The organism is Azospirillum sp. B21, from assembly GCF_008364825.1.
Classification (GTDB): Bacteria; Pseudomonadota; Alphaproteobacteria; order Azospirillales; family Azospirillaceae; genus Azospirillum.
On the sequence record NZ_VTTO01000012.1, the window covers coordinates 1 to 56,558 of the forward strand.

55 protein-coding genes are annotated in these 56,558 nt (G+C 62.7%); 20 read left to right on the plus strand and 35 right to left on the minus strand.

Going from position 1 to position 56,558, the window contains the following annotated elements; genetic code table 11:
- The first annotated feature begins 263 nt into the window (after positions 1–263).
- The gene (locus FZ983_RS23705; protein WP_149226032.1) at positions 264–851 is read left to right on the plus strand and encodes a hypothetical protein; all 588 of its coding nucleotides are present in this window, start codon (positions 264–266) and stop codon (positions 849–851) included.
- Positions 852–1,086: 235 nt separating this feature from the next.
- On the plus strand, positions 1,087–2,067 hold the full coding sequence (locus FZ983_RS23710) for a hypothetical protein (RefSeq protein ID WP_149226034.1): 981 nt from the start codon (positions 1,087–1,089) through the stop codon (positions 2,065–2,067).
- Between the two features lie 235 nt (positions 2,068–2,302).
- Here the strand turns inward: FZ983_RS23710 and FZ983_RS23715 are convergent, their stop codons facing one another.
- Complete coding sequence (locus FZ983_RS23715; protein ID WP_188092477.1) at positions 2,303–3,433, minus strand: tyrosine-type recombinase/integrase; 1,131 nt, start codon at positions 3,431–3,433, stop codon at positions 2,303–2,305.
- Positions 3,434–3,900: 467 nt separating this feature from the next.
- Between FZ983_RS23715 and FZ983_RS23720 the strand changes: the two genes are divergently transcribed.
- Positions 3,901–4,977 carry a hypothetical protein gene (locus tag FZ983_RS23720; RefSeq protein WP_149226038.1) on the plus strand — a complete coding sequence of 359 codons (1,077 nt, stop codon included), beginning with the start codon at positions 3,901–3,903 and terminating at the stop codon, positions 4,975–4,977.
- 401 nt (positions 4,978–5,378) lie between these two features.
- Positions 5,379–6,368, plus strand: coding sequence for a response regulator (locus tag FZ983_RS23725; RefSeq protein WP_149226040.1), 990 nt, complete (start codon positions 5,379–5,381; stop codon positions 6,366–6,368).
- 347 nt (positions 6,369–6,715) lie between these two features.
- On the opposite strand, the gene FZ983_RS23730 is transcribed toward FZ983_RS23725, so the two are convergent.
- The 5 genes from FZ983_RS23730 to FZ983_RS23750 form a co-directional block, all read right to left on the minus strand.
- Positions 6,716–6,982: a hypothetical protein gene (locus tag FZ983_RS23730; protein ID WP_149226042.1), complete on the minus strand. Its 267-nt coding sequence runs from the start codon at positions 6,980–6,982 to the stop codon at positions 6,716–6,718.
- A gap of 12 nt (positions 6,983–6,994) precedes the next feature.
- Positions 6,995–7,945, minus strand: a complete 951-nt coding sequence (locus tag FZ983_RS23735) for a glycosyltransferase (protein ID WP_188092478.1) — start codon at positions 7,943–7,945, stop codon at positions 6,995–6,997.
- A 51-nt stretch (positions 7,946–7,996) separates the two neighbouring features.
- On the minus strand, positions 7,997–10,180 hold the full coding sequence (locus FZ983_RS23740; RefSeq protein ID WP_188092479.1) for an ATP-binding protein: 2,184 nt from the start codon (positions 10,178–10,180) through the stop codon (positions 7,997–7,999).
- A gap of 29 nt (positions 10,181–10,209) precedes the next feature.
- Positions 10,210–10,740 carry a hypothetical protein gene (locus FZ983_RS23745; RefSeq protein ID WP_149226048.1) on the minus strand — a complete coding sequence of 177 codons (531 nt, stop codon included), beginning with the start codon at positions 10,738–10,740 and terminating at the stop codon, positions 10,210–10,212.
- A 144-nt stretch (positions 10,741–10,884) separates the two neighbouring features.
- Positions 10,885–11,535 (minus strand): response regulator transcription factor, encoded by a 651-nt coding sequence (locus FZ983_RS23750; protein WP_149226050.1) that lies wholly within the window; start codon positions 11,533–11,535, stop codon positions 10,885–10,887.
- 1,038 nt (positions 11,536–12,573) lie between these two features.
- On the opposite strand from FZ983_RS23750, the gene FZ983_RS23760 reads away from it, so the two are divergent.
- The 4 genes from FZ983_RS23760 (at position 12,574) to FZ983_RS23775 (ending at position 14,687) form a co-directional block, all read left to right on the plus strand.
- On the plus strand, positions 12,574–12,831 hold the full coding sequence (locus tag FZ983_RS23760) for a ribbon-helix-helix domain-containing protein (RefSeq protein WP_149226054.1): 258 nt from the start codon (positions 12,574–12,576) through the stop codon (positions 12,829–12,831).
- A 486-nt stretch (positions 12,832–13,317) separates the two neighbouring features.
- Positions 13,318–13,602: a hypothetical protein gene (locus FZ983_RS23765; protein WP_149226056.1), complete on the plus strand. Its 285-nt coding sequence runs from the start codon at positions 13,318–13,320 to the stop codon at positions 13,600–13,602.
- Positions 13,603–13,608: 6 nt separating this feature from the next.
- Positions 13,609–13,833, plus strand: a complete 225-nt coding sequence (locus tag FZ983_RS23770) for a hypothetical protein (protein ID WP_149226058.1) — start codon at positions 13,609–13,611, stop codon at positions 13,831–13,833.
- Positions 13,834–13,838: 5 nt separating this feature from the next.
- Entirely contained in the window at positions 13,839–14,687 is an 849-nt protein-coding gene (locus tag FZ983_RS23775; RefSeq protein WP_149226060.1) for a hypothetical protein, read from the plus strand.
- Between the two features lie 605 nt (positions 14,688–15,292).
- Here the strand turns inward: FZ983_RS23775 and FZ983_RS23780 are convergent.
- Positions 15,293–16,060 carry an IS5 family transposase gene (locus FZ983_RS23780; RefSeq protein WP_149226062.1) on the minus strand — a complete coding sequence of 256 codons (768 nt, stop codon included), beginning with the start codon at positions 16,058–16,060 and terminating at the stop codon, positions 15,293–15,295.
- 243 nt (positions 16,061–16,303) lie between these two features.
- Between FZ983_RS23780 and FZ983_RS23785 the strand changes: the two genes are divergently transcribed.
- From FZ983_RS23785 to FZ983_RS23805, 5 genes are all read left to right on the plus strand, one after another.
- Positions 16,304–17,386: an AAA family ATPase gene (locus FZ983_RS23785; RefSeq protein WP_149226064.1), complete on the plus strand. Its 1,083-nt coding sequence runs from the start codon at positions 16,304–16,306 to the stop codon at positions 17,384–17,386.
- Complete coding sequence (locus tag FZ983_RS23790; RefSeq protein ID WP_188092480.1) at positions 17,379–18,263, plus strand: ParB/RepB/Spo0J family partition protein; 885 nt, start codon at positions 17,379–17,381, stop codon at positions 18,261–18,263. The genes FZ983_RS23785 and FZ983_RS23790 overlap by 8 nt, the downstream gene beginning before the upstream one ends.
- A gap of 382 nt (positions 18,264–18,645) precedes the next feature.
- Complete coding sequence (locus tag FZ983_RS23795) at positions 18,646–19,944, plus strand: DUF87 domain-containing protein (protein WP_149226068.1); 1,299 nt, start codon at positions 18,646–18,648, stop codon at positions 19,942–19,944.
- A gap of 85 nt (positions 19,945–20,029) precedes the next feature.
- Complete coding sequence (locus FZ983_RS23800; RefSeq protein WP_188092481.1) at positions 20,030–20,422, plus strand: DUF1643 domain-containing protein; 393 nt, start codon at positions 20,030–20,032, stop codon at positions 20,420–20,422.
- A gap of 158 nt (positions 20,423–20,580) precedes the next feature.
- A complete protein-coding gene (locus FZ983_RS23805; RefSeq protein ID WP_149226072.1) occupies positions 20,581–20,916 on the plus strand; it encodes a helix-turn-helix transcriptional regulator in 336 nt (111 codons plus the stop codon).
- Between the two features lie 139 nt (positions 20,917–21,055).
- On the opposite strand, the gene FZ983_RS23810 is transcribed toward FZ983_RS23805, so the two are convergent.
- Positions 21,056–21,301, minus strand: coding sequence for a DUF4167 domain-containing protein (locus FZ983_RS23810; protein ID WP_149226074.1), 246 nt, complete (start codon positions 21,299–21,301; stop codon positions 21,056–21,058).
- 693 nt (positions 21,302–21,994) lie between these two features.
- Here FZ983_RS23810 and FZ983_RS23815 point away from each other — a divergent pair.
- Positions 21,995–22,468 carry a helix-turn-helix transcriptional regulator gene (locus FZ983_RS23815; protein WP_149226076.1) on the plus strand — a complete coding sequence of 158 codons (474 nt, stop codon included), beginning with the start codon at positions 21,995–21,997 and terminating at the stop codon, positions 22,466–22,468.
- Positions 22,469–22,666: 198 nt separating this feature from the next.
- Here FZ983_RS23815 and FZ983_RS23820 read toward each other — a convergent pair whose 3' ends face one another.
- The 15 genes from FZ983_RS23820 to FZ983_RS23885 form a co-directional block, all read right to left on the minus strand.
- Positions 22,667–23,176 (minus strand): hypothetical protein, encoded by a 510-nt coding sequence (locus tag FZ983_RS23820; protein WP_149226078.1) that lies wholly within the window; start codon positions 23,174–23,176, stop codon positions 22,667–22,669.
- A 182-nt stretch (positions 23,177–23,358) separates the two neighbouring features.
- Positions 23,359–23,997 carry an HNH endonuclease family protein gene (locus FZ983_RS23825; protein WP_149226080.1) on the minus strand — a complete coding sequence of 213 codons (639 nt, stop codon included), beginning with the start codon at positions 23,995–23,997 and terminating at the stop codon, positions 23,359–23,361.
- Between the two features lie 41 nt (positions 23,998–24,038).
- The gene (locus FZ983_RS23830) at positions 24,039–24,314 is read right to left on the minus strand and encodes a hypothetical protein (protein WP_149226082.1); all 276 of its coding nucleotides are present in this window, start codon (positions 24,312–24,314) and stop codon (positions 24,039–24,041) included.
- 158 nt (positions 24,315–24,472) lie between these two features.
- Positions 24,473–24,934: a hypothetical protein gene (locus FZ983_RS23835; RefSeq protein ID WP_188092482.1), complete on the minus strand. Its 462-nt coding sequence runs from the start codon at positions 24,932–24,934 to the stop codon at positions 24,473–24,475.
- A gap of 77 nt (positions 24,935–25,011) precedes the next feature.
- Positions 25,012–26,415: a DEAD/DEAH box helicase gene (locus FZ983_RS23840; RefSeq protein WP_149226086.1), complete on the minus strand. Its 1,404-nt coding sequence runs from the start codon at positions 26,413–26,415 to the stop codon at positions 25,012–25,014.
- A gap of 27 nt (positions 26,416–26,442) precedes the next feature.
- Complete coding sequence (locus FZ983_RS23845) at positions 26,443–26,622, minus strand: hypothetical protein (protein ID WP_149226088.1); 180 nt, start codon at positions 26,620–26,622, stop codon at positions 26,443–26,445.
- Between the two features lie 765 nt (positions 26,623–27,387).
- Complete coding sequence (locus tag FZ983_RS23850) at positions 27,388–27,840, minus strand: hypothetical protein (protein WP_149226091.1); 453 nt, start codon at positions 27,838–27,840, stop codon at positions 27,388–27,390.
- A 69-nt stretch (positions 27,841–27,909) separates the two neighbouring features.
- Positions 27,910–30,024: a ParB/RepB/Spo0J family partition protein gene (locus FZ983_RS23855; protein ID WP_188092483.1), complete on the minus strand. Its 2,115-nt coding sequence runs from the start codon at positions 30,022–30,024 to the stop codon at positions 27,910–27,912.
- A 411-nt stretch (positions 30,025–30,435) separates the two neighbouring features.
- The gene (locus tag FZ983_RS23860; RefSeq protein WP_149226095.1) at positions 30,436–31,065 is read right to left on the minus strand and encodes a hypothetical protein; all 630 of its coding nucleotides are present in this window, start codon (positions 31,063–31,065) and stop codon (positions 30,436–30,438) included.
- A 24-nt stretch (positions 31,066–31,089) separates the two neighbouring features.
- A complete protein-coding gene (locus FZ983_RS23865; RefSeq protein ID WP_149226097.1) occupies positions 31,090–31,563 on the minus strand; it encodes a DUF411 domain-containing protein in 474 nt (157 codons plus the stop codon).
- 978 nt (positions 31,564–32,541) lie between these two features.
- On the minus strand, positions 32,542–33,495 hold the full coding sequence (locus FZ983_RS23870; protein ID WP_149226099.1) for a GNAT family N-acetyltransferase: 954 nt from the start codon (positions 33,493–33,495) through the stop codon (positions 32,542–32,544).
- Between the two features lie 9 nt (positions 33,496–33,504).
- The gene (locus tag FZ983_RS23875; RefSeq protein WP_149226101.1) at positions 33,505–34,830 is read right to left on the minus strand and encodes an MFS transporter; all 1,326 of its coding nucleotides are present in this window, start codon (positions 34,828–34,830) and stop codon (positions 33,505–33,507) included.
- 51 nt (positions 34,831–34,881) lie between these two features.
- Positions 34,882–35,055, minus strand: coding sequence for a hypothetical protein (locus tag FZ983_RS34275; protein WP_188092484.1), 174 nt, complete (start codon positions 35,053–35,055; stop codon positions 34,882–34,884).
- A complete protein-coding gene (locus FZ983_RS23880) occupies positions 35,045–36,262 on the minus strand; it encodes a nickel/cobalt efflux transporter (RefSeq protein ID WP_149226103.1) in 1,218 nt (405 codons plus the stop codon). Before FZ983_RS23880 ends, FZ983_RS34275 begins: the two co-directional genes overlap by 11 nt.
- 9 nt (positions 36,263–36,271) lie before the next feature.
- Positions 36,272–36,541, minus strand: a complete 270-nt coding sequence (locus FZ983_RS23885) for a metal-sensing transcriptional repressor (RefSeq protein WP_149226105.1) — start codon at positions 36,539–36,541, stop codon at positions 36,272–36,274.
- Positions 36,542–36,730: 189 nt separating this feature from the next.
- Here FZ983_RS23885 and FZ983_RS23890 point away from each other — a divergent pair, with 189 nt between their 5' ends.
- The 6 genes from FZ983_RS23890 to FZ983_RS23915 all read left to right on the plus strand — a co-directional run bounded on the left by FZ983_RS23890 (position 36,731) and on the right by FZ983_RS23915 (position 40,362).
- Positions 36,731–37,102: a hypothetical protein gene (locus tag FZ983_RS23890; protein WP_149226107.1), complete on the plus strand. Its 372-nt coding sequence runs from the start codon at positions 36,731–36,733 to the stop codon at positions 37,100–37,102.
- A 118-nt stretch (positions 37,103–37,220) separates the two neighbouring features.
- Complete coding sequence (locus FZ983_RS23895) at positions 37,221–37,889, plus strand: HupE/UreJ family protein (protein WP_247883949.1); 669 nt, start codon at positions 37,221–37,223, stop codon at positions 37,887–37,889.
- A gap of 18 nt (positions 37,890–37,907) precedes the next feature.
- The gene (locus FZ983_RS23900; protein ID WP_149226111.1) at positions 37,908–38,579 is read left to right on the plus strand and encodes a transmembrane anchor protein; all 672 of its coding nucleotides are present in this window, start codon (positions 37,908–37,910) and stop codon (positions 38,577–38,579) included.
- 68 nt (positions 38,580–38,647) lie between these two features.
- Positions 38,648–39,073 (plus strand): YqaA family protein, encoded by a 426-nt coding sequence (locus tag FZ983_RS23905; protein ID WP_149226113.1) that lies wholly within the window; start codon positions 38,648–38,650, stop codon positions 39,071–39,073.
- Positions 39,074–39,104: 31 nt separating this feature from the next.
- Positions 39,105–39,578 carry a YchJ family protein gene (locus FZ983_RS23910; RefSeq protein ID WP_149226115.1) on the plus strand — a complete coding sequence of 158 codons (474 nt, stop codon included), beginning with the start codon at positions 39,105–39,107 and terminating at the stop codon, positions 39,576–39,578.
- 16 nt (positions 39,579–39,594) lie between these two features.
- Entirely contained in the window at positions 39,595–40,362 is a 768-nt protein-coding gene (locus FZ983_RS23915; RefSeq protein ID WP_149226117.1) for a YkgJ family cysteine cluster protein, read from the plus strand.
- Positions 40,363–40,437: 75 nt separating this feature from the next.
- Here FZ983_RS23915 and FZ983_RS23920 read toward each other — a convergent pair whose 3' ends face one another.
- The 12 genes from FZ983_RS23920 to FZ983_RS23975 all read right to left on the minus strand — a co-directional run bounded on the left by FZ983_RS23920 (position 40,438) and on the right by FZ983_RS23975 (position 55,880).
- Positions 40,438–42,837, minus strand: coding sequence for a heavy metal translocating P-type ATPase (locus FZ983_RS23920; RefSeq protein ID WP_149226119.1), 2,400 nt, complete (start codon positions 42,835–42,837; stop codon positions 40,438–40,440).
- A gap of 153 nt (positions 42,838–42,990) precedes the next feature.
- Positions 42,991–43,458, minus strand: coding sequence for a cytochrome c (locus FZ983_RS23925; protein WP_149226121.1), 468 nt, complete (start codon positions 43,456–43,458; stop codon positions 42,991–42,993).
- An 8-nt stretch (positions 43,459–43,466) separates the two neighbouring features.
- Entirely contained in the window at positions 43,467–44,435 is a 969-nt protein-coding gene (locus tag FZ983_RS23930; RefSeq protein WP_149226123.1) for a zinc metalloprotease HtpX, read from the minus strand.
- A gap of 24 nt (positions 44,436–44,459) precedes the next feature.
- A complete protein-coding gene (locus tag FZ983_RS23935; RefSeq protein ID WP_149226125.1) occupies positions 44,460–45,326 on the minus strand; it encodes an exo-alpha-sialidase in 867 nt (288 codons plus the stop codon).
- 85 nt (positions 45,327–45,411) lie between these two features.
- Positions 45,412–46,674: an ABC transporter ATP-binding protein gene (locus tag FZ983_RS23940; protein WP_149226127.1), complete on the minus strand. Its 1,263-nt coding sequence runs from the start codon at positions 46,672–46,674 to the stop codon at positions 45,412–45,414.
- A 196-nt stretch (positions 46,675–46,870) separates the two neighbouring features.
- On the minus strand, positions 46,871–47,548 hold the full coding sequence (locus FZ983_RS23945; RefSeq protein WP_149226129.1) for an isoprenylcysteine carboxylmethyltransferase family protein: 678 nt from the start codon (positions 47,546–47,548) through the stop codon (positions 46,871–46,873).
- On the minus strand, positions 47,545–47,811 hold the full coding sequence (locus FZ983_RS23950) for a DUF2933 domain-containing protein (RefSeq protein WP_149226131.1): 267 nt from the start codon (positions 47,809–47,811) through the stop codon (positions 47,545–47,547). Before FZ983_RS23950 ends, FZ983_RS23945 begins: the two co-directional genes overlap by 4 nt.
- Positions 47,812–49,056: 1,245 nt before the next feature.
- On the minus strand, positions 49,057–49,515 hold the full coding sequence (locus FZ983_RS23955) for a DUF411 domain-containing protein (protein ID WP_188092485.1): 459 nt from the start codon (positions 49,513–49,515) through the stop codon (positions 49,057–49,059).
- A 157-nt stretch (positions 49,516–49,672) separates the two neighbouring features.
- On the minus strand, positions 49,673–50,017 hold the full coding sequence (locus FZ983_RS23960) for a copper-binding protein (protein WP_149226135.1): 345 nt from the start codon (positions 50,015–50,017) through the stop codon (positions 49,673–49,675).
- Entirely contained in the window at positions 50,007–53,195 is a 3,189-nt protein-coding gene (locus tag FZ983_RS23965; RefSeq protein WP_149226137.1) for an efflux RND transporter permease subunit, read from the minus strand. Before FZ983_RS23965 ends, FZ983_RS23960 begins: the two co-directional genes overlap by 11 nt.
- A 19-nt stretch (positions 53,196–53,214) precedes the next feature.
- Positions 53,215–54,612, minus strand: a complete 1,398-nt coding sequence (locus FZ983_RS23970; RefSeq protein WP_247883950.1) for an efflux RND transporter periplasmic adaptor subunit — start codon at positions 54,610–54,612, stop codon at positions 53,215–53,217.
- Positions 54,609–55,880: a TolC family protein gene (locus FZ983_RS23975; RefSeq protein WP_149226139.1), complete on the minus strand. Its 1,272-nt coding sequence runs from the start codon at positions 55,878–55,880 to the stop codon at positions 54,609–54,611. Before FZ983_RS23975 ends, FZ983_RS23970 begins: the two co-directional genes overlap by 4 nt.
- Between the last annotated feature and the right edge of the window lie 678 nt (positions 55,881–56,558).

Sequence of the window (56,558 nt, forward strand, 5' to 3'; positions counted from 1 at the left end):
CAGGAACGCTGCACGGCTCATGTTCTCAAGGCGTTCTTACATCCCGGACAATCTGATCACTTTCGTGTAGTGACCCCAAGGACGGCGGGATCAGCATCCGCTCAACCGTAGCTGTCTTTGGTTGATAATGGCGGCGTTGTTTAGCTGACACCTATCGCGCTGCCCTCCACCTCGCTCTGCTGGGGCATGTCCGCTCATTGCCGGAATTCGAGCCCGGTCTGACCGTAGCCGAACTCATGCGATGCCTCAGGCCTTGGGCTGAGGTGCTGTCGCGCATGGGCTGGTGCGACTTCGACGCCTGGGACCGCGCGTTGGCCCCGCCCCACCTCAGACTGGTTGGCGACACCGATGGCAAACCTACGGCTCAAGACGAGCCACCGGTTGCGGAGATGGTCATCACTCCAACCATCACGGCCACTGCAGAGCGCACCGGACAATGGGCACTCGACATCGCCTGGGAAACTCTGGGAGTTTTCGCCTGGCCCAGAGTGGATGATCACACTGGTCATCAGGACCTCTACTGCTCGCTGTCGTTCTCCCCACCGGCTGAATGGGCGCACCTGCCGATCCGCATCGAACACCACGCCAAAATCAGCAACATGGATTTCGCCGGCACAGGTCGACGGCTCTTCACCGACGCCGTCGCATCGACCAAGCACGCGCCTTCGACGATCGAGGTCTTTCCTTCTTTCCTGGATGCCATCGTCCTCGGTTTTCTCGACGACATCAGCTTCCATGGCAGTCCGGAAGAGACATTGGAAGTGCGGGAAGAGGTCTTCGAATTGGCTGAAGGTGTTCGGAACGAGCTGGGGGTCGAGCCTAACCGCGATCCGGAGCAGCACGTTGACTGATACCGACATCGGTGCCGACACTCATTGAAGCTATCTTATAAGGAGATTCGCAGAAATAACTGCGTCAAGTGTCCTCCCCATTCTGCGAGAAACCCGATGCCTCCGACCGACGCAGTTGGAGCATCTATTTCTGCATCTGTCCTATGCGGAGTTCCTCGACCAGGAAAAGTCATTCCTGGTCTATTCCGGGTTGTATAAAATGACGGGATGGCTGAGGCATGGACAGGCAACAGGCATGATGCACGACAATTCTCCCGATGAAGCCCCTCACGATGAGGCCGATGCTAAACGGCTCTCAGTGTCCTTCAATTGCGACCCAAACATTCCGGCGGGTGTATATGGCGAGAAACGGAAAAAGTGGCAGGATTCAATCGAGTCGCGGCGCCGAAAAGACATCGACCTCCGGGCCGCTTTTCTGTTCGACCCGGCGGTATCCGTCGATACTAAACACCACGATCGCCTGTTTCCTGCGGTACGTGCCAAGCGCTTCGTGTTTCCTACGGTACGTGCCACGACTGGTAGCTTCGATCTGCCGCCAACCGAGGCTTTCGCGATCGTGCCGTCGGAGTTTCTGCGGAAAGCAGGACACCATCCTCCGCGCAACGCGCAAGCGACGGCGTCGGCCTTTTCGCAGTGGATCTACTCGCTTTATGCAAAGGCATACGGAGACGACGAGGACCGCGAAAGCGGCAAGGAGATGGAAAAGCACATCCTTGAGGAAAGGCTGCGGGCGATCTCCTGTATCGACAATGCCTATCTCAAGCGCTCAGGGTCGGACTGGCGGCTCGTACACAATGGGCTGCACATGGATGACGAACAGAGAGGGGGGTACTTCAGTATTGGGGCGCTGTCGGTTCGTGGCGAACCGTTGCGGGCGTCCCCTGATCTGGTCTACCAGAACCAGAAGACGTCAGAGGTGCTCATCGTCGAGATCAAGTATTCCAGGCTTCGCCTCCCCACCAACCTCTGGCCAAACATCTGGGGTCAGCTCTGGTGCTATTCACAATTTGACATGGCGGTGGATGCGCCAAGGGTGACGGTGATCGGGGAGGTCTGGGGAGGGTGGTGGCTCAGGGGGTGTCGCGGTAAGGGAAGGTTCAGAGAAACATATCAGGAGCCAATCCTCACGCTGCGCGCTTCCGTGCGCCGCGACCCGCGTGCACCCGCGTATGACCGCTTTTTTCGCAGACTTTTCGACATTTACCGAAGCGCCTGAAGCCTTCTCCGGGGCATGCCCCTCACCATCTATCAGTTTAGGAGGGCCGTCCACAGAGGCGGGAGCGGCAGGCAGGCTTGGACGATCTTGACGATGCGGCGGATGCCGCGGGTGAACCAGGATGTGCGGCTTCGGGCGACTTTCCTGGGTAAGGAGATTCGCAGAAATAGCTGCGTCAAGAGCCCTCCCCATCCTGCGAGTATCCCGATGCCTCCGACCGAGGCAGTTGGAGCATCTATTTCTGCATCTGTCCTAAGTCATCTTCGTCACCTCCGACACCACCCCGCCCCTGCTTCTCCGCCAGCTGCGCCATCGCGCCGGCGCCGGCGGCGATGCGCTCACCGTAGCGGGCGGGCATGGTGGGAGAGGTCCAGTCTCCGGCCTGTTGGATAGCGGGCAGGCCGAATCCGGCGGCCACCAGGTCCTGGGCAGCGCCAACCCGCAGGCTATGGCCCGACACCGCGCCCTCTCCCGGCACGCCGGTGCCCTCCAGCCCCACAGCTTTGGCTCGCGCTTTGAAGATCTCGCCCACCCGCTTGCCAGGGTCTGGCCCCGACACGCCCAACGGCCCCAACACAGCGTCCGTCCCGCGGGTTAGCCGGTCGGCGCCGATCTGCAGCCATAGTACCGCGCGACAACATTCCAAACGGGTCTGCCTGCGCTCCAGCTTCTCGCGCCGGGCGGCATCCCCGCGGCTGCAGCGCCGCATCAATTGCTCTCCCTCCGCCAGGGCCTCGTCGAGCAGGAGGGCGCGCAGACGAAGCCACCGCTGCAGCAGGGTCATGGTGTCAGGCCCCAACCAGCACCAGCGGCCCTGCCCACCCTGGTCAGTCTTCGACCGGGACACGAACAGCCGGCCGCTGCCGTCACGTTCAGCCTGGACATCGGCGACCGTCAGCCGCACCAGCTCGGCCCGGCGGCGCAGCGTGTCGTAGCCGACGGCGATCAGCGCCGCATCACGCACCGCCTGTGGCCCCTCTTCACGATTGAGAGCCGCGAGAATCTCCTGCACGTCCTCGCGGCGCAGCCCGACCGCCTGGGCAGGGCGCCGACCAAGGCGGCCAGCGAACCCCTTCATCTCCAGCCGAACCAGCCGGTCCTTGCAAGGATCCGGCAGGCCGGCCGCCTCATGCAGAGTTGCGATGGTGGACTTCCGCCTTGCCACCGTTCCATAGGCGGCCGGCTGCCCGTCGCGGCCGCCGTTCTTGGAGAGTGCCGTCAGGTAGGTGATTACCGTCTCCGGCACCGCAGGGACCGCAACGCGGCCGTTGAACCCACACCAGCGGATGTAATGGCGGGCATCGGCCCACAGCGCGCGAACGGTGTTGGCCGGCGCGTTGCGCTGAAGCGCCCGCCACCAGGGCACCAAGCGCCGTGCGATTGCGAGAGCGATCGGCGCGTGCGGCAGGATCACGCCGTCAAGGGCGAGAGCGCGATCGAGAGGATTGTCGTCTCTGGACCCGGTTACGACCGGGAGGAGCGGCTGGGAGGTCATGGATCACGCGGTCAGAGGGTTAGGGACGGTTGCCGACAGGTCCGGACTTTTCGCATGAACTGCCAGCATTTTGCATGAACCGGCTTACGGAACGGTGGACGCGGGAGGCTGTTGAGATGCGATCAGGATTTCCGCTGGTCCTCCGTCAGTAAAGGCTATTTCGTCCACCAACACCGGCTTTTCGCATCAACTGTCTGTCACCGACGACGATAGCCGCCCTCCCCTGCTGGCGATAGCGCAAATTATCACCAAAACGGGCTTTCAACCTTTCACAAAAGTGGACTTGTTGCCGATTTCTCGGTATCAAGAATGCGTAACCAATTGATAAAGCATGATAGATGCGTTTTCGTTCTTTGGACCCGCAGCCCCTCATCGGCCCTCTGGAGCGCGCCGCCGCGGCCGTAGGCCGGCTGGCCCAGGCAACTGCCGGCACCCCGGTGCTGGCCGCGTGGCTGCACCGGTCGCGTGTCGAGGCGGTAGCCGAGATTTCAGAGACCCAGGGTCGCCGGGTCGATCCCAACCGCCTGCGTACCTTGCTGGCGCAGGTGCCGACTCGGGCCCAGCGCGACTGGGGCGCCACCATGCTTGCCCTCGATATGATGCGGCAGATGCTCGCCGGACCTGGCACGGCCGCTCTCGCCCCGACCGGTACGGATGACGCGCTTGCGCAGATGGAAGAGGCCCACGCCGCCGTAGGGTCGGCAGCGCTGATCGCTTGCGGCATTGGCTTCCTTGCCCACCTGGAAGCTGGCGGCGACCGCAGCGGCGCTTGCCTCGCGGTTTCGCGCTTCCTCGCCGCTCAGGGAATGACGCCGCTGCCGCTACCCTGCTTGAATGGGGTGGAAGCAATTCGCCGCGCAGAGCCCCGCGGTGTCTGGCTAGTTGCCTTTCTCGACGGCATGGCTCTGCAGGCGAAGGAGGGCGAGGACCGGCTCATCGCCCTGCTCCACCGCTGGCGCAGCTGGCGCCGGCGTGTGGGCGACCGGCGCAGCGACGCCCGCATCCGCCGCGCTATCGACGCAATGGCCGCTGAAGGCGTGATAAGTCCGGCGCGTCTGGCGTCGCGGCTGCGCTGCGCCACAAGTGTCGCCACCGACCTGCTGGAGGAGTTGCAGCGGTTGGAGATCGCCGTGGAGATCACGCGCCGCCGCACCTACCGTGTCTTCGTGGCAGAAGACCTTGCGCCGATGCTGGGAGAGGTGGCACCGCGATCAGAGGCAGCGGTCAGAACTGTTGCCGCGCCACCACTTCTGCCCCCGCCCGCAGTGGTCACCGAACCTGACCGCTGGGTGGAGCCGGCCGAAGGTGTGGACGACGCACTCGCTCAGCTGGAGAAGGTCATGAGGCGCCTGGACCCGCTGCTGGCCGATTATGGCAGTGCCAACGCCCGGCTTCTATCGTACGGCAAGATCTGATCCGGCTGCGGCTCGCATCACCGGGATCATTCAACCATGCCGCGCTAATTCGACTACATGTATAGACGAAACCTAAACAGAAGCTGCGCCCCGACAATTCACAACCGACACTTGTTACAGCAAGCCCCACATTGATCAACATTCTGCTGCCACCTAGAAGTCACGTCGCAAATTGGCTCCGGAAGGATAATGCTTTTTACTAAAATTCTTTCTAAATTACCGGTAAACTTCTTATTAAGTTCTTCGCTATTATATCACCATGATCATTGTGGTTGTCGCTACTCGCTTCAAGCCGCCCGAGAACGGGCTTTTTGAAGGGTTACGATCGCCTTGGGAATGAGCAGAGCCTTTGGATTCACCCAACTCTATCAGTTGATGAATTTTCGAGCTGTACGACCTAGATGAAAACCGTAGCTGACATTGAGTTTATTGCCAGAGCGATCGACCCTGACGCTTGGCAGAACTATGACGAGAGCAACGGCAACACAGCCGCTGTAAGCCGCCCACTCTCATCGTTGGCCGCAGCCCAGCGCGTTCTGAATGCTGTGCACGAAGCAGGTGGGCGGGTTGCCGGAGCGTCGCAGCTCTCATCCGGTAACGCTACCTGTTCAGTGTCCACACCCGACGAGAAAGAGGCTGACCCCGTGCGGGAGATCGTTCGCAACCACCCCCCCGAGCGGAGAGTGCTCCTAGTCGAAGATCGCCCGGCTGTATCCGATCTGATCAGAGCTTTTCTTCAGTCTCTGCCCAATGTCGCGCTCGAAGTCGAAATCAAGGGCGGCGACGCAATCGATGCCGCTGGTCGGCACCGCTACGATGCTGTGCTTATAAGCACGCAACTTCAGGACATGGAGGGCCCCGACGTGATTGCGTCACTGCGGCGCCTCCCCGTTCCGTTCTGCAGCACACCGGTAGTGGCGCTGATCGGAGACGCGAACCCCGCGTTCCGGCTCGCAGTTCTGGCGCATGGAGCTCAGGAGGTTCTTACCAACCCCGTGCGCCTGGACGAACTTGTCAGGGTTCTGAACCGGACTTTTCCATCGCTCCCGGTCAACGACGACCGGATCGACGGGCACACGCTATCCGCAATGCTACGGGACCTGGGCCAAGAGCATGTGCCCTTGTTCATAGCCAGGTTCGTTTCTGAGACACGAGGCAAGCTCGCCACGATGCGCTCGATCCGCGACCACGACACGATGCAAGCCGAAGCACACACGCTCAAAGGTACATCACGATCTTTCGGAGCATTTCAGGTCTCGCTGCAAGTCAGCCAGCTTGAGCAAGCAAGCCGTACCAGAGCGTCGTGGACGACGATCAATGCTCTGATCGATGCTGCTGAACAGTCGCTCACAGATGCTGAGGCGGCTTACGCCAGCTACTGTCTTCTCTGAGTTCGCTTCCCGAATTTGATCTCCGCCTCAGACCGCGTGTATTGCAGGCCTATGCGGCGCTCAATAGCGCCTGCGTCAGCCCCCGACGACGGGAGCAACAATGGGAATGGCCGTACGAAGTCGGCCGCAGCGGTCACACGCGATCAAGGGCCTAATGAATGCGGCACACATCCGGGCGGTACGGCGGTGCGGCAAGCACTCCGCCGTAGGCTCCCACAGCTCACCTGGCAACCCCTGGCCATTCTTCCGAAAAGCCAATCTCGTGAGCTGGACATCTCGCCACACACCCCAGCTGCTCGAGATGTCAAAGCTCAAGTATCTCGGCCAGCATGGCTGAAAGCGCCGGGTCACACCACCGTGAACCAGGCGGAGGTGACGTCGTCAGGTGCGATGCCGGCCGGCGTCAGGCTGCCAAAGCCCCTGACATCGACCACGGCATCGCCCGACGCGTTGGAGCGATCCCGCCAATGGGGAATGCTGGCATGCCCGATGCATTCGCCCTGCGCAAAGTCGAAATCGGTGACCAGGTCTCGGCCGCCGTCCCAGCCGATCACGAACAGATCCTCCCCGTCGCCGCTAGTCAGCGTGTCCTTCCCGCGCCCCCCGAACAGCAACGGAAAAGGCTCTCAGGAGAGCAACCCTGCGCCTTCTGATTTCGCTGCTTCGTCCACGGCTTGCGCCTCCCTCCAACCATTCCAGAGCTCCTCGTACTGCATTCCGGCGAGCTGCCGGTGCACAGGGTCGTCTATTCTAGCCACCACCGGCCATGGCTCCATGTTCTGCTGCCACTTGGCACCGAACTGAAAGAAGCCGAATCCATAGCGCCTGAACCGTCGGCGGAAATCCTGCTCGTCTTCGCGAAACCGGTGCCGCACCAACAGGTCAGCTGCGTACCTGATCTTACCGTGCGGGCGAAGACGTAGACCCAGGTCGAGGTCCTCGCAAGCTGCCCGCCGGAAGCGCTCATCGAACCCACCAACCGCTTCAAATGCTGCGCGATTAATGACAACGGACGCGGTCACAAAGCCATCCAGTTGTCCGTCCGGCTGAGCGGGTGGGCTCAGAGTGGATTGGGCGGTGTAGTAGGAGGCGAACAGCCCAGTCGGATCCGAGGTGATCGGGCCGGTCCACGCCACCGCCGGGCAGACGTGGCCATGGTCCGTGATAGCCTCAAGGTAGTCTGTATCCGGCCGCACGCCAGCATCAAGGAACCAGAGCCACTGCGTAGATGCCAATTCGGCCCCACGGTTACGTGCTGCGGCTGGTCCGCGGTTTACACCCTGGACGCACGCTTCAACCACGAGACCAGCCTCGGATGCTTTGCGGACTTCAGCACTCGCACCCAGCCCAGCGTCGCTCGATCCATCATCGACCACGATCACCCTGGCCGGACGCACCCCAGCGTGAAGTTCATTCAACGCATACAGGGTCTCGCTCAGACCGGCCGGATCGTCCTTCACCGGAATGATGACGGTGAGGTCGGCAGCAGAGTAGAGATGCTGCTCAATCGAATAGCTGGGAGGCAACGTCAGTGGAAGCTGCCAACGTGGGACTCCCGCAGGCAATTTATAGTTCATTTCTTGGGCGATCCGCATAGGGTTTTATAGCACCAGCAACCAGTCTTCGGCCTACACAGCTGATGATCCGGCCAACACGGACGCTATGACGTGACCGACTGTTCTTTTATCAACTGGCTTGGTTATAAATCCGTTAAACCCTGAATTCTTGCACAGCTCAGCCGCGTCGTCGTGAGCGTTCGCTGTAACCGCGATGATTGGGATCCGCCCTCGTTCATCTTTCCGTGAACGTATGGCCTGAGCAGCAGTAATACCGTCCATGATAGGCATCTGAACGTCCATCAGCACCACATCAAAGTGTTGTTGATCTAGCTGCGTAACTGCCTCAGCACCATTTCCGACGACGACTACCTCGTGACCTTCCTTACGGAGATAGAACGAAATGATGTCGGCCATCAGTCCATTATCTTCGGCGACCATGATGGACAAAGTGGTCGGGTTTCCATCCGAAGCAGTCGCGCCAGTTCCCTGCCCGGCCGCCTCCGCAAGCGCCGCAGCCAAAGCAGTTCGCCGTATAGGCTTCAGGAGCACAGTGCCGGTTTCGCCGATCAAACCATGGCTGCTGGTGGAAACCACCCGCACCACCGGCCAGTCAGGCGGTATGCTGCTTTCGATCTGGGCCGCGGCAGGGTGCTCCATATCCAGGACCACCAATGCTCGGGTTGGATTTTGGCCTGCAGCGAGTTGTTCGTTCGCGTTGAACACTTCGCATCCAATCATGCGCAGTTTATTCAGCATCGCGTTATGTTCTTCTGACGAACGCATGAAAGCCAGAACCGGAGGAAGGCCGTCGAGACGTGCAGTCACCTCCTGTTTGTCTGTTGCACACAACGGCAGGGAAAGCCTGAACGTCGTCCCGCTGCCGGCGGTGCTTTCGACAGTGACCCTCCCTCCCATCTGGTCCGCCAATCCATGGCAGATTGCGAGTCCGAGACCGGTCCCACCGAACCGCCTTGATGCCCCTGCATCAAGTTGACTAAACGGCTGAAATAGGCGGGGAATATCCTCGTCGCGGATCCCTGGACCGGTATCCTCTACGGAAACCCGCAAGTCCCTCCCACCACCGCTGTTCTCAGGTGCGGAGACCGACACCTTCACGCCCCCGGTCTGGGTAAATTTCACCGCATTGTTGACGAGATTGACAACGATCTGCCGAATACGGCCTGGGTCGCCCAGCAGTTCGCGGGGAACATCAGGCTCGACGATTGACTCGAGCCACAGCCCCTTCTCAGCGGCCGGCAGCGCGTGCAACTCAAGAGCCCCGTCCACTAGCTCCTCGATGTCGTATCCCTCATGGACCAAGTGAACGATTGATCCCTCAATTCGGGAGAATTCGAGGACGTCGCTGACCACGGTGAGAAGTGCTGTCGCGGAGCTTTTGACCGCCATCGCCCAGCGGCGCTGCTCGAAACCGGTAGCGCTTCTGTGCAGCAGATCGGCCATACCGATTATCCCGCTCATCGGTGTCCGGATCTCGTGGCTCATGGCACCGAGAAAGGCAGATTTCGCTCTGCCAGCTGCTACAGCCTGATTTCGGGCATCCTCAAGCTCACGCACAAGAGCCGACTTCTCGTCGGCGAGCGTTTCCGCTGCTAAGCGAGCCCTCTCCTCGCGCTTGAGCTGGACATAGAGTGAGGTGACCAGCCCGAACGCGGTGAGCGCCAACGCAGCAATTGCCCAGTTGACGTGTGTCAGCTTGTCGACGAGCAGGCTTCTCGCTTCGGCTCTCGACGCACTGGCCGTTCCATGAATCTCCGAAACCAGCGGCTTGAGCTGGGCCTCAGCGTTCTGCACCGACGCGGATAGCGCAACTCGGTTTTCGCTGCTGAATGGTGCCTCTAGGAGCGACTCCCAGGTCATCACCATCCGCTCAAGCAGAGCAATCCTCTCGCTCAACGCCGTGTTCGCTTCTAAGATGAACCAATGGTCATTCTTCAGAACATCGAAGCGGCTCAGAAGAATGTCATACCGAACTTCCAAGTCTCTCCGCTCGTTGTTGCCTTGGACCGGTGTCCGAACCAGCGCGGAGAAGCGATTGAATTCGACCTCAAACTGATGAAGGGACCACTGTGAGGCCTCGATACGCTGGGTTCTCTGTGAATCCAATTCCTTCGATATTTCATTGTCGAGGTAGGACCATAGGAGCACCATTAGCGCACCTGTCGCCGCGAGTGCCTGGAAAGCAATTCTGTTCGTGCGACGCCGTGGCTTGCGACGAAGCGTGATAGTGCTCAAGAATGCCCAGGACCGCCGCATCTATGTATTCACTCGATCTGGATGGCCTTTACCTGCCATGCACAACGCGAAAAGTATAGTTCGCTATTGAGTGACTTGTCTTCGTCAAATGGATATATAATGAAAATCGGCCCTTTATCACGCACGGACATTTGCTTCCCGCCACGACGCGTTGCGAGAATTGGGTCATATTTTACATCATCAACAGGGATATTTGTAACATAGTCATTCAACGCAGTTACGCGCAGCACTCGACCAGTCGCGCCGACCTGTTTCAGGAAGGTCGACAGTTTGACGCCGGAGAACTCGACCGGGTCTTGGTTCCAGGGCGTCCGCGTCGTCAGACTGGACAATCCCATACCCTCGAACTCATCCCTCGTGAAGCTGCGCTCCTGACCGGCCGCGACCAAGCCACTAACGACCAGGATCGGTTCGCTGGCGACCTGAACGGAACTCTCAGTTGCGTGAGCCGAGGGAGCGAGACGCCCGCCGTCAAAAGCGATAACGGCGCAACCAACCGAAAGCGAAACGAAAAATGAGCAGTACACAGCCCTTACCATGATGCTCTATATCCCCTGAGTTATCGACGATGAAGACACCGCCCAATTCCCACGATTAACTGCCCTTTAAGAAAACGATTCGACCATCGATCAAATCATCCGTTCAAAGCGGCAGCATCGGTGCATCGCTGCACCTACGGTTCCTTACCTGACAGCCGCAGCTATGATCTCTGAGCGCCGCTTCGCCCCAAACTTTTTTAGTATCGCACTAACATGTTCTTTAACCGTTACTTCTTTGACTGCCAGTCGCTCTGCTATCGCCTTATTGCTGAGACCCTGAATAATTAATGAATGAACTTCCTTCTCGCGGGCACTAAGGTTCGGGCCCTTATTGCTATCTCGCAGCCCCAACACTCCTAGGTGGCTAGCAGGAGTCTTCTGTACTCTGCGAGTCACGGGACGTGGATAGGAAGCCATCCCGGACACCAGCAACTGCATCGCAGCAACGAGGGAATTCCTTGTCAGAGACTTTGGAATGTAACCAGCGGCACCTTTTGATAGCGCTGTCTGAACAATAACTTCATCCTCCTCAGCCGAAATAATGGCTACGGGGGTATCGGGAATTATTCTCTTTATCTTATCAATACACGAGAACCTGTCCTGCCCTCCCCCACCCATGCCCGGCATGTTCAGGTCCAACAATATCAAGTCAAAGGACTTATCAGTATCAACGACCTTCATCGCCTCGTCGAGATTTGCCGCCCCGACAACTTCGCTTCCGGGAATTTCTTCGTTGAGCAAACGGACCATAGACTCAAACATGAACCAGTGATCATCTGCCAGCAGTATCCTCATTATTTTATTCCACCGTTGATATGCGACGCCCCTAAAAGCGCGGGCACTATATACAGCCTCCCCGTATGGCACAACGCTCTACTCCCTCTGGTGGGGTAGCGCCATCGCCTAAAGGCTGCTTGCGTGCGGTAGCCGCCGAGGTAGCCCCGCCCCCATATTTTGCAGAAATGACACCCCTCCGCGAATCAGCGCATCTGATAATCCGGTCTTTTCAAGCACTTATCGGAGTTATACGCGAACTGTGACAAAGTTGCGCATTTTTCTATTGCAGCCTCGGCTACCTCAAAGGTAGGGTCGCCCCCACCCCCTCTTAAGTAGGGATGTAACCCATTTGGTCGGGGTGTGGTGGACGCTCTCCACCGGCGCCTCGCGAACAACTTAACCGGTGCACCACAGGAGCGTCTCTGAATGTCGGCCGCCTCACTGCCACGCCCTGCCGCCGGGCACTCGGATTCCGATCTGGCTGCGCGCATGATCCTGCGGTGGTTTCCCGTTCCCGTCATTCGCCTCCACACCGGCCTCCCCAGTGACGCGGTCCGGGAACTTTACCGGCAGCTTCACGACTCAGCGCCCCCGCCATCCACTCTCCCCCAGATTGCTGACCTCCTAGGAACGACAGGCTCCACTCGTCAGGCTTCAACCTTCCTGAGCCACTATGCCGGCTTGGCGGGGAGCAACGCCTACCGCCGGGTCGACGTGAATGCGCTCATCGTTTCCCACGATCTGCACCTCGCATCACGAGACCTGAACACAGCTGAGGCGACCACTATCGCTGCAGCTTGGGTCCTTGCTCGGGAGCTACGCTCCCGGACCATTTCGTTCGAGGCGTGCGAATGCGGGCGTGACCACGTTGTCCACGACGAAGTGGCACCTCCATCCTCGTGCCCTCACTGCGGCGCATCCCTGGCAAAGGACCGCTCCTCCGTTCATGACCATCCCTGGCGTGATAGCACCGGCGTGGATCGCGCAGTCCGGATCAGCTAGTCTGCGGCGCCCACCAGCGCCACTACGTTCCACAAAGGATGGCCGCAGGCCGTTATGAAAACAAATAAGATCGCCATCGTGTTCACCCTGTGCGAGACGCCGATGACCGTCGAGCTTGAGGAAGAGTTCTGGGACGGGCTTCAGGACGTCGCAGCCTGCCAGAACACCGACTTGGCCACTCTTGTCGAGCGGCTCAACTGCCGCCGTGGGGCTGAAAGCCTGACTTCGGCGCTGCGCATGTTCGCGATCTCCTATTACCGGTCGGCCGCCAAAGCTCAAGAGTCCGGTGCGGTTCTGCTGCGAGCAAATTGAACCCTTGCGCCAGAACCTGATGCGGTTTGCGCGCCAGCATGAAGGTGCACTACCAATGCAGCTTAAGGCCGTGAACGTGCCGGATACGGAGCACGATGTTGCTGCTCACCCCTCCGGCCGGCGCCATCGTGCGGCTGCTCCAGTGCTTTGCCTTGCCGGGCCGTTCCTAACCCAGATAATTCACCACAGCTGAAGCTCGTGCCGGGGGCCGGAGGTTAGGCCACTGAATTCGCGTTTAACTCTGGTGTTGAAGCAGTCTCGGCACGGCTCAACGGAAGTCACGCCCGCCGCGGCCGATAGTACGGGGTTATCGCCCGACTTGTCACCGGCTGCCCGCAATCCAGCGATTACCGCCCTTGTTAGTGGCCGAATCACCTCCGACGCGGGAGTTATCATGCCTGAAAGGCGTCGAAAGACGTCGTCTTTCTCCGGCGCGGTGACCAAACGTGGCTGCTAGGATGCTGCGCCGAAACTGGAGGACGCAAGATGATCTCTTGGGCGCTACGGAATAAAGGTACACTGGTCGCGGCTCTGATAGTTATCTACCACCCAGTCAGCGCAATCTATTACCATATGAATCGTGACAGCTATCACGAATTTCTAAAGGCCAACCTTGGCGAATTTGCATTTTTTGCCGGTTACATTGACACGCCTCTGTTCCGCGTTCTTGAGGTGGCCTTTATGTGGTCCCCGACCGTTATAATAGCTTGGGTGGCGCTCGTCATGGGCACCTATTGGTACTTGTTCGAGCGCAACGCGGCTGGCGAGTGAGGCATCATGCAGACTATTTCCGATCACGATTTCCGCCCGCCCCGCCTGACCATCCGATATGCCTTAACGGCCCTGCACCTGTGGTTCACCGACCGAATTAGCCTCGCCACCCTCCTCCTTGCCTTTCGCCATCACCCGGCAGCTGTCGCCGGCAAGAGCGGCACCCACATCATCGATCAGCACGCCGCTGAAGCTTTCTTTGGGTCTGGACCGGGCCGGAGCAGCGAGTAACCGCCATGAAAATCCGCCTTCGCCGCGTCCTTTGCATCGCCGGCGCCGTTATCCTCGCGGTGCCGGTTGCAGTTGCTGGTGTGGGCGTCGCCACTTTTGCCGCCCTCCCCCTCATTGCCTCCGTGCTGCCGCTGGAACTGTCTCGAACAACGTTGAGCGACGGCGCTCGCAAAGTCGAGATGCAGGGCATGATTCACATCGCCTCGCCGGAGTTCTACCGCGACGTGGGGGAATTGGTCGCTCGCCGCCGGGCCGAAGGGTGGCTCGTGTTCTACGAAGGGGTCCGCGACGACCTCGGCCGCGGCAACGATGCCTTCTCCGATGTCCTGAACAGCTTGGGAGGTGCGCCAAACCTCCTCGCGGACAGTGAGGCGCATCCCTATGAGATGCTTGCGCCGGCGCTTGCCGAAGGCTTGGTGCTCCAGGACAACGAGGCCATCATCGGCCGGCCTGGCCCCGATGCGCGCAACGTGGATGTGACGCTATCGGAGCTGCTCGCGGAACTCCCCCCTACCCCACCGTCCGCCCACGACCGCCAGCCTGACGCGCCATTCACCTTGACGGAAGTGCGGGAAACGTTTGACGGTCTGCCTGGGTGGGTTCAGGACCGCGTGCGCGCCGCCTTCCAGATCCTGCTCGCCACCACGACATCAGGTCGATATGCACACGCGGTGCTCCCACCGGCAATCACGACCCTGCGTGAACAGCGCGTCGCTCGCGCGATCGAGGACGCACGCGACCGCAGCATCCTGGTGCTCTATGGGCAACTCCATATCAGTGCGATCTCATCTCATCTGATAGCCGCTGATCCGGCATGGCGGATCGTATCGAATGCTCCAGTAAAGCCGTTCTGATCGTCTAGTCTCACGGAGTGCGGCTAAAGCTGACAACTACCTCACTCGCTGGGGGCGTGATCAAGAGCAGGTGCGCTGCGGGCTCTCTCCTGGCCTTCAAAAAATAGGCTCCACGTGAGGTCGCAGCGGCGCGGCTTAGCGAATGTGCGACTGGGATCGGTAAACGTCGTGGTTTCCACCTGACGGTGGATGCGGTGGCAGGAAGTCTGCACGTTCTTGTCCTATGGCGCTGATCGGGCGCGCCGCGCCGGGCAGGAGGCAACACCAGCTTGTTCGCGAGGACCACAAGCACCCCACCAACGCCGTGCGTCGACCGTGTCACGCCCTGCCCTTCCCCTTCTTCCTTAGCCCCTAAGGTAGGCTCCGGTTTCGCACTGTGCCTCCCCCCACCCACACTGATCTGCATTCCTGTGAACCACCAGAGCACTTTTGCAGAACGCGAACGCGCAGCGCAAACCTACCAACGCTTCGAGTGACCCGCCAGAGCACCTGTAGTTGCATCGCTCAGTGCTCCATGCGTGTTGTAGCTCCCGTGGAAGCGCCTGGGCGCTGCCCCCCCTGCCCTTTCTGTTTACCCGACGTCGGGTAAAACTAAGGGGCGGTTTTCAGAATGGACTGATGCGGTTAGCGATGATGAAGATGGCGGCGGCAGTGAGCAAGGAGAGGACGATCCGTCCGAGCCTATCCTGCCGTCGATCCAGGCGTTTGATCGCGAGCAGCCAAGCGCAGCCGTGCTCGACAACGCATCGAACCTTGCCGAGCCCCGAGCCGTGTGGCTCGCCGATCTTGCGGATGTGCGGTTGAACCCCGTCACGTAAGCAGATCCAACGGTTATCGGCACTATCGTAGCCTGCGTCGGCGTAGAGCTTGGCAATGGCGGCGCAGACCACCTGGGCCAGGCGCAGCAAGTCGGGGAAGAGCATGGTGTCATGCACATTGGCGGCTGACGGCATGACCGCCAGTGGCAGGCCGTCAGTCGAGACGACCACGTGATACTTGGTGCCGGGTTTGCCGCGGTCGGTCGGGTTTGGTCCGGTCAACTCACCACCGTGCTTTGCCCGTACCGAACAACTGTCGACCACAACGTCCCATGCGGCGTCGTCGGGGCCGGAGCGCACCATGCGGACAAGGACGGCGTGAACCCGCCGAAGCAACGCGGTCCTGTGCCACTCCTCCAGACGGCGGCGCAGGGTCGAGCCCGAGGCACGCCCGTCCGCCGCCCGCAGCTCGCGCCATTGGACGCCCTCGCGCAGGAAGAAGCGGAGTGTTTCGATGACCTCCACGGTGGACATCGGCGGACGCCCGGGGCCGACAGGCCGATCCTCGATCCGGTCGATGATCCCCGCCACCAAGTCCGCGACTGTCGGTCCCATGCCTGCCTCTCTGTGCCAAAGGCACAGGAAACCGACAGCAGATCAGCGGGTTTCCGGAGGAGTGATCATCGGATGAGGGTTCTGGAAACCGCCTCTAATCCTCCAGGGGTAAACGTGATCGTGACCGTTTTGTCGCACTCCGCCTTCACGCGTGACACACAGACGGCACGATGTTGACGCACATACCGCGAACTGCGATGCTCCAACCAAACCACCACCCCATGAGAAGAGTGAGGCCGCGTGATGGAAGGATTGACGCTGAAGGCGGTACGCGAGCAACGCGGTGCATCTCAAGCCGAATTTGCGGATTGGCTGAACGCCGGTATCGGGCGAAGCTATGACCGCGCCCGCATCAGCCGTTGGGAGTCAGGGGGCGAGAAGATCCCGGCCGCCGTCGCCAAGTTTGTCGAGGCGAACTCGGATGTGGCTGAAGGTAAGCTCGTGCCCGGTTTGCGCGAAGCCCTCCTGGCCAGCACTGACAAGCTTTTTGGCGTGCCGTCCAGTCCGCCGGCTCACCACAACGCTTGCGTGGTTCTAGCACTCGCGAACCAGAAGGGCGGCGTAACCAAATCGACCAGCTCCTGCAACCTCGCCTTCCTGTTGGCTGAAATGGGAAAGCGCGTTCTGCTGATTGACGCCGATCCTCAAGCGAGCTCGACCCAAAGCCTCGCGGTGAATCCGATGCAGTTGGAAGCCGAACAGCGCTCCCTCACCCACTTCTTGCTCAACGAGGGCGCTGATCCGGCGCACTTCCCGGTGAAGGTTTGCGATGGCGCCTTCAACCTTATCGGCTGCTCGATCACCTTGGCACAGGCCGAGGGCCAGCTGAAGTTCGGCCAGACGCAGGGCGATAAGGTACTCGGCGAACGCCTTTCCCCGTTGAAGCCGTCCTACGACGTGATCATCATCGACTGCCCACCGCATCTGGGCGGACTCACAGAAAGCGCTCTAATTGCCGCCGATCAGGTCCTGATCCCGACTATTTGCGAACCAATGGCAGTGCTAGGCGTCCCTCACCTCATCAAGACCATCCAAGACGTGAAACGGCGCGGCAATCCGAAAGTTGAAATTCTCGGGATCCTGCCGGCTATTTTCGAGCGCCGCTCGACCATCGACGTGCAGACCCTGGGCGATCTGCAGGCTGCGTTCGGTGCGCACATCAAAGTGTGGGACCCGATCCCGAAGCGCAAAGACTTCGCCAAGGCGGTTCAGACCGGTAAGCCCCTGTTCGCCATTGTGCCGAAAGCCGATGGTATCGAGACTTACCGCTCCATTGCACAAGCCCTGCTCGCTAAGGCCCCTGCCCTGGAGACGACGAATGGCTAAGAAGTTCGCTAACACTAACCCGGCATTCGGTCTCGCAGCGGCATCAATCGACCTTGACCGCGTTACCAATCCGGATTTTCCGGAAATCAACAAGGTCCCGCTGCCGGACATACACCCAAATCCGAACCAGCCGCGGAAGACCTTCGATGAAGCCGAGCTCGCTGGCCTAGCAGCCAGCATCGACGCGCATGGTCTGAAGCAGCCAATTTTGATCCGCCGTCGTGCTGAAGGCGGCTACATGCTGGTGGCCGGCGAACGCCGGTTCCGAGCTCACCAACTGCTCAGGCGAGATAACATCCTCGCGATCATCGTGTCGGACCGGGAGGATGTGGAGGTTACCGCGCTTGTCGAGAACCTTCAACGTGTCGACCTCACGCCCGTCGAGAGCGGTCGCGGTCTCGTGCGACTGCAAGAGCGCGCATTGGCAAAGGGAGAGAAGCTGACCCAGGAGGACCTCGCGCGCTTCATCGGTAAAAGCCAGTCTGAGGTTACCCGCCTGCTGAACATCGTGAAGCTCCCCGAGACCGTCCTGGTCGAGTACGAGGCCATTCAAAAGGAGGTTTCGAAGTCGGCCTTGTCGGAGCTTCTGGGCATCGACGACGAGGCCGTGACGATGCGCCTTTGGGACATGATCAAGAACGGCGCGAGCGTTGCGGAGCTTCGCAAAGCAAAGGCTGCTTTCCAGGACGACGACAACCCTGCTCCAGAAGCCGCGGTAGCGCCGAGGGCTGCGCCGATTGAGAGAGCCCGAAAGCAGTGGCGCACCATGGCGACCAGCCTGTCCAAGCACGAAATTCGACCCGAGGATCTCTCTTCCGATGACATGGACGATCTTCGGCGCTTGCGAGACGTGATCACCCGGATCATCGGGGATTGAAAGCATAAGTTAGAGGAGCGAGAGTTCTCCATAGCTCGTAGAGTCGACCCTTTACCCGACGTCGGGTAAAAAGCTGGTGGACAGGGGCCGTGCATCCGCCCCTCTGTCTTTTACCCGACGTCGGGTAAAAAGCTGGTGGGCAGGGGCGGTGCATCCGCCCCTCTATCTTTTACCCGACGTCGGGTAGGGTCTGAGGTACGGGGCGCACAGCTCACCCCCAGCCCCCCCTGCCCCAAGCCACGCACAATCATAGGCGAACAGTTTACGCCGGGCCGTCCTTAGAAAGACGTAGGATTTCAGCGTCTTTTGGAGCCGCGCGACGCTACACGATGCCTCTATTATCCGCCCCGTACAGCGAACGGACGAAGCGGGAGAGGGCGTAGTGCGGATCAAATTCGGCACCTATAAGCCGGTTGAAGGCCCGGAAGAGGTTCCAGTGTTCTGGGACTCCGAGAAGGTCATGAACTCCCATTTTACGGTGATTGGCCCGTCAGGATCGGGAAAAACCACCCGCCTCCGCCGGCTGATGGCCGGCATGTCCCTCGTCAATCCCCGGATCAGGTTCGTGGTCCTCGATCCCCATGGGGACATGGGTGTGTCGGGTGAAGACTCATTCCGGTTCAGCTCGACGTCCGATCTAGGACTTAACCCACTAACCGTCCGTGAGGACCCGGACTACGGCGGGGTTACCAGAGCCATCGAGACCTTCCTCAAGACGATCAGCCGGACAAGCCGGCCGCTCGGCTCCAAGCAGGAGCACACCCTCCACAACGTTCTGCTCGACCTCTATGGCTACCTTGGGTTCCACGCTGACCGGCCCGAAACGTGGAACCTTCGATATGACGACCGGCGCAATCCCGAGATGCCCAAGCGGCACCCCACCGTGAAAACCCTCAAGTGGTTCATGGAACGCAAGATGACCCAGGTCTTTCTGGGCACCAGTTCAGAAACCGTTGCCGCGCTCGACGATCTGAGCCGAAAGCTGCGCTCCATGGATCGTGCAATCAAGAAGGAGATCCGTGGCGAGGAAACCAGCGTGGACGTCGACAAGCTCAAAGACAAATGCCGTGAGCTGTTCGAGCGCTTCTTAGAAGGCATGTACGATGGCCAGGAGGTCAGCGCGCTGTTCCGCTACGGGAACAAGGAGGTGCTCCAAAGCTGTTACGAGCGGATTTGCAATCTTGAACGCTCCGGGCTGTTCCGAGCCGACACCTACATGTTCGATCCAGCCGCGGCGATCTGGCGCTACGATCTGTCAGCGCTGTCCTCGGACGGCCAGCGGATGGCCGTCGACTTCATCCTGGACGACATCTTTGCTGCGGCCCGTGGCGACGGTCAGAAGCCAGAAACCGTCATGTTCGTTTTACTCGACGAAAGTCACAAATTTGTGTCCCCTGAGGCTGATCATATCATCAGCGTCTGGGCTCGCGAGGCACGCAAGTTCGGACTCGGTCTGATCCTCTCATCGCAGAACCTGACAGATTTTCCCGACGAGATCCTCGCGCAGATGGGTACGAAGTTCGTCCTCGGTGTCGACCCAATCTTCCTGGATCGCGCCGCCAAGAAGCTCAAGGTCGAACCCCGACGCTTAGAGGGCATTCAGACACACAAAAGCTCCATCATCGCTATCAAGAACAAGGGAGATAGTGGCACCCTATGGCTGGACATGACGCTGGTCTAAAATTGGCGACCCTTGCGGGCGCGAGCGTGGCGAGCCTAAAATGCCGGCACGCCTTTGCGCCACCGACCATGCTGCAGGTGATCGAATGACTTCGTTGTTCGACTTTGCCATGGCGGACACGTCCCGGTATCCAGGCTGGGCCTCCGCATGGTCGGGGACTAACCGGTACGACAGCAGCCACCGCTACACGCTCCGGCGCGTCCGGGACAGCTCCAAGCCGTTCATGCAGGTGATCGGTCTTAATCCGTCCACCGCGAATGAAGATGTGCTCGATCCGACGGTGACGCGGGTCCAGAAGTGGGGCAGGGCATGGAGCTTTGGTGCAAAGGGGCTTCCGCCGCTTCACTCTCTTGGTACGACCATGAACGGAACGCCGATCCACCCGCTTGCCCGTGGAAAACACCGCGTGCCAGACGATGTTCAGCCGCGCCCGTGGATGAGCCTGGGTCGAGTCGGCGCGATAGCCGCCGCTAGGTGACCAACGCCCCGGCGCTTCCCCGCGGTGCCGAGGCGTTGGCAATATCGCTGACAGCCTTCTCCTAGTCCTTCTTCGGTCGTAATCGTCGCTGCCCGATAGAAACACGCTTGAGATTTGAGGCCTCTCATGCCTGCTAAGAACCGGACACAACGTCCTCGATGACTAATGCACAGCTTGCCGCTTTCCGCGAGCGCCACAGCCTTACACAGCGCGAGCTGGCACAACGCATCGGCCTTGGTGTCAGCACGCTGAAGGACCTGGAGCGCGGCTATCGGCAGGATGGTAACGGCTTCCGGCGCCCGGCACCATTTTCCAAGACCCTCGAGCTTGCCCTGATCGCCGTCGAACTCGGCTTTTCCAGCTACGATGGTCGTCCACTCGCAACGCTAGCACTTAGCAATGCCGCCGAGAGCTGCGGCGGCACTATAGGGCCGGGCAGGCGGAAGCGGGTGGGCCGCCCAGTAGGGTCGAAGTACGCCGGTGAAGCTTCTTAAAGTACCTTGCTTGATCGACATCGTCGCGATTGGACGGTGTGATGCCCCCACTTGGTGGCTGCCATCTGCTAGGCTGTGCGCCGCACGCCAATGCTGTAGGACGCCGCGCTATACCCCTTCATTCTGCCGGCAGACGCACTTAATCCTGTCCTCGTGATACCCGAAAGAAGTGCTCGGCGTATTGACGACACAGCTCTGCTTCGACCGCATCGCCACTGCGCTCCGCGTCAGCTGCACGGGCTAGCCATTGAGCTTGCTTCTGCTGCGCAGTTCCATTCACGCGGGTCGCCGGCCGCGCGCTGCCCTGAGAGGGACTGATCTGTGAGCGTGTCTTGCCGAACGCCGGCCTCGAAAAGTGCTTTCCAGTGGGGTTTGAGGTGGACATTCCGTTTGCGTCTTCCTGGTCAGGTGCACTTGAGCGCTTTCAAGATGCCCCTAGCATACTACCGCTTCTGCTGACCGAGACAATGAACTGCCGAAGGAGTCATCCGCAAGGTATTTGACGGCCTTCCTCGCCTCACCCGCTATGAACTCGCGGTTCACCAACTTCTTCTCTACTGCATCCCGGACAAAGCCTGCCTGATCATCTTCGGAGGTGAGTACCGGGGCGATGCGGCAAAAAGTGCCTTCGGCGAACCCGGGATACATATCCCCGACATACTTTTTCGGGTGTGCTTCGGGCCACTTCTAAAGCGATCTCTCTCAGTGCGCTTAAGAGATATCTCTTATTGACCCGTTAGCAGATATCTCTTAATTTGACTTGGAAGACCAGTGGAGTGACGCCATTGGCGCCCTCACTCCGCCCGAAGCAATGACCATGCACTGCACCGTGAAGCTAAGCCCCGCTGGTCACCTCCGTGGGTTCGGCAGGATCGTCGGGCCTGGTCTCCAGGCAGCTTCGAGGGCGCAGAAACGACTAGCTTACTCCGGCCAATAAGTAGCGCTTCCGGTCGAGTGGGGGATCATTTCAGGCGATGCACCGTCCGGCGCCGATCCGCTGATCTCGGCCTGCCTTCAATGGCCCACTGTCACTAATCCAAACGTCCACCGCAGCCGCTGCACAAGGAGCTCACTTACGATGACCAATGCCACCAAGCCGAAACTGACTCGCGGCCGCAAGAAGCAGGGCCCCAACCCGATCGACGTGCATGTTGGGTCTCGCATCCGGTTACGTCGGACTCTTCTTGGCATGAGCCAGCAAAAGTTGGGGGAGGCTATCGGCCTTACCTTTCAGCAGGTGCAAAAATACGAGCGCGGCGCCAACCGCATCAGCGCGTCCCGCCTGTTCCACCTCACGCGTGTGCTTGATGTGCCCCTGTCCTTCTTTTTCGACGACATGCCGCCTCATGTTGCGGCAACAACGGTCGATGAAGATGGCGATGTAGTGATCGGCGACCACTCCGGCAGCGGCTACGAGCCGGACCCGATGGTCAAGCGGGAGACTCTGGAGCTGGTGCGCGCCTACTACACCATCAGTGACCCGTCCGTCCGCAGGAGCCTGATCGATCTCGCCAAGGTTCTAACGAAGTTGAGCTCAACCGAACCAACTTGATCTCACTGCCGCAACCACGCAGCGACAATTAGATGTCCACTGCGGCAAAGTTCTAGGCGGTCACCACCGGTCTCGCACGATTATCAGCATGTTGCAAAATCCGACCAGCGCCAGGGATCGGGCAGCATCCCGGTGCTGGTCGTCGAGCCAGAGCACCTCTGGGCGAGCCGGTGCGGCATCAAGGCACTGTTCCTAGGCTCAACGCTCCGCAGTCCAGGGCATGAGGCCATGCAGCAGCGCATTAAGGGCCAGTGCGCGGTCACGGTAGATGGGCGCAGGCTTCCCGTCCCTGCGCACCCCACGCGCCCAATAAGCCGGCGTTTCGACGCTGCTCAGGCGGAGCATACCTGCGATCTGCCGGAAGGGAACTGGCTTGCCCAGGTCCAACTCTCTGCCCATTTCAGCGCGCCACCGCTCGAAATCCTCCGGCGGCATCACGCCTTTCTCCTCGTCCCACGCGAACGGCGGCAGTCCCTCCGCAAGCGCTGCGCAAGCCAAAGACATATAGGCGGGGATGGTCGTGGGCGTGTTCGTGCCTCGCTTCGCGCCGCGTAGCATCTCGTCGATGCGGCTCATGCTGAGACCCAGCTCTTGAGCGGCCTTCGCGTGGGTCCACTGCATCGTGTGCAGCCAACAGACGAAGGCGTCGCTGGTCATGATTGCCGCATTAACTGCTCTGGGCATCGTCGCGTCCGAAGTCGAGGTCATTTTTCCGATCGTTACCACGGACAAGCGTTGAGTCCCAGCACGGGTGCGGGCGGGAGGCGTTAGGTTGGTCATTTCAAGTCCTTTCCCGACGCCCACCAATCAGGCGGTGTGGACGTCTGTAGCCATTCGGAGCCATCTGGGCGGCTGATTTAAACCGCTGGCTCGGGCCGGATGTCCTGGAGTCAGCGATAGAGTTCTGATCCTGTGATAGGAGCGGTCGGGTTTACGCTCCCCCCTCGGGTGACCGGCTGTTCGACCGGGCACGTATGGAGCACGGTCTGCAGGACCCGGAGTTCCCGCTCATCGGCGCTGAGCTGCCACTTGTGCTTGATGTAGATCCAGCGCCGAACGAAGAAGCAGCGTTCGGTTTCACCATCAGGGAGCCATGCCTCGGGGCCATAGGCACCCTTTCGCTGGTTTACATCGCGGCCGGTGACCACCAGGTTCTCCATGTCGTTGAAGAACCGGTGTCGGACCGCGGTCTCCCACTGATACCCCCCGGAGTCGTGCGCTTCCTGAACAGGGACGACGTGATCGATGTCCGTGTTCTTGGGATCGGTAATTTCCACACCAGTCCAGGCATCGCGCCAGAGCCCGGCAACCACCTTACAGTTTCGGAGCCGCGGCCGAACCAGCGACGTGGCAGCCAGCACTGCGTGCCGCGTCGTCAGGCACCCTTCCACAGGCTCCCAATCGCCCCAAGCCTTGCGGTCATAGCCCTTGCGCATTTCGGCGGCCGCCGGCGGCAGTTGCTGGGCCGCTACCGGTTGGGCAGCGGCGGCCACCATTGCGGCGGCGATGAGGATAGCGAAGCGGGGCATCGTGCGTGTCCGTGTCGACGGGACAAAAGGCGGGGCGGTAATCACGCGGAGAGGATTTGGAAAAGCTCGGCTTCGGTAGGCTCCGGGATTTCGCTCCACGGCCGCCCGATCCGGGGTGTCGCCTGCCAACCTTTGCTGCCCTCCGGCAGCTTCTTAGGGTCGAACGGCTGTATCATCCCGGCTCTGGCCAGCTCATCGAAAGCCGCTAGGGCACGTGAGCTGATAAAGTGCGGGGGCTCGAAGGTTACGGTCGTCACGGCGCCCATTCCAAACAGGCGGTAAGCGACGACTTGGGCGTCTCTGGACAGCGTGCACATGGTGTGATGGCTTCCTTCATCGGGGCGGTCAAACGAGGCGTGGAACGTACGAGACGATAACCCCCAGCCAGAACCCGAGCAGAACGCCGAAGAGCATCTTGGTCCGGGTGTTCGGCTTGTTGTCGTTGGCGGGTGGCATGAGGTGTCTCCAGAGGCCGTTACGTGCAGTGACGGTTCTCGAAGTGCTGCGCCGGCCGATTGGTGGTTGGATCGAGAACGGACGCGCCGTTGAGCGACAACCGGATCACCGCATCCTTCAGGGAGATTAGCCAGCGGTGCAGATCGCCAGACGGGCTGTCGATGCCGGCCAGCATCTCGTCGATGTAGGGAACCCGCATCAGCGTGTCGGCAAAGGTCTGCGCCTGGTGGATATCCTCCCAGCAGGACAGCAGGCGTCCGCTGTCGCGCCAGAACACCAGCCACCACACCTCACCGGCGATCTCATGCAGGCACACACCCATGGGCCCGTGTCCAAACACGACACGCGGATGAACGGGACCGTCGATGGCGGCGACGGTCATCCGGGTATAATCGCGAACCCACTCGGCGGGGCTATGAATAACATTGTGTTCAATCTCGGCGAGGGTGGGGAAGGGCACTGTCGAATTTCTCATGGTCATGACATCCATTATGACGGACCAGGCGCCAGCAGCGCGTCGGCGAAAAACAACGGTTTTGACCGTCTTTCCCGAGGGCTCTAGGCCGCGAGTCCCTTCTCCTTCGCTTTGTGGTGCACCCAGCCGCGGTGGTAGTTCTTGGCTCGAGCGATCCGTTCGAGGTCTTCCACGGATCTGGCGAGCCGCATCAACGTGCCATACCCTCCGGTCTTGAGCTGGTCGTCCGACATCGACGCGATCACCTTGCGCCGATTCACCTCCCCATCCTCAGGCGCAGGGAGGGCCGCCAGCTTGCGCGCCGTGAAGGCTTCACCGCACTCCTGGCAGTGCTGTCGGCTATCGTCGATACGCGTGACCCGGAAGCATCTCCGGCAGCGCTGAACCGGTGCCACCTCACGGTGCTCGTGGTCGCCATCGAGAGACCATTCCAGCTCCTCGTCGAGCATTCCGTGCTCCAGGGTGTTCCCCACCATGTCGATCAGAATGCCCCTTCGCTTTCCGGTAGACGGCCGCGTGAACCGGCCGCCCTGCTGCTGGAAGAGCCCCGTGCTCTTGGTCGGGCGGAGCAGGACCCCGACCTCGACATTCGGTACATCGGTGCCCTCAGAAACGAGCTCGCAGCTGGTCAGCGCCTGCAACGATCCGTCGGCAAGTCCCTTCAGCCGGGCGTTTCGCACCTCATCCGGCATCTTCCCGTCCACCGGCACCGCCGCGTACCCGGCCTTCGTGAGTTGCTCCGCAACATGGGCGCAGTGGGCGCGGCTGACGCAGAAGAAGATCGCCGGGCGACCGGAGGCGAGGCGAGCGTACTGTTGCACGGCAGGCTCGGTGACCTCCGGGTTGTTCAGAATGCGTTCCAACTCCGACGTCGAATAGTCGCCACAGCTGATCCGGACGCTGCGAAGATCCAGATGCAGGGGAGGGGCATTGATGTCGACGGGGACGAGGTACCCTTGCTCCGTGAGCCAGGACATGCTCGGCCCCACGATCGCGGTATCGAACACGAGGCTGAGCCCGGTGCCGTCTGCCCGAAACGGCGTCGCTGTCACACCGAGACGCAGGGCTCGATCCAAGGCCTCGAAGACCCGCATGTACTTGCTGCAGACGGCGTGATGCGCTTCATCGACGATAACGAGCCTAATCTTCGTCAGGAACGGCGCATAATTGTCGAGGCGGGACGCCAGCGTGTCGATGGAAGCGACATAGACATCTTCCTGCGCCAGCATGCGGCCGGGATAGATCAACCCGTGCGGCAGCCGCAGGCGATGCAGCGTCTGGGACGCTTGGCTCAGCAATTCCCACCGGTGGGTCAGAATCAAGGTCGGCCAGCCAGCCCCCGATACGATTTCCGCCACCTCCACAAATGTGGTGGTCTTGCCACCGCCCGTCGGCAAGACGTAAAGGGGGTGGCGGCGCTGCCTGAGGGCACGCAGGATCTTCTCGCGGTCCTCGACCTGGTAGGGACGAAGTTGACGACGGCTCATGTCAGCCTCAGACGCGGAACGCGGCGATCAGGCGGTAGCAAGGTGGCGGCCGCGCCTACCGGCTGCGTCCGCCAGGGTGATGCAGTTGATCGTGGTCACAGGTGCATCACCGTCGACCACGCGGATCAGATTGGCGCTGCTCTTGCGCCCATAGACCTCGATGTACCCCACCGGGATGCAGTCGGTTTGAATGGCGTTAGGGATCATGGTCCACCCTGTACGATTTTGGCTCTTGATGGCCACATTAATCGTACAGAGCGCATCATACAAGTGGCGAAGACACCGCTGTCGTAAGTATTCTTCGGCACTCATCGTTGAACTAATACATTCTTGCCCAGGGTCTTACTCAGACATTTGCCATGCACCCTAGATAACCTCTAACACTCCCGCATCTTCACACGTCGTAACTTCTAAGCGCTGTCAGCATCTGGCATTACATCGGTCACTGCCCCGCGCCCCAGCGACCGCGCTAGGTCGCCCAGGACACGGCGGTCCTCGGGCCGGAGCTGGCGCGCGAGAAGCAGAAGCTCACGCTCATCGTCTTCCAACCATGGAAGAAAAAGCGCCAATGGAGCGACAGGACCAATCTGCGTATCCGGAGCCGCATGAGCGCCATGGCTGGTGACGGTACGCAGCCCGATCTGAGCGCGTTCGCCCCCCGGACCGGTGCTCAGCGCACGCTCGACCGTCATCCAGGTCCCTTGGCACCCGGCACAGGCACGCTTGCGGCGGATGCTGTTATCGGCCTGCGTACGGGTCTCAGTGACACCGTTGAGGGTGCTGCCGCAGCGTGGGCACGCCATCGCGCTGGGTTTTGCTCGCCCGCTTATCTTGGCGATGGTCGTGTTGCTGCCAGCGGCCATGTTCAGCTCCCGTGTGTAGTCACGGGCTAGAAGAGTAGCGTCTCATCCGCTGACTCGTCCCACTCGAAAGACGTCAGTTTCCGTCGCCTTTCGCGGGCATATCATCAAGTCAGCTCTCATCTTCGCGATGACAGTCGATCACGACGAAGCTGTCCATGCTGCTGTCGTTGTCGGAGAGGCGAGTTGACCAATCGTCCCGGCGGGCGATCCGGTGGGCCTTCCTCTCAGCCTGTCCAGGACTGCGGGCGAGAACGCGATAGTCCGCCCCAATGCTGGCTCGAACGCGGACGATGTAAGGCACCGGGGCACCGCCTCCCTCGGCATCTTCCGGGCCGGCGTCGGTGTCCGACGACAGAGCACCGACGCGCTGGATATCGGCGACGATGGCTTGCCGGTGCGCTTCCAGGCGATGGCAAAGACATTCGATCTCCGCATCGTCGAGGGAGCCTTCCGGATGGGCGAACTCGGCGTCTTCCGGTGCCGCCGAGCTGGTTTTAAGGAACTGCAGCAGGACCAGGAGGCTGGCTGCTTCCTTGTCGGAGATCGTGATCTGGGGGTCCATGTCGATCTTCTCGCTCTTGAGCTGGTGGGGGAGGGCGCGTAACCAGAGGACACGCGCCCTAGTCACAAATCAGGCGGCTTCCTCGTCCACGCCGGTCGCCGAGCTGCTTGCCACGTCCTCGGCCTCGGCAGCGAACGCCATGCCCGGCGGCAGCCACTGCTGGATGCCCGTTACCATGTCCTGCGGGATCGGGCCATCGGCGTCCGCGGCAACGGGGCCAAGCTCAGAGAGCAAGATGGCGTCGGGCGATCCGAACCACCGGTCGAGCGTGCTGACCATCTGGGCCTTCTTGGCTGGGGCGAGAGTCTGCACCCCCTTGCCGACCACGGCCACTTCGTCCAGCACGAACCCCTTCGACACGCGCGACCAGAACTCCGTCGCGGTTGGCCTCCATGTGCGAGCCGGATCGCATCCGATCTCGGTGCCGATATGTTCAACCACGTCATCCCGCTTGCCGCCATATTCGGACAAGCTGACGCTGATTGTTTGGGCGAACAGCACGGCCAAGACGGCGTCCTTGTCGGCGTCGGACAGGCTGTGGATGGTCTGGAACAGCAACACTTCACGCCCGCTGTAGCTCTTTTCCGGTTCGATCCTGCTCTTGAAGGCGTCGAGCAATTTGGCGAGGGCGGCACCAGCGGGCGTCTCGCCCATCTTCACCACGCTCCCCGAGAGCCGCTCAAAATGCCCCGACAGATTCGACGCCGCCGCCATGTTGCAGCGTATGGAGAGCTTCACCCATAGCGTATAGATCAGATAGCTCTTCGCGTACTGCGGTTCCTGCGCAAGAGCCAGCTGGAAGGCTTGGGTCCGGTGAGCCTCCAGGTCTGTGACCAGAGCCGCCGTATACGGCCCTCGCGCAGGCTTGCTGGTGCTTCTATCGAAACCGGTCTGCGTGAGCGTACCAGCGGGCGGCGCGTTCGCGGCCTCGCCTTCACCAGTCGCGTCCGGAGCGATGTAGCCCTCGCGCAGATCGAAGTCGCCGTCGCTGCCGATCAGCACGAACACCCCAGCCTTGGCTTTCAGTTCGGCGCTGTAGAACCGCCCCTTCGACGCATCGATCCTGGCAATCAGGCGCTTGAGTTCGGCCATGCGGTCGAGGTCTTCCTGCGGAATCTCGGGAGCGTCCTCGTCGCCCTCATCGAAACCGTCCTCGTAGTCTCCGTCATCTTCGTCGTCCTCCAACTTTGCATCATCCTCCACAGATGCAGCGCCGCCGGGCCTGCCGACTGTGAGTTCCGCGTGATAGCGGGAGAGGATCTCGTTGTGCGCAACGACCAGAGCCAAGCGCTCGTCTTCCTGATCGGCCGTGAGTTGACGTTCCTGATCCGGTCGAGTGCTCCGCATCGACGCGAGCACCGCGTGATCGTATTCCAGCATCGGCTTTGCCCATGCCCAGCCTTCGGCAACCAGCCGGTCGCACTCGCGCCGCAGCTTTGCGGTGGCAATCTCCAGGGCGGCGGTGCGGTCGTCCAGGTAAGTCCCATCCTCCTTGAACAGATCCTCGGTGACGGGCAGGCCCTTCGCCACGTAGTCCGCACGAACAAAGGTCCCGAGCTTGGAGGTCACCGGCACCCGCTCTTGCGCCAATTCTTTCCGGATATGGTAGGGGTGAAGCGAATGAGACTGCTTGAGCGCGTCGTAGACACGCTCCTGGATGGCGTGATCGTCGCTCAGGGTGAACGCCTCGCACACTTCCTTGTCAATCTTCCCGTCACGGAACAGGTCCAGCAGACGTGGGCTAAGCCGCCCCAGTTTCAGACGCTGTTGAACCGCACGCACCGGGAGTCCGAAGCGGATGGCAATGTTCTCAGCTGTCTTGCCCTGCTCCAAAAGCGCGGCAAACGCCCGGTACTCGTCCACAGGCGTCATATTCACTCGCTGGACGTTCTCCGCAAGCGACACCTCTTCGGCCTCGTCAGCATCCCGGACCGCGCAATCGACGGCGTAAGTCCCGTCGATCTCCCCTTTTGTCCGCAGGAGTTCCAAAGCGGCCAGACGCCGCCCGCCGCCAACGACTTCAAAGGTGTCGTCGTTTGCCTCGGTTGGAATGACGATCAGGTTTTGGAGCACACCTCGCGCCTTGATATCAGCCGCCATAGACTCGATATCAGCAAACGGATAGGTCTTCCGAACGTTACGGTCCGACCGGCGGAGATTTGAAAGGGCAATAGACTTTATCATGGTATGTGTCCCTGCTGTAGTGCGTTGGGGAAACGCGATGCACAGGGACAAATACATCGTACAGAGCGCATAAGCGCAAGCACAAAAATGCGTTGCTCCAATCTTTTTTCTACCGTCTAGGTCGAATATTTGTCAACGCCCCGGCGTCAGAAGCAGACGACAGAGATCCTCATCGTCTCTTTTAGAAAATGGCGTTCCCTAAAAAAATATTCAGTGAGTGTCGGCTCATGCGGTTCCGGGTCTTGAAAATAAATACCGCTCCTGGCGGCCAGCACGCAGCCAGAACAATGGGCAATGAACGCTCTCGTCTGCTCCGGGTAAGCGCGCCGCAAAAGGAGTGAGGACGGCGAAGCCTCCCGCGCCGTCCTCTTCCCGTTTTGCGACTTCAACACTGCGCCCCCCTGGATGGGATCACCCCGGTGCAATTGAGATCACCGCACCGCGGATCACTCCGCTAATTTCGAGCGGATAGGTTCCGGCCAGAGGATAGATCTCCTGATCGTATCCGACGATGATTGTCCCGCTCAGACGCGCGACGCGCAGCGTGTTCGAACCGGGTTTCCCGTCGGCGCGCTCGATCTCAATGAGTGCGGTTTCACCCTCAGCCAGAACGATGGGTACTGGGAGCGCCGGTCGCCAGTCGCGCCTCGTCCTGACAAAACCGTCCCCGACCGGCACGTTCACCACGCCGCCCACGATTAGGATGCGCGAGTAGGCGCTTGCGATCGGGTTGCTGGGAACCGGCACCGGAACCGGGTAGGGGACCGCACCACCCCAAGACCCCAGCATCGGCCCCGCGAACACCCCGCCAGCATTGAGCCGCGCCATGTAAGCCGCCCGCTCCTGGCGCCGGGCGGCCAGCTCCTCTGCACGGCGGCGTTCCTCGGCCGTGTCCAGTTCCGCCTGTTTGCTGCGAGCCTCAAGCTGCTGTTCGGCCGACAGCGCCTTGAACTCGGACTCCGACATGCCCAACGGAAACCGGGCGCACGCCGCCACCCCCAGGAGGGCGAAGGTAACGGCAACGAAATGGAGCAGCCTCATGAGATCCGGGCCTCCCGTTAGGGATCAATGCCATTCCCACACGGCTGGATCGGCGCCTTCGGCGAAGATCATAACCGCATAGGTCTCCTTCCGCCCATCCAGTTCCATACCCGGCGCACCCATTGGCATATTGGGTACGGCAATTCCTCGGGCGCTGGGTCGCTCCGTGAGCAAGCGTTTCACGGAACTGGGCGGAACGTGCCCCTCAATCACATAACCGTCAATCGTCGCCGAATGGCACGACCAGAGGGAATCAGGCAGACTAAGTTCAGCCTTCTTGCGCGCGAGATCGTCGACCATGATGACGCTCGGGTGGAACCCCTCGGCCTCCATCCGCTTCACCCAGGCGCCGCAGCATCCACAGGAGGCATCCCGATATACCCGCAGCTCAGGAACGCCGGCGGCGGCGAGCGGCTGTATGGCGGCCGGAACGACGATGCTGGCGGCGGCGAGGGCGAGGGCTCCACGAAGGAAGCTGCGGCGTTCGACATGGATCATGGTGCACCTGTTGAATGGCTCGTTTCCGTTGCGGGAAGATTAGACCGGTGAAGGTGTCTCCCTCGCCTTCCATAGATGTAGCGGCCCGAGATCATCGGCGGCCGGACCCGAGATTTTGACGGACTCCAGGACCGGATTGGCTGAGACGCAAAGCAGGCTCTGGCTCACATTCGGTGAGACGGGAACTACAATGTTTGAGACGGACCCGAGATTACCGAAATTGGATCGCAGTGCATGAGACATTGCCGGCAGGCGGGTTCGACCACCTCTAGTGGCCTCACACGGCAGCCCTCGACCGGCAAGGCATATGTGAATAGTCGGGGGAATTTATAGGTAAGTTACCCAAATTGCCTAATGGAGGGCGTGAGGTTGGCATTTAGCATGCTGCAAATGTTCTCAGCATCCTCTGGCAAAAGCCCCATCAGCGGACGCGCGTTGTACTCCGCGATCTGGTCGGACGTCATGTCGATCACCACCCAACCGGTAACGTCCCATGCGATTCGGTATCGTGCCTGCATACCTGATTGTTGCACAGCAGCAAAATCTTTGACAATCGGGATCTTTCCTATACGCGAGTGTCGGCGATCACTGGTTTGCCGATGCTCCAGACAAACAGATCTTCAGCCAACTTGGCATTCCGGCGGCGCCTGCCGGGACGATGGCGTTGTATTACATCCTCTACCGACTGCTGGCTTCTCACGGCCGATTGGGCTTTGGTCGCGATAGACGTTCCCATTGCGGACGGCACTGGTATGCTCAGTCCTACACTACCTCGAACCGCGGGATACTGAACTGGTAATGCCGCCTGCGGCCATGTCCTTCAGTCCGTTTGCCGCCTCCAGCGCCGCCTTTTTCCGGCATGTTCGCCCTCCGGAGGAGGCCGGTCCGCCATCCTGGGCAAGGAGGCGGATACCGGCGACCAGACGGGTGCGCAAAGCAGATGCGAAACCGGCCGGAGCAGCCCGCCCGCCAGTGGTCTCAACGATACAGCCCAGGCGTCTCCACCGCCTCGCCACCCAAGCCAAGCTTGAACTCGGTGACGCCGGGGGCATCGTCCGGGTTGATTCCGCCGAGATCGAGCGCGGTGACACCGCGCTTCTTCAGCTCTTCGATCGCCCGCCACAGCACCAGCCGCATGGCGTTGCTCTTCCGCCCCGCCGCGTTGGACCAGCCGATCTGGTAGGTCGCCGCCTGCCCATGGATGAACAACAGTCCGGCGGCCACCGGTTCCTTTCCAGCAAGCGCCGTGATCATCAGCACCCCGCCGGCCTTATGCAGCGCGTTGCGCAACCGGACGATGAGCGTCCCCGAGGCACTGCGGTATCCCTTGGTTTGCGCCTGTTTCTGGTCCTGCCGCACCAGCCACGGCAGGTTCTGCGCTGCCGGGTCGACATCGAGGACCAAGCCGGCCGCCTCCGCGGCCCGCAACCCCTTGCGCCACGGGCCGGCAAAGCGGGTGCGGATCGCCTCCAGCTTCGGCGACAGGTCGAGCCAGACCGTCTGGTAGCCGGGCGCGATGCGACGGAAGCCGCAGCGCTCCAGCACAGCCGCCATCTCCGGCGAGGCCGGCAATTCGGGCAGGACGCTGACGCGGCTGAACAGGTGGTTCGGGTACTCCCGACGCAGCAGACGGAACACCGCCTCGGCTGTCTCCGGCGTCGGCGTCCCGCCTAGCCACAGCGGCCCGCGGTGAATGTGGGTCTGACGGAACAGCTTCAGCGACCGGCGCTGCAGCACCTGCAACAGCCCGATCGGACGCTCCCCCTGCTGAATGAGGCCAAGGCGCGGGACGTAGCCGCGCGTCTTGGCCATCGCGCTTGCGTAGCCGAAGCTCTGCGGCAGTGTCGAGCGCGGGATCGCGGCGTAATGCCGTCCCCACTCGCCGACGGTGCCCTCGTTCCACAGGATAGTGACGGTCGGATCCGTGATCATGGCGTGCGGTCAGCGTTCGGGCCAAACCGGGTGCTCACCGTCGATCACCAGCGCATGGCTGTGACGGTGCCCGGTCCCGGTGTGCTCGGCTCCGGCCAGGTGCGGGTGGCCGGGTGGCAGGTTGTCATGGGTGTGCGGCAGTTCGGCCGGATCATCCACCGGCCACAGCAGGGCCGCCAGCCCGACCGCCGCCGCTGCGAGAGCGGCGAGGACGCCGAAGGCCGTGTCCAATCCGGCAGTTGCCCCCAGCCAGCCGGCCAGCGGATAGGTGAGCAGCCAACAGGCGTGCGACAGTGCGAACTGTGCCGCGAACAGCGCGGGCCGGTCGGCTGGATGCGCCGAACGTTTCAGCAGGCGGCCGGTCGGGGTTTGGGCCAGCGAATAGCCGAGCCCGAGTGCCAGCCACAGCGGCAGCAGCCAGCCGTAGCCCGGCAGCAGCGTGCCGGCGGCCAAGCCGATGACCAGGACCGTTGCTCCGCCGAGCATGGCCCGGCGGTCCGGCAGGGTGTCGAGCAGACGCGGCAGGGCCAGGGCGGCGATCATCGAGCCGCCACCGAAGGCGACGAGCGCCACCGCCGTCGCCGTCTGGTCGAGGCCGTAGCGCGCCTGGACCAGCACCACCGTGTTGACGATCACCATCGAACTGGCGGCGGCGATGGCAAGGTTCAGCGCCAGCAGCCCGCGCAGGCGCGGCGTGGCGAGGTAGAGACGGATGCCGCGCGTCATGCGGTCGTAGATGCCGCCCTGGGCCGCGGCGTCGGCCCGCGGGCTCGGCAGGATGACCGACACCACCAGGGCCACGGAGATCAGGAAGCCGACGACGGTGCCGGCGAACAGGGCGTGGAAGCTGACCACCGTCAGCAGGGCGGCCGCCAGCATCGGGCTGACGACACTCTCGAGGTCGTAGGCCAGCCGCGACAGCGAGAGCGCGCGGGTGTATTCGCCCTCGTCGGGCAGCACGTCCGGGATGGTGGCTTGGAAGGTCGGAGTGAAGGCGGCCGATGCCGCCTGCAGCACAAAGATGAGGCCGTAGACCTGCCAGACCTCGGTGACGAAGGGCAGCGCCACCGCCACACTCGCCCGGACGAGATCGAGGGCCACCAGCATTGTCCGCCGTGGCCAGAGGCTGGCGAAGGCGCCGGCGACTGGGGCGACACCGACATAGGCCACCATCTTGATGGCGAGTGCGGTGCCCAGCACCGCGCCGGCATCGGCGCCGGCGAGATCGTAGGCAAGCAGCCCGAGCGCCACGGTCGCCAGCCCGGTGCCGACCAGCGCGATCACCTGGGCCAGGAACAGATGGCGGTAGCTCCGGTTGGCCAGGATCGTCAGCATCGTTTCACCCTTGCGTTGGACAGGAGCCGGCGTCCTCCGGTCTTCTGAGGGTCAATGCAGCGTGGACGGCATGACCCAAGTCTCGACCACGTCCAGGCTCTCCTTGAGCGGGGTGCCGGGATGGTGCCAATGGTGGATGACGGCGGCGGCCTCCACGGCGTGGCGGTGGGGAACCCCATCCGCCACCAGGGCGCGGTAGGCGCGGGTCACGGCGTCACGACACATGGGTTCCTCCGATCCAGGCCAGCGTGTAACCCAGCCCCTGCAGAGCGTGGATGCCGACATAGAGTCCGACCAGGATGATAACGGCGCTCGACAGGTAGGGGGCGCGGCGGGCGAAGCTGCTGAAGGCACCCGACCAGCGGCGTTCGGTATGGCGCATGCCGAGCGCGGCGATCGCCCCCGCAGCCACCAGGGTCAGGGCCAGACCGATGCTGAAGCACACCACCAGCGCGGCGCCGAGGGTGACCTCCTTGAGTTGGAGGCACAGCAGCAGCACGGTGATCGCCGCCGGGCAGGGAATCAGCCCGCCTGTCAGGCCGAATACGATGATCTGCCCGGTGGTGATCTGCCGGCCGGCAAAGCGGCGCCGAATGTCGCGAGCATGCGCCCGCTCATGCGCGTCCTGATAGCCGACCTGCCCGAGATCCAGCGCGCCAGCCGGTGCGTGGTCTCGCTCGCCATGGCCGTGCTCATGTCCATGGCCGTGATGATGGTGGTGACCGCTGGCCGCCTCATGGCGATGGGCATGCTCGGTGAAGCGCACCGGGTACTCGTGCACATGGCCGGCATGGCCGACCCGGACGGTGGCGACGAACTCGTGCGGCTCAGGAATCTCTTCGACCGACTCGAGAAAGTCGCCCTCATCAAGGAACGAGAACTGCTGCAGCGTGCCGTCGGGCCGCAGCGTCTCCACCGTTACGGTGGCGGCGTTCGGCGCGGGGGCTTGTCGGCCCTGCCGCTCGGAGCGGATACGGAACCGGGGCGGGACGCCATCCTCGAAGACCTCCAGCACCAGCACGTCGCCGTGGCCGGTATCGATGCGGTGGGTCTCGTCGCCGTGGGAGTGGTCGTGCCCGTCGTGCCGCTGCTCCCGCCAGGTCCGCGCCGCCATCCACACCGCCACCGCGATGATCAGCACCGCCGAGGCGAGCTGGAAATAGGGCTCGGTCGTCTCGGCGCTCCAGCCCCGGCCGATCCACATCCCTCCGAGCGCCACGGCCCAGACCACCAGCGTATGGGACACGGTGGCGGCCAGACCGAGCAGAACCGCCCGGGTGACGGTGCCGCGGATGGCGACGATGAAGGCCGCCATCATCGTCTTGGAATGGCCCGGCTCCAGCCCGTGCAGGGCGCCGAGCAGGATGGCGCTCGGGATGAACAGCCAGGCGTTCGAGGCGCCTTGCTGCAGGAGGGCGGAGAACTCAGGCATGGCAAGTCCCTACAGGTATTTCGTGATCGCCTTGAACTCGGCGACCGATGCCCGCGTCTGGGCGGGGGTGGCATCGATTGCCGCATCCAGGCAGTGGTCCAGGTGATCGTGGATCAGCACCTTCTTGGCCTCGCGCACGGCGCTCTCCACCGCATGCAGCTGCTGGGCGATGTCCAGGCACGGCCGCCCGGCTTCGATCATCTCGATGATGCCGCGCAGATGGCCGTCGGCCCGCTTGAGACGCTTGATGATGTCGGGGTGGCTGTGGTGCGTGCTCATGGCTTGGTGGTATCCCCCTGGATAGGATAGAGTCAAGGCTGATGGTGGCAGCTGCCGATCTTCCCACTGTGCTTTGGTTGAGTGGCATGCCGAGCGGTGTTGACCGCGCCCCTGATCTTGCTCTATCCCCCTGGATAGGATCAATACCGGCATGGCCGGCACCCGTTCCGCCCCTCAGCCAAGGTCCCGATGTCGTCCGCGTTCCTGCCAACCCTGCTGCGCCTGCTCACCATCCTGGTGGTGGCCATCGGCATCGTGGCCTTCGCAAGCCATGCCGTGCCGGCCGGCGGGGTGTTGAACGACGCCTCGATCCTGGTGCAGGCGGACGGGGATGGCGGCCACAGCCATGACGATGATGGGAACAACCGGGACCGCGCCGCCGGGCACACGCACGGCCACAACCCGGCCGACCACTCCCACGACACCCTGATGTCCGGCACGTCCCTGCGGTCGGCGGTCGATGGGGATGCCGATGCATGGCGCCGGGTCGCCTCCGATCCGGATGCCGGCCATGCTCCCCAGCCTCGGGATCGCCCACCCCGGCCTGACGGTCACGCATGAGTTCCGCCCGCCGCCTTGCCGCGGTGGCCTTTCAGCGAACCGTCAGCGGATTTGAACCATGATCCCAGTTTTGCGAGGGGGCTCGCCGTGCCCCGGCGCGGCCCGTGCCGCCCTTCCCATGCTCGTCTTCGCGGCTCTGGCGCTCGCCGGTGCCGACGCCCTCGCCCATGGTGTCACCCAGGGCGACAAGGGGTACATCCAGGAGATCTCCGGGATGAACCTGCTGCCCTTCCTCTATCTCGGCGCCAAGCACATGGTGACCGGCTATGATCACCTGCTGTTCCTGTTCGGGGTGGTCTTCTTCCTCTACAAGCTCGAACATGTTGCCATCTATGTCAGCCTGTTCGCGCTCGGCCATTCGACCACGCTGCTGCTCGGCGTGCTGTGGGACACCAGCGCCAGCGCCTACCTGATCGACGCCATCATCGGGCTGTCGGTCGTCTACAAGGCGCTCGACAACCTCGGTGCCTACCGCCGCTGGTTCGGCGTGCAGCCGAACACCAAGGCGGCGACGCTGGTCTTCGGCCTGTTCCACGGCTTCGGCCTGGCCACCAAGATCCGTGAGTTCGAGATCGCCCCGGACGGGCTGATCCCGAATCTGCTGTCCTTCAACGTCGGCGTGGAGGTCGGCCAGATGCTGGCGCTCTCCGCCATCCTGATCGTCATGGGCTTCTGGCGCCGTACCGACGGCTTCCTGCGCCATGCCTACACCGCCAACGTCGCGATGATGACCGCCGGGTTCCTGCTGATCGGATATCAGCTGACCGGCTGGGCCGTCGCTGCCTGATCCAAGGATTTCGCCACCATGTTCAACGCCAACATTCCCCCTGTGTCCGAACTGCCGTCCTCGACCCAGCTGCTGCGCTCCACCGCGATCGCCGCGGCGATCGCCGCGGTCCTGCTGGTCACCGCCGTGCTGCCGGCCGAACACGGCATCGACCCCACCGGCCTCGGCCGGGTGCTCGGTCTGACCCAGATGGGTGAGATCAAGGTCCAGCTCCAGGAGGAAGCCGAGGCGGACCGCCCCGGCGCCCAAGGGGCGGCCCCGGACGGCAAGCAGAGCTTCGACCTGGAGGCGATCGGCAATCTCCTGGCCGGGCTGGTCGTCTCGCCGGCCGCCGCGCAGACGCTGCCGGTGCAAATCGCCCAGGCCGCCCAGTCCGACACGGTGAAGGTCACGCTGAAGCCCGGCGAAGGGGCCGAGGTCAAGGCGGTGATGACCAAGGATGCGAGACTGACCTACAGCTGGAAGTCCGAGGGTGGGACGGTCAACCATGACACCCACGGCGAGCCGACCGGCAATCCGAACGCGACGCACAGCTACAAGAAGGGCCGCGGCATCGCCGGCGACGACGGCGTGCTGACGGCCGCCTTCGATGGCCACCATGGCTGGTTCTGGCGCAACCGCGGTGATGTGCCCGTCACCGTCACCCTGACCGCCAGCGGCGCCTACAGCGACCTCAAGCGCGTGAAGTGAGCCCATGGGCGGGGCCTGTGCCGTCAGGCGCCGGCCCCGCCTTTTGCCGACATGCCCTCGGAGGCCACATGGACGATCTCGCCGGTTTGGCCGGCCTGTTCAGTGCCGCGCTGCTGGCCGCAACGATCCTGCCGGCCCAGTCGGAGGTGGTGCTGGCCGGCATGCACATGGCCGAGACCCATTCGACGCTGACGCTGGTGCTCGTCGCCACCGTCGGCAATGTGCTGGGATCGGTGGTGAACTGGCTGCTCGGCCGCTACCTGATCCACTTCAGCGGCCGGCGCTGGTTTCCGGTCAAGGCGTCGCTGATCGACCGCGCCACCGCCTGGTACCAGAAATGGGGGGTGTGGTCGCTGCTGCTGGCCTGGGCTCCCTTCATCGGTGATCCGCTGACCCTGGTCGCCGGCATCCTGCGGGAGAATTTCTGGATATTCCTGCTGTTGGTGACCATCGGCAAGGCTGCCCGTTACGTGGCGCTGGTGGTCGCTGTCTAAGTCCCTTATTGCGTGCAACCGAGGACCAATCATGTCGTCTTGTCCCTGCGGTTCCGGCCGCTCCTTCGAAGAGTGCTGTGGTCCCATCCTGGCCGGAGAGCCGGCGCCGACCGCTGAAGCCCTGATGCGGTCGCGCTACACCGCCTTCGTCCGCCACGAGCTGGACCATGTCGAGCGCACCCATGCGCCGGAAATCCGCGAGGACTTCAACCGTGGCGAAGCCGAACGGGTGGCGGACGAGTCGGAATGGCAGCGGCTCGACATCCTGCGCGCCAGCGAGGAGGGTGATGTCGGAACGGTCGAGTTCCTGATCCATTTCCGCCGGGACGGCAACGATATGCGCCACCACGAGCGGGCGAGCTTCCGCCGGGAGGATGGGCACTGGCTCTATGTCAGCGGCGAGGTGAACCCTAAGGGGGAGCCGCGCCGCGTGGTCAAGGTCGGACGCAACGAGCCCTGCCCCTGCGGGTCGGGCAAGAAATACAAAGCTTGCTGCGGCAAGTGAGCGGAGGGACGGCGCCATGGAACCGCGTTTCTCCTGCACCGCCTGCGGCAAGTGCTGTCATGGCTGGCTGCCGCTGACGCTGAAGGACGCCGTCGCCCATGCCGGCCGCTTTCCGCTGGCGATGGTGTGGACACCGGTGCGGGCGAACGCCCGCTCCTACGAGCTGGCGACCAGGCTGGGCGCGACGGTGCGTCTGCCCAACCGCAAGACGGTGGCGGTGCTGATCGTGCCGACCGCTTATCTGCCGACCTCCTACCCCTGTCCGGAACTGCGCGAGGACGGGCTGTGCGGCATCCATGACGACAAGCCGTCGCGCTGCCGCACCATGCCCTTCTACCCCTACCGCGAGGAGAAGGACCAAGCCGACCTGCTGATCCCGCGCAAGGGCTGGCAATGCGACATCTCTGCGGCGGCGCCGGTCGTCTACAGCAATCACGCGATCCTCGAACGTGCGGATTTCGACCGCGAGCGGGACGACCTGCTCGACCAGGCGCCGGTGATCCAGCGCTATGCCGACTATGTGCTGAAATACATGCCGTGGATCGTCGACGAGCTGGCGAAGCTGGCGGCCAAGCCGACCGGCGGCAATCTGGTCACCAGCCTGTCCTCCTTCCTCACCGCCACCCGCCGGCCGGATGCCGCGGAAATCGCCGCAGCCCAGGCCCCCTTGTTCCAGGCGATGGCGGAGCGGACGAAGGGCGATGCGGCCCTGCGCGACTACCACCGCAACTACAGTGGATGGGCCAAGGAGATGGAGAGCCTTGCCCGGCGCAGGCCCGCCTGAGATCGGCGGCCGCCATGTGAGTGCGGATCTGAACCGGTCCGCGGGTAAGGCCAATCATCGGTGGTAGACCCATACCTAAAGGCTCGTCATCCGCAAGCGCAACGCATTGCCGATGACCGACACTGAACTCAGCGCCATGGCGGCGGCCGCGATGATCGGACTCAGCGTCCAGCCGAACAAGGGATAGAAGACGCCGGCCGCCACCGGCACCCCGAGCGCATTGTAGACGAAGGCGAGGAACAGGTTCTGCCGGATGTTGCCCATGGTGGCGCGGCTCAGCACCCGGGCCCGGGCGATGCCGGCGAGGTCGCCCTTCACCAGCGTCACGCCGGCGCTCTGGATCGCCACCTCCGTTCCGGTGCCCATGGCGACCCCGACGTCCGCTTCGGCGAGTGCGGGAGCATCGTTGACGCCGTCGCCGGCCATGGCGACCACGCGGCCCTCCGCCTTCAGCTTCCGCACGACCTGATGCTTCTGGTCGGGCAGGACCTCGGCCTCGACCTCGTCGATGCCCAGACGGCGTGCCACCGCCTCCGCGGTGGTCCGGTTGTCGCCGGTCAGCATGACGATGCGCACCCCATCGGCGCGCAGCGTCTCCAGTGCATGCGGCGTGCTCGCCTTGATCGGATCGGCCACCGCGATCACGCCGCCGGGGCGGCCGTCCACCGCGGCGAACAGAGCCGTCGCCCCCTCCCGCCGCAGCTCGTCGGCGCGTGCATCCAGGTCGCGCAGGACCACGCCCCGGTCCCGCATCATCGCAGCATTGCCGAGCAGGACCTCCCGGCCGCCAACCCTTCCGACCACACCCTTGCCGGTCACCGAGCCGAAGTCGGTGACCTCCTGCAACGGCAACCCCCGCTCCCTGGCGGACGCGACGATGGCAGCCGCCAGGGGATGTTCACTTGACCGCTCCAGACTGGCTGCCAGGGAAAGAAGCTCCGCCTCGTCGATGCCAGCCGCCGGGACGACCGCGGTCACCCGCGGCTTTCCCTCGGTCAGCGTGCCGGTCTTGTCGACCACCAGCGTGTCGACCTTTTCGAACCGCTCCAGGCTTGCGGCGTCCTTGATCAGCACGCCGGCCGTCGCCCCCTTTCCCACCCCGACCATGATCGACATCGGCGTCGCCAGCCCCAGGGCACAGGGGCACGCGATGATGAGCACCGAGACCGCCGCGATCAGCGCGTAAGCGAAGGCGGGGTCCGGCCCCCAGACCATCCAGCCGCCGAAGGCGAGGAGCGCGACCAGGATGACCGCCGGGACGAAGTAGCCAGACACGACATCGGCCATCCGCTGGATGGGGGCGCGAGAGCGCTGGGCTTCGGCCACCATGGTCACGATGCGCGACAGCATGGTGTCGGAGCCGACCTTCTCGGCCCGCATCACCAGGGCGCCCGTCTGGTTCACGGTGCCGCCGATCACCTTGGCGCCGGGCTCCTTCTCCACTGGCATGCTCTCGCCGGTTACCATCGACTCGTCCACGGCGCTGCGCCCCTCGAGCACCTCGCCGTCGACCGGCACCCCGTCGCCGGGACGGACACGCAGCCGATCGCCGACCCGGACCTGGTCGAGGGAAACCTCATCATCCTCACCGCTCTCCTTGATGCGGCGGGCCGTCTTGGGCGTCAGGTTCAGCAGCGCCCGGATGGCGCCACCGGTCTGTTCACGGGCGCGCAGTTCCAGCACCTGGCCGAGCAGCACCAGCACGGTGATGACAGCGGCGGCCTCGTAGTAGACGGCCACCACCCCGTCCATGCTCCGGAAGCTACCCGGGAAGAGATCGGGCAGAAAGGTCGCGGCCAAGCTGAAGAGGTAGGCAACGCCGACCCCGAGCGCGATCAGGCTGAACATGTTCAGGCTGCGCCGCCGGAACGAGTGCCAGCCGCGCTCCAGCAGCGGCCAGCCGGCCCACAGCACGACCGGCGTCGCCAGGAGGAACTGAATCCAGATGGAGAGGCGCGGCGGCACCAGGTCATGAAGGCCAAGGGCCGGAATGTGGCTGCCCATCTCCAAGACCAGCAGCGGCACGCTGAGCACCAAGCCGATCCAGAAGCGCCGGGTCATGTCGACGAGTTCCGGGTTCGGCCCCTCTTCGAGGCTGGCACCCACCGGTTCCAGAGCCATGCCGCAGATCGGGCAGTTGCCCGGCCCCTCCTGGCGGATTTCCGGGTGCATCGGGCAGGTGTAGATGATCCCCTTCTGCGACGAGGCTTGCCCGGCCTGCTCCGGTGCCGCGGGCTTGGCTTCCGGCTTCAGGTATTGCTCCGGGGCGGCGACGAACTTGTCGTGGCAGCGCGCCGAGCAAAAGTGGAAGCTGTGCCCGTCATGCTCCGCGTGGTGCGCGGTCCTCTCCGGGTCGACCATCATGCCGCAGACAGGGTCTTTGACCGTCCCATGGTCGTCGGCTCCTGCGTGATGATGGTGACCAGAATGGTCATGTCCGGGCTGATGCCCATGGCCATGGTGCAGGTCGTTCATGTTCGCTTCTCCCTTCGCAGGCTCGGCGTCGGTAACGCGGTGTTGCGCGGCGGCGCCCCCGCTTCCTGGTGTGGCGGTGACTTCGAAACCCATGCTCCCCCTTCCAGCAACTGGAAGGTCAATGCCGATGTGCAGGCTGAGGTCTTTCTCTCCTCACTTCTTCGACCGCTCGCTCATGGCGGCATGGCGGCGACGGATCTCCTCCGTCCAGGAGCTTTTGATGAAGGCGAGAACTGCCCAGATGTCGGCATCGCTCAAGCTGCGGCCGAACGCAGGCATGTCGCTGCTGTAGTCAGGCGGGGCGAACGCCGTGATGCCCTGCTTGGTGATCTTGAAGAGATCCGCGTCCGGGTGGTGCCACGTATGGCCGGAAGCGTCATGAGGGGGCGCCGGTAGACGGCCGTCGGGCTTGCGGCTCTGCCAGTTCGGCTGGCCCTCGAGCCGAGCCCCATGGCACGACGCGCACTGTTCGGCGTACACCACCTTCCCGCGGGCGACTTGTGTGGGGTCGGTCGGATCGGCGCCCCCTTTCGGACCGGCGAACAGAACAACGCCAGCTGCCACAATGGCCGCGCCCAAGGCCAAGCCAATGCCAATTGCTGCCCTCTTAGGAAACCGCATGGTGAACCTCAATGCCAGAGACCGGACACGCGCCAACGAGGCCGATGGGTTGGCTGCGTCCAATGTGTAGGGACTCCGACCGTCCGAGCTTCAACGGTGGGATGCGCTGCATTAGCCTGTCGGAGCGAAAGCAGCCGCTCGATGCGCTCTTCGGGTTCCGGATGGGTGCGCAGCACGGATGGATGCGAATTTCGCCGTCCTGGCCAGAGGATACGTTCCCAGAAGCCGGAGCCGTATCGCTGGAGCTTCGCCAGGGCGGAGGCCAACCCCTCCGGATCGCCAGTCAGGGCGGCGGCATCAAGGTCGGCATCGAACTCCCGGGTGCGTGACAGCTGAAGCTGAATGAGCGTGTTGATGGTGGGCGCTCCCCAGAGAAGCGCAATCAGCGGCCAATGGACACTGCTGTGCTGCTCCGCCATCTGCAGCAGGCTCAGGAGCAACAGGACGACGCCGATGGTCGCCATAGCCCCAGTGACCCGGCTGATAATGTCGGCCAAACCCATGATCCAGAGGTCATGGTTGCGGACATGGCTGACCTCGTGGGCTAGAATCCCCGCCAGTTCGCGCAGGGTCATCGCACGCAGCAGCCCATCGGTCAGGATGATAGCGCTGCTGCGAGAGGAGCCGACCGTGAAAGCGTTCGGTACCGGAGTCGCGAAGTAGTGCAACTCAGGAACGCTTGGCAGCCCGGCGCGCTGGGCCAGTACCTGGATGACCTGGTGAATCTCCGGAAGGTCGTGAGGACTGAGCCGCCGAGTTCCGTAGAGACCCAGAACGGCGTGCGGTGAGACAGTCGGGCTGAACACTACCGTCGCACCGATGAGGATGGCTGCCCAGAGGACGCCGAACCATCCGCCGAGCAGCCAGCCGATCGCCACCGCGAGCAACGCCAAGCTCCCCACCAGCAAGATGGATTGCCCTGCGTTCCGAAGCTTATCGCGGCGGTGCTGCCGTTCATTGAAACGGACCATCGGCATGGTGCTCACCCCCTGCGTTGGCCATCAAAACCGGAACGGCTTCCAGGTCTTGCCGCCATCCTGGCTGGCCAGGATGGCCGACTTGTCGGTCACGGCGTAGAGCCGCTCAGGGTTGATCGGATCGACCGCGAGATGCAGCAGTATCGCATCCCCGAAGCCGTTGCTGACCGGCTGCCACGCCAAGCTTGGCTCGGTTGTCTTGAGCAGGCCGGTGCCAACCATGAAGGCGTAGGCGGTGCCGTCCTTGCTCGTTGTGACCATGGTCGCAGGGCGCGCCACCATATAGGCAGCCTGCCAAGTTTTTCCGGCGTCGCGGCTGACCGTCAAGCCGGTGCGCGTGGCAGCGTAGACGGTATTCGCGTCCTTGGCCGATGCTGCCAGGTCGAACATGTCGGCAGGCGGCTTGCCGGTGACCTCCCAGCTCTTCCCAGCATCCCGGCTGACCTGGACGCTGCCGTAGTGGCCGTAGAGCACGTTGGGATCGACCGGGCTGGCGTCCATCGAGTGGAAGTCCACCGGCCCGTTGACGCCCTTCGAGACCGCTTTCCAGGTCTTGGCGCCGTCCGTCGAAACGAGGACGCCGAGGTTCCCGCCAGTCTCGGGATGACCACTGGCGAAGAAGGCGCCGGACTGTGCCGGATTGGGCGTGAAGCCCATGTAGTCATGCGAATTGTCCGAGACCCGGGTCGCCGTGCCGTCGGAGTTGGTCAGCCACACGCCATGATGCGAGGCGAGATACAGGCGGGATGAATCCTCCCGGTCCACCGCAATGCCATGCAGGTGCGACACCTCGGACAGCTTTAGGGTTTCGGCAGCCTGAGTCGGTCCGACGAGCATCATACCAAGCATCAGCGCCGAGGTGATCACGGTGAGTTTCTTGTCGGCGCACATCGCGCATCTCCATGCTGAAAGAGTTGTGTAAAGAGGCGCCGGTTGCCGTAGCAGGATAATGCTCTGCCACAGGCGAACGTGCGGCTCATATCGCACATCCGCCGGCCAGCGGCGGCCGCGGGTCTCTGGCGCTTGGACCTGCAACTGCCCCGTGAGGCATCTCGGCTTTGTTCTGGTCACCTAGGAAGCGCCTGATATCCTCATAGCGCACGCGAACGTCGTCCATGGTTTGATAGTAGCCAAGGAGTTCGCGAAGTGGAGACGACATGTCCTTGTGGGCAGCGAGCGCTGCCACCAAGGCACCAAGGGACAGTCTACCTTCAATCACCAAATATCCCCCGATGGTATAAAAGAAGAATGGAGTGAGATGTGCGATGAAGTTGTTTAAACTCTTAATGAAAAACTTGCGCCGATAGATTTCGAGCCGGATCGCTTGGATGCGTTTTAGCGAGCGTGCAACCGTTAGCACAGGACGAGGGCGACTCTCCTGGTGATGAGGAGAGGCTTCGGCCACCGCGGCACCGAAAGAGCGTAGTTCCCGTGAGCGATCACGCGCCAAGGCGCTGACCCGGCGTTGCAGACGCGGAACCAGGGCGATCTGTAGCGGGACCAGCGTGAGCGCGGCGGCGCCCAACACCGGATCCTGAACAACCATGAAGATCAGGATGGTTGCGAAGGTGCCTCCCTCCAGAACAGGCGTCAGAAAGGTGTCGCCGGAGAACCCAGCGATCGGCTCGACCTCCTGTACCAACAACGGGATGATCTGGGCATGGTCACATGGCCTCCTGCCACGCGACCAACTGCGGAACACCGCGAAGCGCATGCGGCGCATCATTCCTTCGGCAAGCTGTCCTTTGAGAAGATTGATAACGTATTTCACCACACCGCTCGCCAGAACAGCAGCAAGGTAAACGGCACACAAGACGATAAGCAACTCATATTGATTCAGCGCGTATCCAGAAACCAGAACAGTTTCGGCCTCAGAACTGAGTGCTTTGTTGATGATTTGTTTGGGGAGGTCAAGCACCGCATAGAGAAGCGGTAATGACAGCAGGGCTGCCGCAAGAAGTACCACTTGCGTCCGACGTGTATACTTGAGGATGTACAGGAACATGTTGGGCGGAAAGGGCGAGGTCACGTCCAGCGGCATCTCCCGATGCCAGCCGGACAGCCGACGCCGGGCGATACCCACCACCCAGGTCAATAGCAGGCCAAGGAAAGCGAGTGGCGCTACTACGAGGATGACATGGATCAGAACGTGTATCCACCAATAGGGGCTGGGGAATACCGTGTGAAGAATCCAGTCGCTCAACTGGTGGACTTTATCCTGCATGAAGATGCTATTCATGTCATTCCCGGAGCTTTTCTGCTCCGCTTAGGGACGCCAGAGCCGATGAACGGTGCGTTCTTTCGCACTGGCATCCGTTGATCATCGTGGTGAGGTGAACGGAGGGCTGTGTCGTTCACCCCATCACTTTGTGGGGTATTCATCAGTCAGCCGGAGCACAAGCGCGGGTCAGTGCATGTTTGCGCCCATCACCGGCCTATCTGCGGGCTACACCACCCGATTTGGAACCGGCAGGTCTGTGCCCGATGAGAGAGGGCAGCCATGCCGGAGTGGCGGCAGCATAGGCTTCGTACCTGGCGCCGAAGGCATCTCGTGCCTCCCGTTCCTCAGCATGCGCCAGCCGCACATACATGAGGATGAGCAGCGGAAACATGGCTAGCGTCAGAATGGTCGGCCACTGCAGCAGAAAACCGAACAGGATCGCCATAAAGGCCACATATTGTGGGTGGCGGACGTAAGCATATGGGCCAGTGGATGCAAGACCGTGTTGCTGCTGAGCGGCGTGAAGTACCTTCCAGGCTGCCGAAAGCAGGATGAAACCCACCAGGATAAACAGATTGCTGAGGATATGCAGCACGTTAAAGTGCGGGTTGCCCTGGAATCCGAAGATGGTCGACCAAAGATGGCCGGCATCATGCGACATCAGATCCACTCCCGGATAGCGGGTCTGCAGCCATCCCGAAAGCAGGTAGATGGTCAACGGAATGCCGTACATCTCGGTGAACAGCGCCACGATGAAAGCACTGAATGCACCGAACGAGCGCCAGTCGCGGCGCGACTGAGGCTTTCCGAAGCTGAAGGCAAAGATGATGAAGATGGCCGAGTTGAGGATGACAAGCGGCCACAACCCGTAAGCCGAAGCATCATGTGTCATGGGGTGTCCCCCTTGTTCGGCGTGCCGGGCTCATCCGGCCCGCCACTGTGGCTGCTGCCGTGGCCGCCATGCATGAAAAGGTGCATCAGCGGGCAGAGGAGCAGTATCAGGAACGGAAGCACGTCAAGGACGTGGGTGACATGGTAGAGGGACAGGTACAAAGCTGCAGCTGCACCGGTTCCAAGACCAGCCAGACCGATCCAAGTCCTGTACCAGGGAAGACGCGCCTGGTGTTCAGAATCATGCTGGGAATGATCATGCATCATCGCCTCCTCGCTCAATAAGGGGCTGGCGAAAAGTTGGTTGGCCGTGGCCTTCCGCTCGTCAGAAACACGGTTAAAAATGGCCTGCCAACGGTCTCAAGGGATCGCAAGTCTTCGAGACGCGCCGTCAGTGTCTTCTGCTGGCTGCTTAGCAGGTCCGGCCACACTAACGAGAGGTCAGGCTGAGACGTCGGCATCCTCTGCCGAAGCGGGCCTTTGAGCGGATGCGGACGGACTCGTGATGTCGGAACTTCAGAGCGGAGGGCGAAGGGCGGGGTCGCTGCCGATCCCGTCAGGTGTCGCTAGGGAGGGTATGGGGCGCGAGACGACTAAGAGCGGAGCAAGTGGCTCGAAGGAAGCCGGGAGCAGACCACCATGCATCGTCACACATTGCACGGAGCTGCAGCAGGCGCCTCCGGTGAGGTCCATGTCACCACAAAGTGCGTGCCCGTCCTCCACGATCACAGAAATCAACGCAGCAGTTGTCTGTTCAGACGTTTGCGCTAGCGTGCCCATGGCCGGGGAGAACGATGGGGCGTTCGCCTGGATCGGAGCGGCATAGGCGAGCAGTGTGGCCAGCACCAGCAGGCTCACGACCACCCTCCCAATTGCTACCCTTGTCCGCTGCCACATGGCGGATCACCTCGTCGTTCCGGCTGCGCCGCCCAATGCTGAACCCACCGATCCAGCGGTTCCAGCCACTCTGCGAACCGCAGCCTGTCCGATGCTCAGCCAATACTAATGCATCCTGTACCAAGCGCATTGATCCCGGTCAATTGCCCGAGAGCCACAGGCCACCCATGTGCACTCCGACGGTTGCTGACCGGAGCCTTCGTGACGCGTGCGACACCTCCAGCATCGCCTCGGCTTTACTCCTTCCGAGGAGATGCGCGCCACACATAAGAGCGGAGATCCGCCGCGGAGAATGGAGTTCCACTCAGTTTGTGAACGCCGGCCCTGGCAAGTTCGACCGCGATCACTTGCCAGCGGATGCCGCATCGTCGTGCTTTGGTGACCTCGTCCAGCAAGGGCGCCAGCAGACGTACATTCGTTGCGCCGGCCGGACGGAGACCGCCGCGTGCATGTGGCAGTTGCGCCAATGCATAGCGGAAGTGCCGGGCAAGAGAAACAAGGTCCATTCCCGTTTCGGTTAGTGCTTGACCTGCGCTGCGTTCACGCAGGTCTGGAGCGGTGTCGAGGCCTATTCTGCCGGTCACAAGCACGTCCTCGCTGTGAGCCTCGCTGCTAATGGTTGGCATAGATGCCGCTCCCGTTCGGCCCAAAGGTCACGACCTGATAGGGTTGGCCGGGTTGGTCCATGCCTGGTGCGCTTGCGGGCATTCCTGGAACGGCCAGTCCTTTGTTCCCGGACGGTCCCGCCTGTAGCCGTCGGACGTCCTCGGCCGGGACGTGCCCTTCAATGACATAGCCATCGAGCACAGCGGTGTGGCAGGACCACAGCGATTCCGGAACCCCGTGGGCGATCTTGACCGATCGGACGTCCTCGGTGTCGTGGACGAGTACGGAAAAACCTGCTGCCCGCATGTGCTCGATCCATTTGCCACAGCAATCGCAACTGGATGACTTCCAGACTGTGAGTTCCGCGGCAGAGGCGTGATCGTCATCGAATAGCGGCAGGCCTGCCGTCAGATGGAAGCCCACCAGGGCGACGGCGAGCAGCCCGCCCCAGCGTGCGGCCTTCATCCGTTGCAACACCACTCCTCGGGCATAAGGTGACGCGGTCGTCGGCTTCCTCTTCCGCCGTCTCATTGTCATGACCGTCCTCATACATCATCGTGCCGTCCCGTCGGCACAGCATCGGACCGAAACCGTGTCGACGGGAGGGGGCTTGGGGATGAGCCTATTTCCTCGGGGTAAGTGTCTCGATCCGGTACATGCCGGCAGCATCCTTTCCGACGGTGAACGCGACCTCCGCGCCCGGCCTCAAGGCCTTGAGGTCAACGCTCGGCGCGACGGCAAAGTCCATGGTCATTGCCGGCCATCCCAGGGCCGCGATTGGGCCGTGCGAGAGATTCACCACACGCTTTGCCGGATCAACGGCGTTAACCTTGCCGGTCGTGCCAGCTGCTTGCGGCTGGGCAGTCTGGGTGGCGTGACCGCTATGATCCATTTGTGCCCAAGAGATTGCCGGAGAGACCGAGGCGGCCGCCACGAGCAAGGCAGTACGAGCAATCTTACGCGACATGGGCAAGCTCCTTTTTGGATTGGGGGTTGGGGACTTCTGCCGCTGGCAATGGCGTGCCGCCTGCGGGGCGCCCCACTTCGCGAGCCTTGACCAGAGCGTAGATGGCTGGGATCACAAGAAGCGTCAGCACCGTCGAGGAGATCATGCCGCCGATCATCGGCACGGCGATGCGCTGCATCACCTCCGACCCGGTGCCATGGCTCCACATGATCGGCAGCAGGCCTGCCATAATGGCGACGACCGTCATCATCTTCGGGCGCACGCGTTCGACCGCACCTTCCATGATGGCCTCGTAGAGATCAGCTTTGGTCATCGCCAGCCCCTCGGCTGCTCGACGGCGCTTCATATCCTGCAGCGCATGGTCGAGGTAGATGAGCATGATTACCCCGGTCTCGGCAGCCACACCGGCAAGCGCGATGAAGCCGACCGCCACCGCCACTGACAGGTTGAAGCCGAGCAGGGACATGTACCAGACGCCGCCGACCAGTGCGAAAGGCAGCGACAGCATGACGATGAGCGTCTCGGTGATGCGCCGGAAGTTCAGGTACATCAGTAGGAAGATGATGGCGATCGTCACCGGAATGACGATCTTCAGCTTCTCCACCGCCCGCTCCATGTACTCGAACTGGCCGCTCCAGGTGACGTAATAGCCGGCCGGCATCTGGACCTGCTCGGCCACCGCCTTGCGGGCGTCGGCGACGTAGCCGCCGATGTCGCGATCACGGATATCAACGTAGATGTAAGCGGACAGCAAGGCGTTCTCCGTGCGCACGGTGGCCGGCCCCTTGGTCAGCCGGACCGAGGCAAGCTGGCCCAGCGGAATTGCCCCACCGGCCTCCGGGTGCAGCAGAATGCGGCTGGCAATGGCGTCGGGGTTGCTGCGCAGCTCGCGCGGGTAGCGGACGTTCACGGAGAAACGCTCCCGGCCTTCGACGGTCGTCGTCACCATCTCGCCGCCGAGTGCCGTCAGGATGGTGTCCTGCAGGTCACCGACGGTCAGGCCGTAGCGGGCCAGTTGCTCGCGGTTCGGGTCGATCTCCAGGTAGAAGCCGCCGACGATGCGTTCGGCGTAGGCACTGGTGGTGCCGGGGACCTGCTTGACCACCGCCTCGATCTCGCGGGCCAGCCGCTCCATCTCCTCCAGATCCTTGCCGAACACCTTGATGCCGATCGGTGTGCGGATGCCGGTGGAGAGCATGTCGATGCGGGCGCGTAGCGGCATCGTCCAGGCGTTCGAGATGCCGGGCATCTGGACTGCCTTGTCCATTTCGGCCACAAGCTTGTCATAGGTCATCCCCTGTCGCCATTCGGCCTGTGGCTTCAGGTTGATGACCGTCTCGAACATCTCGGTGGGCGCCGGATCGGTGGCGGTGGCCGCACGGCCGGCCTTGCCGTAGACCGACTCCACCTCGGGGAAGCTCTTGAGGATGCGGTCCTGGGTCTGAAGCAGTTCGGCTGCCTTGGTGATCGAGAGGCCGGGCAGTGTGCTCGGCATGTAGAGGATCGTACCCTCGTTGATCGTCGGCATGAACTCGCTGCCGAGTTTGGAGGCCGGAACCACAGACCAACCCAACAGCCCCAGCGCGATCAGAATGGTTGGGATCTTGGCGTGCAGCACCAGCCGGATCATCGGCCGGTAAAGCCAAATGAGAGCGCGGTTCACCGGGTTCTTGCGCTCGGGAATGATGCGGCCGCGAACGAAGAGCATCATCAGCACCGGCACCAGCGTGATCGACAGGAACGCGGCACCCGCCATGGCGAAGGTCTTGGTGAAGGCCAACGGCTTGAACAGCCGCCCCTCCTGCGCCTCCAGCGTGAACACCGGCAGGAAGGAGACGGTGATCACCAGCAGGCTGAAGAACAGCGCCGGTCCGACCTCCACCGCCGCGTCGATCAGCACCTTGGCCCGGTTGGCGTCTGGCGGCGCATGCTCCAGCCGCTTGTGGGCGTTCTCGATCATCACGATGGAGGCATCGACCATGGCGCCGACGGCGATGGCGATGCCGCCCAGGCTCATGATGTTCGAGGTCATGCCCATGGCGTCCATCACCATGATGGCGATCAGCACGCCGACCGGCAGGGTGACGATAGCGACCAGCGCGCTGCGGACATGCAACAGGAAGACGATGCAGACGAGCGCGACGATGACGCTCTCCTCGATCAGCGTGCCCTTGAGGTTCTCCACCGCCCGCAGGATCAGCTCGGAGCGGTCATAGACGCTCTCGATGCTGACGCCTTCCGGAAGGCCGGCCTTCAGCTCGGCCAGCTTGTCCTTGACGCTCTGGATGACGCTCAGGGCGTTCTGGCCGTAGCGCTGGAGCGCGACGCCGCTGACCACCTCGCCTTCACCGTTCAGTTCGGTGAGGCCGCGACGCTCGTCCGGTCCAATCTCGACCCGTGCCACGTCGCGCAGCAGGATCGGCGTACCGCGGTCGACCTTGAGAACGATCTCCTCGATGTCCTTGATGCCGCGCAGGTAGCCCCGCCCGCGCACCACGTACTCGGTTTCCGCCATCTCGACGACGCGGCCGCCGACGTCTTGATTGGAAGTCCGGATGGCCTGGGCGATCTTGGCCAACGGCACGCCATAGGCTTGCAGCTTCTGGGGGTCGACGACCACTTGGTACTGCTGGACGAAGCCGCCGACGCTGGCGACCTCGGCCACGCCCTCGGCCTTGGTCAGCTGGTAGCGCAGGTACCAGTCCTGCAGCGTGCGCAGCTCGGCCAGCGTGCGGTCCTTGGCGAGCACAACGTACTGGTAGACCCAACCGACGCCGGTGGCGTCCGGCCCCAGCGTCGGGGTGACGCCGTTGGGCAGTCGCTTGGCGGCGAAGTTCAGATACTCCAGGACGCGCGAGCGCGCCCAGTAGATGTCTGTACCGTCCTCGAAGATGACGTAGACGAAGGAGGCGCCGAAGAACGAGAAGCCACGCACCACCTTCGACTTGGGCACGCTGAGCATGGCGGTGGTGAGCGGATAGGTGACCTGGTCCTCAACCACCTGCGGCGCTTGGCCGGGGTAATCGGTGTAGAGGATGACTTGAACGTCGGAGAGATCCGGCAGCGCATCCAAGGGAATGCGAGACACCGAATAGAGGCCGGCAGCGATCAGAAACAGTGTGCTGAGCAGGACCAGCGCGACGTTGCGCGCGGACCAATGGATGATAGCGGCGATCATGGGGGTACCCTCCGCCAGCCTAATGCTGCTGATGCTGGCCGCCGCTGCCGCCGAAGGCGCTCAGGGCCGCACGCAGGTTGCTCTCGGAGTCGATTAGGAAGTTGGCGCGCACCACCACGCGTTCACCCTCCTCCAGCCCGGCGAGGATCTGGACGTAACCGTCGGCACGGGCGCCGGCCTTGACGTCGCGCGGCTCGTAGCGGCCTTCGCCGATCTCGACCAGGACTGCTTGCCGTTTGCCGGTGTCGAGCAGTGCGGAGTCCGGTACGGCCAGCCCGGCCATGGCGCCGAGGTCGGCGTTCAAGTGCACGGTGGCGTAGAGGTTCGGCTTGAGCAGGCCGTCTGCGTTGGGCAGTTCGACACGCACCTTGCCGGTGCGGCTCTCCGCCGTCAGGGTCGGGTAGACGAAGCTGACCTTGCCAGTGAAGGTCTTGCCCGGCAGCGAGTTGACGGTGACGTCGACGTCCTGGCCCGGCTTGACGTAACCGAGGTCCTGCTCGAACACGTCGGCGACCAGCCAGACGTGCGTCAGGTCGGCGATACGGTAGAGCGCTTCGCCAGGCATGAAGCGCATGCCGCGCACGGCCGACTTCTCCAGCACCACGCCGCCAGCGGCCGCGCGGTAGGTCAGAGTCCGTGACGCCTTGCCGGTCTTGCGCAGCCGGTCGATCTCCTCCTCGGGGACATCAAGGTTGCGCAGGCGCTGGAGCGAAGCTTCGGCGAGCTGGGCACCGCCCTGCCGGGCGACGAGGTATTCCTGCTGGGCCAGGACCAGCTCGGGACTGTAGACCTCCATCAGCGGCTGGCCCTTGCGGACGGTGTCGCCGGTGGTATCGACCAGCAGTCTCTCGATCCAGGCCTCAAACTTCGGCGCGACGACGAAGAGGCGGCGTTCGTCAACCTGCACGGTGCCGACCGCCCGAACCTGGCGGGAGATCGCCCGCCGCATCGCGGCATCGGTGCGTACGCCAAGCTTCTGGACCTTGTCAGAGCTGATGGTAACAGTCCCCGAAGCGCTGTCCTCGCCCTCATAAACGGGCACGTAGTCCATGCCCATCGGGTCCTTCTTCGGAACCGCGGAGGTGTCCGGAAGGCCCATCGGGTTGCGGTAATACAGAATCTTGCGCGGACCGGCCGGGTTCTGCGCCGGCGCGGCTACCGATACCGGAGCAGCTTCCCCCTCGTAGACCGGCACATACTCCATCCCCATGCTGTCCCTCTTCGGCACTGGGGAGGTGTCGGGCAGGCCCATGGGGTTGCGGTAATACAGGACCTTGCCCGCTCCGGCGGGCTGTGCCGCGGCAGGAGCGCCGTGGCCGGCATGGCTGGCTCCAGCGGAGGACTGTGCGAAAGCTGGCATTCCGGCGACAATGGTGCCGGCCATCAGGACGGCGAGTAGGGCTGGGGAGCGGTTCACAATTCACCTCCGATCAGGCGCTCGATCTCGGCGAGCCGGACCTGCTCCTCGAATGTCACATTCACGAATTCGACCAGCGCGCGGCGCAGCGTCTGCTCGGCCTGCAGGAGGTTGGCGAACTCCTCGCGCGACAACTCGTAGCCGCGGGAGGCTGCCTCCAGCGCGATGCGCGCCTGCGGTAGCGTGATCTCCCGCACGATGCGCTTGCGTTCCCTGAGGGCTGCCAGCATGGCGTATGCCTCATGCACGTCGGTTGCGACATCGAGGCGGATTTGCTCCAGCTTCGCCCGCGCCGCGCCGGCCATTGACGCGGCCTCGCGCTGCTCGGCTTGCCGACGATCGCCATAGAGCGGAATATTGAACTCGACCATCGCCTGGTAGCCGTCGAAGCGGCCGTCGCGCCGCATCGCGCCAAGGCCCAGCTCGACGTCAGGATAGCCGTTCTTCTCAGCGAGGCGGCGGGTCCCTTCGGCCGAATCGATCTGGGCCAATTGGGCACGGACCGCCGGGAAGTCGGCGCGTGCGCGATCCACCAGCGCGTCGGCTGACAGGGTTTCCAGCGGCGGCACCAGCCGGGGCAGAGGCTTCGCCGGCAAGGGTGTTTCGGGCGAGCGGGCCAGCAGGCCGTTGATCCGCACCTGGGCGCGATGGCGGTCGGCATCCATGCGCGCGAGCTCGGCGGTCAGCGCGCCGGCTTCGGCGTTGGCGCCGGTGATGTCCTGCTGCTTGCCAGGGCCCTGAGCGTAGCGGGCGCGCGCCAGGTCGGACAAGCGCCGGACGGTTCCAAGCAGCTTGCGTGTCTCGTCGGCCGCCAGATGGGCCGCGTGGTACTCGGCGTAGGCAACCTTGACGCGGTAGGCGATCTGATTGGCGACCTCGGCCTGGGCGGCGGCTGCCTTGCGGCTGTCGGCGGATGCGATTTCGCGCTTCAGGTCGCGCTTGCCCCACAACGGGAACATCTGGCGGACCTGATACAGCTCCTGCCCGGCGCGGTAGCGCGGCAGGTAGCCGGACCCGCTGCGTGGCAGTTCAAGCTCGACCTTGAATTTGGGGTCATCCAGCGCCCCGGCCGATGTGATACGCGCTGTCGCGGCATCGGTCTCGAGGGCGGTCGCCGCCGCTTCTGGGTTCATGCGGCGAGCGGTTTCGATGAGCTGGGTGATTGTCCTGTCATGCTCGGCGGCCGAAGCCGCCGCGCCTGTCAGCAGCAGGACGAGCGCCGTGGCGGCCACGGTGAGCGGCCGCCCTGGATAACGTCGATTGATCATGGCTATGCCTTGCCCTTGCCCCTCTGCGCGTAGCGCTGGAGGCAGACGGGCTCCTTCAAATCACGTGAGGACGATAGCAGCTGCCGGCCGGCAAGCGGCGCCGCAGAGCGGATTGCAACCGTCAAACGGACTTGGGAGGGGGCGGCTCCGGTGCAATGAGACGAGCGGCGGGAGCGTGAGCCCGGCTCGGATGCCACACCACACAGTCGACGGATCTGGTGTGCAACACCTCGGAGCGCATCGGCAGTGCCAGCCCCGGGCAGCAGGGTGTCGCCATGGGCATGCCACGCGGCTCCGCTCTATCAGGGCAGTCGCCACAGGGGCGTTGGGATTCGTTGACTGCGGCCCCCTGGTCTGTGCTGACCGGAGTCGCGTCATGGTGGTCGGCCATGACGGCATGCGCCACCGCACCGCCCGCCACACCGATCAGCAGGGCGAGGGTCAGCGTCAATGCCGTCAACAAGTTGCGGACCACCCGCATCTGGATCTCCATGTTGCGCGGGGTAAAAGGAATTTACCCCATGAGCCTCACGCATTGCACCAGAGTTGGCCAGGGTCGGCGTTGATCTTGATCAACGTCCTCATCCGAATTCGCAAGGGGTTGGCGTTTTGCTTTCCGCACCGGGGAGGCGACACGGATGGGTCGCGTTGAGCAGGGGCTCCTCCGGACATTCCCCG

What these genes read in the sequence shown, in the direction of transcription:
- FZ983_RS23710 (WP_149226034.1), top strand. Translation starts at nt 1,087, where the DNA reads ATGATGCACGACAATTCTCCCGATGAAGCCCCTCACGATGAGGCCGAT.
- FZ983_RS23720 (WP_149226038.1), top strand. Translation starts at nt 3,901, where the DNA reads ATGCGTTTTCGTTCTTTGGACCCGCAGCCCCTCATCGGCCCTCTGGAG.
- FZ983_RS23725 (WP_149226040.1), top strand. Translation starts at nt 5,379, where the DNA reads ATGAAAACCGTAGCTGACATTGAGTTTATTGCCAGAGCGATCGACCCT.
- FZ983_RS23735 (WP_188092478.1), bottom strand. Translation starts at nt 7,945, where the DNA reads ATGAACTATAAATTGCCTGCGGGAGTCCCACGTTGGCAGCTTCCACTG.
- FZ983_RS23745 (WP_149226048.1), bottom strand. Translation starts at nt 10,740, where the DNA reads ATGGTAAGGGCTGTGTACTGCTCATTTTTCGTTTCGCTTTCGGTTGGT.
- FZ983_RS23750 (WP_149226050.1), bottom strand. Translation starts at nt 11,535, where the DNA reads ATGAGGATACTGCTGGCAGATGATCACTGGTTCATGTTTGAGTCTATG.
- FZ983_RS23760 (WP_149226054.1), top strand. Translation starts at nt 12,574, where the DNA reads ATGAAAACAAATAAGATCGCCATCGTGTTCACCCTGTGCGAGACGCCG.
- FZ983_RS23765 (WP_149226056.1), top strand. Translation starts at nt 13,318, where the DNA reads ATGATCTCTTGGGCGCTACGGAATAAAGGTACACTGGTCGCGGCTCTG.
- FZ983_RS23770 (WP_149226058.1), top strand. Translation starts at nt 13,609, where the DNA reads ATGCAGACTATTTCCGATCACGATTTCCGCCCGCCCCGCCTGACCATC.
- FZ983_RS23775 (WP_149226060.1), top strand. Translation starts at nt 13,839, where the DNA reads ATGAAAATCCGCCTTCGCCGCGTCCTTTGCATCGCCGGCGCCGTTATC.
- FZ983_RS23780 (WP_149226062.1), bottom strand. Translation starts at nt 16,060, where the DNA reads ATGGGACCGACAGTCGCGGACTTGGTGGCGGGGATCATCGACCGGATC.
- FZ983_RS23785 (WP_149226064.1), top strand. Translation starts at nt 16,304, where the DNA reads ATGGAAGGATTGACGCTGAAGGCGGTACGCGAGCAACGCGGTGCATCT.
- FZ983_RS23790 (WP_188092480.1), top strand. Translation starts at nt 17,379, where the DNA reads ATGGCTAAGAAGTTCGCTAACACTAACCCGGCATTCGGTCTCGCAGCG.
- FZ983_RS23800 (WP_188092481.1), top strand. Translation starts at nt 20,030, where the DNA reads ATGACTTCGTTGTTCGACTTTGCCATGGCGGACACGTCCCGGTATCCA.
- FZ983_RS23805 (WP_149226072.1), top strand. Translation starts at nt 20,581, where the DNA reads ATGACTAATGCACAGCTTGCCGCTTTCCGCGAGCGCCACAGCCTTACA.
- FZ983_RS23810 (WP_149226074.1), bottom strand. Translation starts at nt 21,301, where the DNA reads ATGTCCACCTCAAACCCCACTGGAAAGCACTTTTCGAGGCCGGCGTTC.
- FZ983_RS23815 (WP_149226076.1), top strand. Translation starts at nt 21,995, where the DNA reads ATGACCAATGCCACCAAGCCGAAACTGACTCGCGGCCGCAAGAAGCAG.
- FZ983_RS23820 (WP_149226078.1), bottom strand. Translation starts at nt 23,176, where the DNA reads ATGACCTCGACTTCGGACGCGACGATGCCCAGAGCAGTTAATGCGGCA.
- FZ983_RS23825 (WP_149226080.1), bottom strand. Translation starts at nt 23,997, where the DNA reads ATGCCCCGCTTCGCTATCCTCATCGCCGCCGCAATGGTGGCCGCCGCT.
- FZ983_RS23830 (WP_149226082.1), bottom strand. Translation starts at nt 24,314, where the DNA reads ATGTGCACGCTGTCCAGAGACGCCCAAGTCGTCGCTTACCGCCTGTTT.
- FZ983_RS23835 (WP_188092482.1), bottom strand. Translation starts at nt 24,934, where the DNA reads ATGACCATGAGAAATTCGACAGTGCCCTTCCCCACCCTCGCCGAGATT.
- FZ983_RS23840 (WP_149226086.1), bottom strand. Translation starts at nt 26,415, where the DNA reads ATGAGCCGTCGTCAACTTCGTCCCTACCAGGTCGAGGACCGCGAGAAG.
- FZ983_RS23845 (WP_149226088.1), bottom strand. Translation starts at nt 26,622, where the DNA reads ATGATCCCTAACGCCATTCAAACCGACTGCATCCCGGTGGGGTACATC.
- FZ983_RS23850 (WP_149226091.1), bottom strand. Translation starts at nt 27,840, where the DNA reads ATGGACCCCCAGATCACGATCTCCGACAAGGAAGCAGCCAGCCTCCTG.
- FZ983_RS23855 (WP_188092483.1), bottom strand. Translation starts at nt 30,024, where the DNA reads ATGATAAAGTCTATTGCCCTTTCAAATCTCCGCCGGTCGGACCGTAAC.
- FZ983_RS23860 (WP_149226095.1), bottom strand. Translation starts at nt 31,065, where the DNA reads ATGAGGCTGCTCCATTTCGTTGCCGTTACCTTCGCCCTCCTGGGGGTG.
- FZ983_RS23865 (WP_149226097.1), bottom strand. Translation starts at nt 31,563, where the DNA reads ATGATCCATGTCGAACGCCGCAGCTTCCTTCGTGGAGCCCTCGCCCTC.
- FZ983_RS23870 (WP_149226099.1), bottom strand. Translation starts at nt 33,495, where the DNA reads ATGATCACGGATCCGACCGTCACTATCCTGTGGAACGAGGGCACCGTC.
- FZ983_RS23875 (WP_149226101.1), bottom strand. Translation starts at nt 34,830, where the DNA reads ATGCTGACGATCCTGGCCAACCGGAGCTACCGCCATCTGTTCCTGGCC.
- FZ983_RS34275 (WP_188092484.1), bottom strand. Translation starts at nt 35,055, where the DNA reads ATGTGTCGTGACGCCGTGACCCGCGCCTACCGCGCCCTGGTGGCGGAT.
- FZ983_RS23880 (WP_149226103.1), bottom strand. Translation starts at nt 36,262, where the DNA reads ATGCCTGAGTTCTCCGCCCTCCTGCAGCAAGGCGCCTCGAACGCCTGG.
- FZ983_RS23885 (WP_149226105.1), bottom strand. Translation starts at nt 36,541, where the DNA reads ATGAGCACGCACCACAGCCACCCCGACATCATCAAGCGTCTCAAGCGG.
- FZ983_RS23890 (WP_149226107.1), top strand. Translation starts at nt 36,731, where the DNA reads ATGTCGTCCGCGTTCCTGCCAACCCTGCTGCGCCTGCTCACCATCCTG.
- FZ983_RS23895 (WP_247883949.1), top strand. Translation starts at nt 37,221, where the DNA reads ATGCTCGTCTTCGCGGCTCTGGCGCTCGCCGGTGCCGACGCCCTCGCC.
- FZ983_RS23900 (WP_149226111.1), top strand. Translation starts at nt 37,908, where the DNA reads ATGTTCAACGCCAACATTCCCCCTGTGTCCGAACTGCCGTCCTCGACC.
- FZ983_RS23905 (WP_149226113.1), top strand. Translation starts at nt 38,648, where the DNA reads ATGGACGATCTCGCCGGTTTGGCCGGCCTGTTCAGTGCCGCGCTGCTG.
- FZ983_RS23910 (WP_149226115.1), top strand. Translation starts at nt 39,105, where the DNA reads ATGTCGTCTTGTCCCTGCGGTTCCGGCCGCTCCTTCGAAGAGTGCTGT.
- FZ983_RS23915 (WP_149226117.1), top strand. Translation starts at nt 39,595, where the DNA reads ATGGAACCGCGTTTCTCCTGCACCGCCTGCGGCAAGTGCTGTCATGGC.
- FZ983_RS23920 (WP_149226119.1), bottom strand. Translation starts at nt 42,837, where the DNA reads ATGAACGACCTGCACCATGGCCATGGGCATCAGCCCGGACATGACCAT.
- FZ983_RS23925 (WP_149226121.1), bottom strand. Translation starts at nt 43,458, where the DNA reads ATGCGGTTTCCTAAGAGGGCAGCAATTGGCATTGGCTTGGCCTTGGGC.
- FZ983_RS23930 (WP_149226123.1), bottom strand. Translation starts at nt 44,435, where the DNA reads ATGCCGATGGTCCGTTTCAATGAACGGCAGCACCGCCGCGATAAGCTT.
- FZ983_RS23935 (WP_149226125.1), bottom strand. Translation starts at nt 45,326, where the DNA reads ATGTGCGCCGACAAGAAACTCACCGTGATCACCTCGGCGCTGATGCTT.
- FZ983_RS23940 (WP_149226127.1), bottom strand. Translation starts at nt 46,674, where the DNA reads ATGAATAGCATCTTCATGCAGGATAAAGTCCACCAGTTGAGCGACTGG.
- FZ983_RS23945 (WP_149226129.1), bottom strand. Translation starts at nt 47,548, where the DNA reads ATGACACATGATGCTTCGGCTTACGGGTTGTGGCCGCTTGTCATCCTC.
- FZ983_RS23950 (WP_149226131.1), bottom strand. Translation starts at nt 47,811, where the DNA reads ATGCATGATCATTCCCAGCATGATTCTGAACACCAGGCGCGTCTTCCC.
- FZ983_RS23955 (WP_188092485.1), bottom strand. Translation starts at nt 49,515, where the DNA reads ATGAAGGCCGCACGCTGGGGCGGGCTGCTCGCCGTCGCCCTGGTGGGC.
- FZ983_RS23960 (WP_149226135.1), bottom strand. Translation starts at nt 50,017, where the DNA reads ATGTCGCGTAAGATTGCTCGTACTGCCTTGCTCGTGGCGGCCGCCTCG.
- FZ983_RS23965 (WP_149226137.1), bottom strand. Translation starts at nt 53,195, where the DNA reads ATGATCGCCGCTATCATCCATTGGTCCGCGCGCAACGTCGCGCTGGTC.
- FZ983_RS23975 (WP_149226139.1), bottom strand. Translation starts at nt 55,880, where the DNA reads ATGATCAATCGACGTTATCCAGGGCGGCCGCTCACCGTGGCCGCCACG.